This is a genomic window from Staphylococcus sp. HMSC13A10, from assembly GCF_001808005.1.
Classification (GTDB): domain Bacteria; phylum Bacillota; class Bacilli; order Staphylococcales; family Staphylococcaceae; genus Staphylococcus; species Staphylococcus pasteuri.
The window spans coordinates 171,639-218,045 of the sequence record NZ_KV791842.1 but is presented as its reverse complement, the minus strand read 5'-3'; the positions used below and the strand labels follow the sequence as shown (position 1 = coordinate 218,045).

The window sequence follows — 46,407 nt, the reverse complement described above, 5'->3', positions numbered from 1 at the left end:
ACGTAATTACCTTCCGCATCTGTTGTACCTGTTGCTGTTGTGCCGTCTGGGAATGTTACTGTCACTGTTGAACCTGGTTCTGCCTTACCTGTGATTGTTGTATCATCACTTGTTACTGGATTTACTGTCGGTACTGTCGGTGCTGTTGTGTCTGTTACGACCGTTGTTGCTGGGTCTGACTTATTACCGTCTTTGTCTGTTGCAGTAACTGGTAATGTTTCTCCACCTTTCAAGTCTTCATTAGATGGAATATCAATGACATAATTACCATCCGCATCTGTTGTTCCTGTCGCTGTTGTTCCATCTGGGAATGTTACTGTTACTGTTGAATTTGGTTCGGCTTTACCTGTGATTGTTGTATCTTCACTTGTCACTGGATTCACTGTCGGTACGACCGGTGCTGTTATATCTGTCACTGTCGTACTAGCTTCATCTGATGTGTTACCTGCTTTATCTGTCGCGGTAACTGGTAGTACTTCTCCACCTTTTAAGTCTTCATTTGATGGAATATCAATCACGTAATTACCATCAGCATCTGTTTCAGCAGTAGCCGTTGTTCCATCTGGGAATGTCACTGTTACTGTTGAATTTGGCTCTGCCGTTCCCGTAATTGTTGTATCTTCACTTGTCACTGGATTTACAGTTGGTACTTCTGGTGCTGTTGTGTCTGTAACTTCTGTTGTTGCTACGTCAGATTTATTGCCAGCTTTATCTGTTGATGCGACTGATAATTCTTCTCCGCCTTTTAAATCTTCATCTGTTGGAATATTAATAACATAATTACCATCTGTATCTGTTGCAGCTGTCGCAGTATTACCGTCTGGGAACGTCACTGTTACTGTTGAATTTGGTTCCGCATGACCTGTGATTGTTGTATCTTCACTTGTTACAGGATTAATAGTCGGTACACTTCTGGCGCAGTTATATCTGTGACAGTTGTTGTTGCTTCTCCAGATTGATTACCTGCTTCATCTGTTGATGTGACTGGTAACGTTTCTCCACCTTTTAAATCCTCATTTGATGGAATATCAATTGTATAGTTGCCATCGCCGTCTGCATTAGCTGTTGCTGTTGTGCCGTCTGGGAACGTTACTGTTACTGTTGAATTTGGTTCTGCTGTTCCTGTAATTGTTTTATCTTCACTTGTTACTCTATTAACAGTAGGTTGATTTGGTGCTGTCGCATCTGTGACTGTAATATTTGAATCCACAGATTTATTACCTGCTGCATCTTTAGCAGAAGCAGTAATTGTTTCTCCACCAGTGAAATCTTCATTTGCTGGAATATTAACAGTATAATTACCTGACGCATCAGCAGTCGTAACTTGTGTTGTTCCGTCTGGGAATGTCACTGTTACTGTTGAGTTTGGTTCTGCTGTTCCTGTCACTGTAGTATCTTCACTTGTTACAGGATTAATCACAGGTGCGTCCGGTGCTGTTGCATCTGTTACTGTTACTGTTGGTGAAACTTCACTTGTTTTTCCATTTTTACTAGCAGTAGATGTTAACTGAGTTCCTGCTGTTAATGGTTTAGATAATGTTAAGGTACCTGACGTGCTATTCGCTCCTAATGTAACTGTGCCTATCACATTATTATTGTTATCTTTAACCGTAATTGTTGAACCAGCCGTACCATGAACACCAATAGTCGTATCATTATCGTCAACTGGATCCACTAAAGGCGCAGGAACAATTGTATTATCTATAATATTAAATGTATTTGTTTCATCATTATCATAGTTAGATGCATCAATAGCTATTGTGTACTGACCTGCTGCTGATTTAGGGATAGTAACTGAGAAAGTTCCATCGCATTCACAGTAGATGTACCAATAACTTGTCCTGCTGAATTAATTACTTTAGCAGTTTGAGTACCTGCATTTGCTTTTAAAGTGACTGATCCACTTACTTTTGTATCATTAATTGTAATATCGGCTGCAGTTGGTTTACCTACTAATGGTGAAGTTTTATATGTCTTAACCTCATCTCCATCATTTTTAGAGTCATCATCTGTATCTGCATCATTTGGATCTGTTAATGATACTTCTCTTTCATATCTATCTAAAAGACCATCTTGATCATAGTCTTGTAATTCTAAAGAAGATGTTCCTAAAGAGTTATTAATAAGTTGACCAGCATTATCAGTAAGATAACCTGCAAATGTAAAGTCTTCAACTTGGTCAGCTGTAGAAGTAATTAAATTTCCATTTGCGTCATATTGTGCATCTTTAGTCAGAATGTTATTAGCACTTTGATTTAATTTAATAACAATTCTCATACCAATTGGCTCTGGTAATCCATTATTAAATTCAATTAAACTGTTTAAATCACTAGCAGTAATTGTACCATTACCGTTCGCATCTATAGATAGATCTGCTACCTTATTAGATGCATTATAAGTTTTATTAAATCCATTTAAACCATTGTAATCATATCTATCTAATTCAACACTTTGAATAAATGGAATTAAGTCTTTATCGATTTGATAGTTATAACTCCATTGTTTGTTTGAAGCACCACCATAACCAAATGTGCCATTTTTAACGATTTGTTGGTCAACAATAATCGCTCCGTTATCACCAACTTTAGTATCTAAAATAGCTGTACCACTACTTGCTTTAAAATCTTTTGAATTAGCTGTAGATGTATTATTATTTAACTTAACTAAATCATCATCAGTCGATGTAAGGAAATAACCACTACTTTCTGATGAACGTACAATCGTATTGGCAGAAGAGTCTCTAACATAGATTTGATAATTAAGTTTATTATTACTTAAATCTCCTGCTTCATTAAGAATATTTTCAACAGTATCATCTAATTCAATTTGACCACCAGCTGCTGTTTTATTAGCTAAAATTTCAGCGCCACCAAATAAACCACCGTTCGCACGAATATAGTTAATCTCCCAAATATTAGACGGTGTGCCATCATCATTTTTCAATCTCGTAAATGTGACCGGATTGCTACCACCAGCTTAATTTACAGATATTTTAGTAACATGATCTGCAATTTTAGAGTCTAGATTTAAATCAATTTTATATCTAGAACCTGAGTTAGAACCTGACATATATGCATGAATATTAAATGGAATTGATGTACTATTTTTAACTGCGTCAGAATCTAAAGCTTCAGGATCAAATACTAGTGACGCAAATGTATAGTTATCAGAATAATTTAATGATTTTTGTGCTTTTTCGTCACCACTAACAGCGGCAGCAAGCATTCTAGGTGTAGCCATTGCGCGCATAAATGTTCTAGTTCTAGGCTGAGTAGCTAATGTTTCTGTGCTCTTTTGTTTGTCTACCATTTCTTTTAAAGCAGCTTGTAATACAGCTTGATTGATTTCTTCATCAGTTGCTTTGTTAAAGTCTACATCTGTATTTTTCAATATTTCTTTTGCTTCAGTTGTTGAAACTTGATCATTTAAAAATGATTGCACTGCTTTTTCTTTATTTTTAGATTTCGCTAATTGTTTTGTTAATTCAGTAGTTTCTTTTGCTGTTGTTTTATTTGTTTTAGTAGACTTACTAGAATTTTTAGATGTTGTTTCTTTTTTGCTTGATTCAGTTTTTTTAGTTGATGTTTTATCAGTAGCCTTTTTAGTTGTTACTTTTTTAGTATCTTGTTTAGATGTCGAATTTTTAGTTGTTGCTTTAGTTGTTTTTCCTTCTGTTTTAGATGTTGTTTTATTGGAAGTTGTTTTGTCTACATTTTTAGTTGATGTTTTATCTGCAGTATTATTCTTTTCTGAAGAGGTTTTATCTGAAGTCGTTTTATCTGAAGTTTGATTTTCTTTAGAAGTAGAATTAGTTTCACTATCTTGTTTATTTATAGATTCATCGTCTTTATTTGACTCTACTTGTTTGTCATCTGTAGATGTTGTTTTGTTCTCAGAAGTTGCTGACTCTGTTGTAGATTCATCTTTTGTTGTCGATGCTTTTTTGTTTGAGTTATCAATTGTGTTTTGTTCAATACTTGAGGATTCTTGTGCTGATGTTTTATCTGAAGAAACGTTGTCTGAATTCGCTTGTTCGGTACTTTGCTTATCGCCAGTATTATTTGTTTTTTTCTCCTCTACATCTTTATTAGTTGTAGTAGTTTGTTGGTCACTATTAGCATTGTCTGTTTGAGTAGCTGTTTTGTCTGTGGCACTCGTTTCTGTACTATTTGTTTCATTACTATTAGTGAGTTCTGTTATATCAACAGGTTCACTTTTATCTTTGTTGCCATCGCTATTTTGAGCAGATGCATTATCTAATTCATCTGCTCTAGCTACATTTCCTGCTCCAAATACTAATGTTGCACCTATTAATAGTGATGCTGTTCCTGCTGTGAATTTTCTAATTGCATATTTATTTAGTTTGTGTGGTAAAAAGCCTTGTTTGTTCTTCATTTATGAATCACCTCATATATTTTGCACAATTTTAATATTGTATATACATATAATACTTAATTGATTTACTTTTTACAAATGTTACAAAACTATATATCTGTACAATTTTTATCCAAATTTATATTTATCATTTTTTAGTAATAATATGAATAAATATATAAAATGGATTTGACAAAACTATTTTGTACGCAATTAAGTTTGTCCAAATTTCAATTAATACAGATATACATTTTATGTTTTATTTTTTATATGCTTTCTCTATTCAATAATAAAATTGTACTTTGATAACTTTCCTTTATCCGGATATATGATTTATAAACCCGAATAACCAAAATCATTTTCGATTATTCAAATTTGTTAAAGTAATTTTTCAAAATAGCAGTTATTACTTCAAGTTGAGTATCATATCTCATCAATTTCATTACACAATTAAAAAGGGAGTTAGACAGAAATAATATTTTCCTAAAATTTATTTCGTAGTCTAACCCCGGCAAGGTTGACTAGAATTTAAAATAAAGTATCACTACTATTTTTAAATAGTTTAGTGATACTTACACATTTGCTTTAGCTAAGGTGTTCCACTAAGGATTACATGAGTTAACACTCATGCATAAGTAATTCTAATTTCTAAAGAAAAAGAATTACTTTATCAGTCAACTACTGCCAATATAAAATTGTAGCCTGAGACAGTTATTTATCCCAGGCTACAACAATTCTATATTTTATTTCATCATTTTTATTTTCTAATATCATGAATACGTGACATTTGATTCATACGTGTTTCAGCAAAATGTTGTGAAGCTTCTAATGGTGTCTTATTTTGAGATTTAGCTATATCGAATATATGTTTAACAATCTTATCGATACCTTCAATACTTTCTGTCGCACGCGCTTCATTGTAACCATTTAATTCGTCAGCTGTATTGATTACACCACCACTATTAACAATATAGTCTGGTGCATATAATATACCTTTTTCTTCTAACATTTTACTATGTTTATTTTCATCTTTTAATTGGTTATTCGCTGAACCACATACGGCTTTAACTTTTAATTGAGGAATAGTATCATCATTTAAAATACCACCAAGTGCACATGGTGCGAAAATATCCGCTTCTACTGAAAAGATGTCATCTGGTTCGACAAATTGTGCATTAAATTCATCAACTGCTCGTTGTGCGTTATTTTTATTGATATCAGTCACAATTAACTTAACTCCGTCTTCATGTAATAAGCGACAAAGTTCATATGATACGTGACCTACACCTTGGACGGCTACTGTTTTACCTTCGAGTGATTCACCATTAAATTGTTCCATAGCCGTACGTTTCATTGCTATATAAATACCATAAGCAGTCATTGGACTAGGATTACCTGCTGATCCAAATGATTGACTAGTACCACAAACATATGGTGTTTCTTTATAAATTAAATTCATTTCATGTTCAGATGTACCAACATCTTCTGCTGTATAGTAACGACCATTTAATGTATTAACATAGCGACCTAATGCTCTATAAAATGCTTCTTCATCTTCTTTATTAGGTGAACCCATCACTACTGTCTTACCTCCACCAAGGTCTAAGCCAGCAGCTGCATTTTTATATGTCATACCACGTGCTAAATTCATAGCATCTTCTATTGCTTCTTCTTCAGAATTATAATCATTTCTAACGCGGCAACCGCCTAATGCTGGTCCAAGTGTCGTATCATGAATACAAATAATTGCCTTTAAGCCTGTTGCTTTATCTTGGCAAAAAACCATTTGTTCATAGTCTTCTTGTTCCATAGTTTCGAAAATCATTAAAAATACCCCTCTCTATAATTCAATGTACATTATTCGCATACCCTGACAAAATAGGAATAATCTTAATTTAAAACACGCACAATATTAGCCAAATTGAGAATTATATGAAAATTTATTTATCCTTACTTTTCTATTAAAAATAAAAAACTGACGACAAAATTTGATTCTTTGTCGTCAGTTTATACTAATCTCGATCTATTAATGTTGTGAATTATTAAATGAAAGAAAGATACGCTTATATATGACTAATTAGATTTAATTTAATGTGTTAAGTGCTTGTTTTAAGTCATTGACTAAATCATCTGTATCTTCAATACCTATTGATAAACGAATTAAGCCGTCAGTAATACCTTCTTTAGCTCGCACATCTGATGGGATAGACGCATGTGTCATTAAAGCAGGTACTGAGATTAAGCTTTCAACTGCACCTAAACTTTCAGCTAAAGTGAAATATTGTGTTGCGTGAATCACTTTTTTAGCTGCTTCAGTATCTTTCACTTCAAAAGCGATTACACCTGTATGACCGTCTGCTTGCGCTGCATGTATATCATAATTTAGGTGACTTTTCACACTTGGATGGAATACTTTTTGTACACTGTCATGAGATTGAAGCATATCAATAACCGCTTCAACATTACGATTAATTTGTTCCATACGTAAGCCAAGTGTTTTGATTCCTCTTACTAATAAATAACTATCTTGTGGTCCAAGAACGCCACCTGTTGAATTAGAAATAAAACCAATACGTTCTCCTAATTCATCGTCAGCAGTTACTACTAATCCAGCTACTACATCACTGTGTCCGCCAATGTATTTAGTAGCAGAATGTAAAACAATATCAATGCCAAAGTCTAATGGATTTTGATAATAAGGTGTCATAAATGTATTATCTACAACAGAAATCAAATTGTGTTTTTTAGCAATATCTACTGTACCTTTAATATCTGTTACACGTAATAACGGATTAGAAGGTGTTTCAATATATAACATTTTAGTTTCAGGTTTAATATATTTTTCAACTTCATCAATATTTGTAGTATCAACAAAATCAACATCTAATCCGAATCTTGTAAATACTTTAGTTAATGCACGATATGTGCCACCGTATACATCAGAATTTAATATAAGGTGATCGCCTTTATCTAATAACATAATAACTGCACTAATTGCAGCCATACCTGACCCAAATGCGAAACCATGTTTACCATGTTCTAAATCTGCAATGACACTTTCTAATGATGCACGCGTTGGATTGGCTGTACGAGAATATTCATAACCTTGACGTAAATCTCCAATATCATCTTGTAAGTAAGTACTTGTTTGATATATAGGTGTTGTTACAGCACCTGTATATTCGTCTGTAGTATGTCCGCCATGAATCATTTGTGTTTTTTTATTCATTATCATCCATCTCCTTATAATTAAATATTTGTTTTGACATATATCGATCACTACCATCAGGGAATATGGTTACGATTACCCCTTTGTCTAATTGTTGTTTTAATTCAAGTGCACCTTGTAATGCTGCACCAGATGAACTACCTACAAGTAATCCTTCATTTTTAGCAATATTTTTTACGTTTTCAAAAGCATGTTTATCACTAATTGTAAAAATACCGTCGACTAAAGTTTTCTCTAAAAATCCAGGCCACTTCTCTGAACCAATGCCCTCTGTGTCATGAGTATGACTTGGCCCACCATTTAATATCGAGCCTTCTGGTTCAACAATATAGCTTTTAACACCTAAAGGTTGTAAATGTCTTGCTACACCTGTAAATGTACCACCAGATCCAGCACCAGCTACGAAATAGTCAATATGATTCAGTTCATCTGTAAGTTCTTTCCCCAAGGTATGTGTATAGGCATCAGGGTTATGTTTAGTTTCAAACTGATTCATATAAATGGATTGTGTGTCAGTAGCGTATTGTTTGGCAACTTGTTGTGCTCCAATCATGCCTTCATCTTTAGCTGTTCTTTTTACATCAGCACCTAACGCACGCATAATTGAAATTTTCTCTTCAGAAAAGCCTTCAGGTGCAAATATGACACATTTTAGATCGTAGCGATTAGCTGCTATAGCTAATCCTATGCCAGTATTTCCAGCCGTAGCTTCCACTATAGTATCACCGCGTTGAAGACGTCCTTCTTCTATTGCTTGTTCAACAAGATACTTTCCTAGCCTATCTTTGACACTGCCTCCAGGATTAAATTGCTCAAGTTTAGCATAAATTTTAACGTTTTCATCACTATAACTTTCTAATAAAACAAGTGGTGTTTGTCCAATCAAATCGTATGCAATCATGTTATATATATACATCTCCTATGTATTTTAAGGAAAACTATACAATACCCTTTTCCCATATTCCAATAATTCTTATTTAACAGGTATGAATTATAAATGATTTTAGAATATTTTGCAATTTCACTGTTTATAATAGATCATATTTTTATATTTCTAGTTTCAAACTCAATCAAATGTACCAGAAGCCATCTCATGTTATGATGAATAACGTATATTAATTCTATAAATTTATATTTATTTTTCCTGTACAAGAAAAGAAATATCATTTAACGCTAGTAAAGGAGTTTGTAATTATATGGCAAATAAAGACTTATCGCTATCTGTATTCACTCAAGAAAACTATAAAAATGTAAATCATAATTCAACTAATTTTAGAAATTCTATGTACGATGAATTAGAAGTTAATAAAAGTCGTTTTAAAAATTGTAATTTTAATGAAGGTATATTTAAAAACATTAACGCTGTCTCAAATAGTAAATTTGTAAATAGTAGTTTGAATGACTGCATATTCGAACAAGTTAATTTTTACAAAAACCAATTTAAAAACATTAACGCAGAAAATACGACGTTTGATGAAACAACGATTAATAATACAGTCTTTCAAGATGTTGTATTTGATGGCAACACGTTTAGTGAGGTTAAAATCACTGATACTACATTTAAAAATGTTACTTTTAAAAAAACAGAAATTAACCAATCTGTATTTGAAAATATAAAATTAAAACACTGCTTCTTTGATCATGTGACATTTAAAAATACTAAATTACCTCAAAATATTGCAGAAGAACTTCAAAAACAAAATGTCATTTTCGAAAATGTACAATACATCTAATTCAACGTGTACACTTAGACCTTATAATGCTGTCTTAGTGTACATTTTTTATATTAAAAGAGAGACATGTAGCTATTAGTATATGTTTATGAGGTATCTTACAAGGTAATAAACATTACAAACCTACGAAAGAAGGAATTGAATATGACTCAAGACACAAGTGAATTAAGTAAAGTGCCAACGCCTGATAAAGCGGAGGATAATGCATTTTTCCCTTCTCCTTATTCATTAAGTCAATATACAGCACCTAAAACAGACTTTGATGGTGTCAAACATAAAAATGCTTATACTGGAGGTAAATGGAAAGTATTAATGATTGCCGCAGAAGAACGATATGTATTGTTAGAAAACGGCAAAATGTTCTCCACAGGTAATCACCCAGTAGAAATGTTATTACCATTGCATCATTTAATGGAAGCAGGTTTCGATGTCGATGTAGCTACATTAACGGGTTATCCTGTAAAATTGGAACATTGGGCTATGCCTGGAGAAGATGAGGCTGTTCAATCGACTTACAATAAATTAAAGGAAAAACTAAAACAACCAAAAGTGTTATCAGAAGTAGTTAAAAATGAACTCGGTCCTGATTCAGATTATATTTCCCTATTTATACCTGGAGGACATGCGGCTGTAGTTGGTATTTCCGAAAGTGAAGATGTACAACAAACATTAGATTGGGCATTAGATTATGATAAGTTTATTATCACATTATGTCATGGTCCTGCTGCATTATTATCTGCTGGTTTAAATAGAGAATCATCACCATTTGAAGGCTATTCAGTTTGTGTATTCCCTGATGCGCTTGATGACGGCGCTAATATCGACATTGGTTACTTGCCAGGTAAACTTAAATGGTTAGTTGCAGACTTATTAAGCAAACAAGGACTTAATATTGTAAATAAAGAAATGAGTGGCCAGACACACCAAGACCGTAAGTTATTAACTGGCGATAGTCCATTAGCTTCAAATAATCTTGGTTTACTTGCAGCAGATACATTAGTCGAGGCCACAAAAGAGTCATAATCTAATTTGTTAATCTCAATTTCAAAATATATGTTTCATAGCCCAAAGCATTTTAAACACAACTGCTTCGGGCTTTTTTATGAGAACAATCCCTAATAAAATATTTAATATTGAAAAGTATATATGTCTTCCGTATAATATTTTTAAATATTCAGATATTTAAACTTTTTAAGATAAATATTCTAGCTCATAAAAAAGGGGTACTATTATGCAACCTATGATTCATGGATTCTTACTTGCTTTAGGTCTTATCTTGCCATTAGGTGCTCAAAACGTATTTGTATTTAACCAGGGAGCTAATCAAAAGAAATTAACCAAAGCATTACCAGTCATTATTACAGCAGGTTTATGTGATACGACTTTAATAGTATTAGCTATATTAGGTGTTTCACTCGTTTTAATGTCACTACCTATTTTACAATTAGTAATTTATATTATTGGCCTAGCCTTCTTATTATATATGGCTTGGTCATTGTGGAATGAAAAGCCAAATAATTTAGAACATATGGAACCTATGAGCGCTAAGAAACAAATCGGATTTGCACTCTCTGTTTCACTACTTAATCCCCATGCGATTATGGATACAATCGGCGTCATTGGTACTAGCACTTCTATGTATCAAGGTAACGAAAAGGTATTATTCGCAATAGCTACTATTTCAGTTTCTTGGATTTGGTTTATTTTGTTAGCAGTCCTTGGAAAAATGTTAGGGTCTGTTGATAAAACTGGTAAATACATCATTATTTTAAATAAAATCTCGAGTATTATCGTTCTAATTGTCAGTTTACTTATCATCAAAAATATTTGGCATATTTTGGTTGGATAATATAAAAAGGCTTATCGAAATTCGTAGTTTCGATAAGCCTTTATTGCTATATTTTTATCTAAAATCTATTTTTAAAATAACTGAACTATAAATACTAAAATAATTACGATTGGCATAACAAATTTAATTAAATAATACCAAGGTAAAAATAGTTTGAATTTGTCTCTACCAAAGTTTTCTCTTAATAAATTTTTATCTAATAATTGGCCTACAACAAATGTAGTACCTAGAGCTCCTAATGGCATTAGAATATTAGATACAATAAAATCCATGTTATCGAATATAGTGCCAGCGCCAAATTTAATTCCACTTAAACTACCGAACGATAAAGTGGCTGGAATACTGATGATAAATACGAGTATACTTGCGATAAGTGCAACAGGTCGACGTTTAGTATTATCATTTTTTGTAAAATTAGAAACGTTTAGCTCTAATAATGAAATAGATGATGTTAATGCTGCAAATAAAAATAAAATTAAAAAGATAAGATAAAAAACGATACCGAAATGCATTTTATCGAATACTAAAGGTAGCACTTTAAATAATAAACCGGGCCCTTCTTGCGGCTGGTATCCGAATGTTTTTAACGCTGGAAAGATTGCTAATCCCGCTAAAACTGAAACTAAAATATTCATCAATACAATTGAAATAGCAGATGATTTAATTGTCATAGCTTTCGGAGCATAGCTTGCGTAAGTAATCATCCCAGTCGTTCCCAATGATAATGTAAAGAAGGATTGTCCAAGAGCAAATAAGATGCCTTCCATTGATATATCTTTAATTCGGGGTTGCAATAAATAACGTACACCTTCCATAGAACCGTCTAAAGTTAACGATTTTCCAACAACAATTATTAGAAAGATAAATAGTAACGGCATCATGATTTTGGAAGCTTTTTCTAAGCCTTTTTCGACACCGAGCATGACTATAATCATTGTTAAGAAAATAAAAATACCCTGTCCTGATACTGTTAACCATGGATTACTAATAATCGATTCAAATTGAATTTGGCCAAGATCAGATGTGTTCGACGTAACTATTTGCCAAATGACATTAGCCATATAGATTATAATCCATCCGCCAATAACACTATAGAAACCGAATAAGATAAATACTGCTAAGTTACCATTCCACCCTATAATATTTAACCATTTTTTGCCTGTAAGTTTACTATATATTTGTGTGGTATAGGTTCTTCCCATTTTCCCAACAGTAAATTCCATTACTAATAATGGTAGTCCTACAAATATGGTGAAGATTAAAAACATTAATAAAAATGCGCCGCCACCATAAATGCCTGCCATATAAGGGAATTTCCACATTGCTCCTAGACCTATTGCAGAACCAGCACTTGCCAATATAAAACCAGTTGATGTCTTCCATTCTGATTGTTTGCTCATATCCAATCACTTCCTTTAGCACATTAAAGCGTTTATGTATTTAAGTAACACTTTACCATTTATAGCATTTATGTGCAATATCCATCTAAATTGTCAGAATAATAAAAAAATAGCCTTGCTCACCTTTTCAATTTGTATTTAAACATAAACTGAAAATGAATGAGTTATGACTATTTTCCTTGTAACATTATTTTAAATTTTTAGCTTTTCATATTTTAACTGCTATAAGTGATTGACTGTCCATCATGTACTTCTTCAATCTCTAAACTTTCAATGTGATCAACATTGATATAATGGATGCTATTTCCCTTTTCTAAATATAAATATGGCAACTCATCAAATTCATCTAAAATTCGTCTCACACATTTATCTTTATCTATACCATTTTCAAATGTCTTAAATTCTGTATATGTTTTACCCGAAGCCGTTATATATGTTAATAAAAAAGTCCTTTTCATCTATGAACACGCCCTTTTATAAAGATATTATTGCTCAGTGAAGAACTTAACAATATCTTGCTCCAATTCGTCTCTACCCTCACCATGCGTCATCAAGTGTTGATTGCGTGGGAATTCTTGTATCGTTTTATGTTCACTACTGATTTGGTTGAAAATATAGTGGGCACTGTCTTCATAAGCCGCTTCATCCTGACCACCATATACTATTCTTGCAGTTGCAGTAATTTCATTCAAATGTGACATAATATCATTAATAACCTCTTGGAATGTTTTTATATCATTTTGATAATCCTCTATTTGCGCTAATTCATGAGTGCTTTCACTTTCTGATAATCTCATTATGTCATTCATACGTTTCCCATATTTTTCCAAACGCCAAGAGATACCTGCTTTCGTCTTTTCACTTGGTGCAGACATGACGACAATACGATTTAACTCAACGTTTTCAGCTAAATGTAATGTGAATAAACCACCTAATGAGACGCCAGCAACATTAATTTTCTCAAATCCTTCACTTTTTAAAAATTGATACGCTTCTTGCACGCAATGCCACCAATCTTCAACATTGTACGCTACAAACTGTGTCACTGGTAGTCCGTGACCAGGATAATTAGGTACATAACAAGTAAATCCTTGTTCATTCAATGTTGTTGCAAGATGTTTCATGTCTTTAACGGTACCTGTAAATGAATGTAATAATAATATCGCTTGATTGTTTGTACCTTTTAAATAAAGTGGACTTGGTGATTTAATATTCATCATGTCGTACTCTCCTAACTTTTAAAATTTAATACGTATATAATATCACTTTTAAAAAGACATTAACTATTTGTCTTTTAACTTTAATTTTTTAAACAATGGATATACAGCAAGCCATAGTGCGATCCAGGCCAATGCTAATGTGACACCACCAATGACGTCTGTAAGGTAGTGCGCATGAAAGTATAATCTACAAAATAATATACTTAACCACAATATGATCGCAAGAACGAGCATTGCGTACCTCAATATAGCATGGCGAACTACTGGTATAATCACAAAAATCATTGTTACAAATAATAGCGTACTGGCATTAGAATGACCACTAGGGAAAGAATACCCTTTGTCAACGACTAAATGATTAAACGGTCTTGTACGCTCTATTGTCATTTTGATTAATATATTCATTAATGTGCCACTTAAAATTGTTAAAATAAACCATAAAGCAATATGTTTATATCTAAACATTAAAACCACTGTAATAATAAGTGACATAATAATTACACCACTTACGTCGCCTATAGTGGCAGAAAATGTCATATAATGATTGAACCAATTACCTTCAAAATTTCGATGTGGTGTACCAAATTCCTGAGTAAGCCAATGTAATGACTTTAAATCAAGTGTTTTTAAAAATGCGCCTTCATGAGTAATACGCAATGCAACAAATATAAACAAGCACACACTGATCAAAAATAAAGGAATGGTAAATTTTCCTGTCGTTATTTTGTTGTTTATCATATAATCTCCTCTATCTCTTACAAACTTTAGTTACTTAACTCTTATATCATATACAAAATGACCATATGTTGGGCTCGGCCTTATGTCGGATTTTAATTATGTTATATTTGCTATTTGATAACTGTGTCCATCAAAATCTCTTGGACTAAGCCATCGTTTGTACCATTATTTAAACGTCGATTATTTTGACCTATATTCATTATATTTCGTTAATGATATCCTTTGTGCTTTCAACCATTACATGTATTATATACGATTCAATCGCTTAAAGTGAGGTTGAGATACCATTTATAATTGATATTAAATGACTATAGTGCTTTGGAATTCTCATACCTTTTGCATATAAATTATTGTATAATTGAATTTATAATAATAATAAAAATCTAAAAAATATAGCTATCACACGTTAAAAACGTATTCAAATATAAGTACTGTAATCATTCAACTGTACCCATTTATGTTTGATAGTTAGAAAGGTATCCTTTATGAGCAAAATAATATTAATCTATTGTGCCTTGTTAATTACATTATTTCGCTTTTTCTTACCTATTCATCCCTCATTTGACACACTATTATATTGGTTATTCATTCTCTATATGATACCTATTATTTTATGTATTGTCGGTTTCAAAGGTGATAAATTACTAGCCTCTATGATTATTTTTCCGAATTTATTAGGTATCATTTATAGACTTTATGTTTACGTGATGTACTTATTATATTTAAAATAAAAAACAGTATGACCTTTGTCTATTAACGTAAAATCATACTGTTCCTATATAAATCAAGCTTGGTTGATTAATTTTTCAAAGTTGTCTTTTAATTTAAAGACAATCACACGTTCACCTGTAACGGTACTTAAATCGCTATGGAAACTGACTACTTCAATTCCTGTAATTTGATGAATAATGTTATTAAGATCATTTTGACCCGATTCAACTAATTCAGATCTTGTGCGTTTAATATTCAATAAACCTTCATTCGTCTCACAAACGCGATATTCTGCAGGTGTTAATATTCCTTGCAAATTGATAATCACCATATCTCTTAGTATGTCAGTTTTAACAGATAAAGAACCTCTTCCTAAATAATCCTTTTCCCATTGAGTGATCGCTTTACTAATTTCAGCTTCATATACACCTTTAGACTTTTTCATATAGACGACTCCTAAATATTGATTACATATAGTTTAACATTTTCCATATTATTCGAAAATAACATCAAAAACGCCATAACCAATTGAAATCTCTTAAGTAAGCTATCTATATATACATTTACCAATCTTTCCAACTATGATTTTCATCAATACTTGCTAAACGTACCCATCCATTGTCGACTTTTTGAGCGAATTTTTGATTATCTGCTAATAAGCGTTGAATATGCGTATCAGGTGCTTGAATAACGACTAATAAACGTATTGGCGAATGGTAAATTTCGTTATCTTGAGCCATTACTGATTGCCAAGGCAAACCGTACATTAAGTCACTAGAGTTACCTTGCATGACACCAAGTCCAGATGTGACTGATTGTGTTCTCTTATTACCACTACCATAGTAATGTGGTGCTACAGTTGAAGCATAATATTGTAGGTTAATCCATTGTGCAACTAGTGCTGGTCCAGAAATAATTGTATTGAGTAAATGACCATCTTGATCTTCTGTCCAATCGTAATTATGCAAGAATGCTCGCGCTTCTAAATTACTATTTTCAGTAATTGAACGTTTACCAATAACAAACTCAGCATTTTTAGCTAACCCCCATTCGGGTCTTATCTCGCTCCAATCACTCGCATATTGATATGCTGCTGCTACTGGATCTTTATGCTCTTTATTTAAGTTAGGCAAGTTTGCCAAACGTTCTAAATTAGCTTTATAACTTACTTGTGGCATAACAGATTCTATTAAATCAAACGCTTGTTGTGCACTTTCTGTTAATTCTGGGACATATATCCATTCCAACTTATCTACTGAGGTCTTATGTTCTGCCGCAACAAAGACAGTTTCATCAGGAATATTAATGTTATCTTGTTTCAGTGCTTCTCTTACAGAAGACATATTGCATAACATCGCTAACAATTTAGCATTAAATCCACTTGAAGCCCCTCCACAAGCACCACACTCTAGTGAAGAATGATAAGGATTATTATGAGATTCACTACCGTGTCCACCTAATACGACAAGTGGTGCAAAATCTTTCGTTAAATCCATTAATTGTAGTGCTTGTTTACTAAATTGAACTTGCTCTTCTTCCGTTAAACCAATAGGAAGTTCTGAATACACATGATGCTCTCTTTCGATGGTTAACTTTGTTTCAGGTTTGTTAAGCCATTTTTTAGTGAACCGATGTGCAAATTGTCTTGCTTTTGTTGGTATTAACGTATTGGCAATGGTATTTAGACTTAAAAATGGCCCACTTAATTCTGGTAATAATAGACTAGGTAGAACATTATGTTTCATTAATTTAAATGTATAAAGCATTGATGTAATTGTATGTTGTTGTTGCTGATAATATTCTAATTTATGGCGATCTGCGTATTCTTGAATTTTGTACGCTGGTGGTACCATGACAGGTAAAGATTCATGATCGAATTGTGCGTCAATAACTTCTTTTTTAATAGGTAAACCAAAGAAACCGGCAATACCTATTGTTTCAAATGGGCCTTCTCCTTCGAGATGACGACGAAACGGTTCAGAACGGACATCGATACAAAACGCTAACTGGGCTTGTGTCTTTTGTGGTTCACTATCTGAATTTGACGACTCATAAATTGTATCTACTAAATCACGTTCATGTGTTTCTTCCCATGCATCAAGCCATAATTTTTGGAAATACTGTCTATGATATGTTCTCGCAAAATCTAAGTATCTTATTTTATCTTCTTTAGATAATTGATCCCACTCTTCAAGTGATAAATGACCATAAAACATTAATGCTATAACTAAATCTACGTCTTTATAGTGATAAATATTAGACACGTTGTATTGTTCTTTAGTTGTTGATAATAAAATATATTCAGTGGCTAATCTTATTGCTATGTAATCTGTTAAGAGTTGACGCTCTGATTCATTTTCTTCTGCTCTATAATACATCATCCCAGCCCAACCTGGTAAAGCTAACAACTGTCCTTCTATATAAGCTTGCCAGTCTGCACTTTGAATATTCAAATCTGTTAATACTTGGCTAATCATTTCGTGTGAAGTAGATGCACACTGACGAACAAGTTGTCTTGCTTGTTTAGACAGATTAGGATCATGTTGTGCTAAATGTAACCATGCAGTATAAAAGCCTTGCTCTCTCTTAGGCATAGTCCAACTAGATTGAAACTGGTCTAAATACAGTTTAGACCACTTAATCATATGCATATCTACCTCATCAATTAATCGTTCACCTTTTGCATTAACACTATCCGCACTCTTAGGTCGGTATAAATCTTGATTTACATCTCTGTTTGAAACCTTAGGTAAAGTTTCAAAGATACGATGACGCATAGTAGTATCTAAAAGATCATCTGAAATTGGTTCAATATGTTTAATGTTATCTATATAACGTTTTTCAAATTCGGTTTCTACTTTGATATTAGACGATTGAATTGCTTCATTTAATAATGTTTCAAAGATTTCTTCATCTATCTCACCATGTTGTACAGCATTTTCAACCGCTCTATAATTAGGATAAATATCGACATCTCTTATATCTTTTAGCCATGTAGCTATTTCGTTAAATGTTTGTCCTTCCAAACCTTCCCAAGGATTTCTCGCAGCAAAAATAGAAATTGGTGATAACGGTGTAATGACACGCTTAGCCTCAGAGACAATCATTTCGATATTGCTATTTTGTTGTGAATTAACCATAGTTTTTCACCCTTTTATAAATACTTTTTCAAATATGTTGGATAGCTTTCAACTGAAGCTGATTTCGCCTCACCCAATTTAACTAACCATAAATACAATACAGCAAATGCATGCGAGTTACGATGTCGTGATACCCAAATACTAAATACACTTCCAAATACTAAGATAGCAATGCTTATAATGCTACTTATAATCGGTGGATGCGTCACACTAATATCCACTGTGCTTAATAAATATTTAAAGAAATGATGCGTCACAATATAAACTACAGCAACAATAATAATCATACAAACACCAACCACTTTACCCATAATCGTCTTACTAAAGGCAACTAGTTGATTCCATGACACCATTAACGACCATGCTAGTATAAGCGAGCTAATTAGCTCATAAGCGCTATGATCACTATTCATCCAAAATAGCACTGCAATCACTAACGCCAATAGTCGACCTAACAAGATCCATCCATATGATCTTTTAGCACTAGGTGGCGTTGGTATATTAAATCTGCCAACTACAGATCCAGATTGTAAAAATAATGTTGCTTTAAATACGCCGTGTAACACAAGATGAATAATAGCTGCCGAATATGCACCTAATGCACATTGAACAAGCATAAAGCCCATTTGACTCATTGTAGATCCTACAAGTTGTCTTTTATAGTCGACATGAACCAAACTGATTCCTGAACCAAGTAACACTGAGACACTCGCAATCAACAATAAAACTGTAATCGCTATTGCATTATCAAATACAGGTGCGAATCTTGTTAATATAATCCCACCAGCATTGACTATTCCGGCATGCATAATAGCTGATACAGGTGTCGGTGCTGCAACAGATTCAATTAACCAACTTTGGAAAGGAAACTGTGCTGCGGGAATAATCACAGCCAGTACAATACATAAATCTATAATTAATTTCATGCCAAAAGATAAATGACTATAATCAACTGCTACTTCATCAATATACCAATGACCTGTAAAAATATATAACAAACCAACAGCTACAACTAATGCTAGCCATCCAATTAAAAATAATTTAGCAGAAATTTTAGCAGCCTCATGTGGTACTTTCCAGAAACGATTAACTCTAATTAATAACGTAAGGCATAATAATGTTGCGCCCCAACTTACAACCATAAATCTTAAATCACCACTTAACCATGCAACAGATGCAAAAACGGTAATCAAAGTGAATAATGGGAAATATTGACGATAATTTTTATCTCCAAGCAAATAACGAACACAAAACTTTTGGATAATAAAACCTAATATTAAAATGAAACTTCCCATTAACCAAGCCAATTTATCTAATTTAAAAGGGCCAATGATAAGTTGATTTGTCGTTGAAAATAATCCAATCAGTCCTACAATGATAGGTAAGACAAGCATATACATATGTATCTTAATATATTGAGTGGGAACTTTAGCAGATAAAAATACTAAACCACTCAGCATAGCAATGAGTAAAGTGATAAGGAACACAATTAAGAGTGCATTCATACTTAACATCGATACCTCCTCTGTTTAAATTTACGTACTATAAAAAGCCTACAATAGACAATATCCCACACTCTGAATTATGAGAAACATGCTACTATAGGCTTCATTTCAACTTGAAATATCATCAACATTACGACTTGAATTTTAAATAAGTTAGCGGTCTTTACTCCTTGTGAAAAAGTCGACTTAACTTCTCATTTTCCTCGCATTTTAAATCTACGTATGTATTTTAATCTTAGAATGATGTTATTTCCTTTTAAAAAGCTACCTTTTTAATTTTCTGTGTCCGGTCAAAAGCCAACTATTCTTTCACTCTCGATAAACACTATAATTTTATAGCAATCATCGCTAGCTAAAGCTTAATTCTACTTTTGAGCATATTAATATTAATATAGTCGATGATATTAACTATGTCAAATCTCATACCAATAAAGACGCTAATTTTATATGAAAATTCAATATCTTTACAACTTCAAAACAGCCATGTAAAGCTTTTGTAAAGGCATTTAATAGTTAATACACTTAGGCATGAAATTCTGTGAGTTATTCAATGAAAACGCCCAGTTATGACCTTCAAAATACAAGTTAGGAAATTTCGTCATAAACCATCCTTTATCTCGTTACAATGTATTTAACAAGTCAAACAAGGGAGGTAATTATAATGGAAATCATCTCAGGCATTGTTTCTTTAGTAAAAACAATCATCGACCTTGTAAAAGGTAATAAATAATTCGTCTTTAATGACGATTATATGTATTTAAATAACACTAATCCATTTAAAAGGGAGGGCTATACATGAGTATTATTTCAGGTATCGTTTCTTTAGTGAAAACAATCATCGATCTTGTAAAAGGCAATAAATAATCTAATATTATTCAAAAATTGCACTAACCCAATAAATAACTCATTCTGATTGAAAAGGAGGACTATCAATGGAAATCGTTACAAGCATCATTTCAATCATCAAAACTATCATTGGCTTCTTCAAATAAAGACAATAAATATATAAAAGAGGCGAGACATTAGGTCTCGCCTCTTTTAGTTTGCATTACAATAATACGGAAATAAACGGTTCAAACAGTTTACACCTTATTAGATATAATATGTCCATCTCATTCGTTCCTATTGATTGTGTCATTAAAAAACATCTAACTCTACATGAGAGCTAGATGTAATCGGATAAAATGATTTCTTTGTTACAATAAAAAATATCACATTTATATAAGAAAAGATATAGATATTTAGTGAATTATTCTTTAAAGCAACATTTTTATGATTCGAAAAGTCGTTGTTTTATTTTATGCAGTAATTATCAATTTATATTATTGCTATTATTGTTACATTTTACATATTTATTATTATTAATTAATCAATTACAACAAATTTTAAATTTTCTATTGTAATACAACTTATTTCACATATAATGAAACTGATTGATGATAATAAATTTACAATAATCATTATTTTATTTTGACTTTTTTAAAATTTCGTATCAACTTTAAAAAACAAAGGGGACTTCTATTTTGTCATATTTCAAACCAATAAAAACGATTATTAGCAGTGTCATGATCACTACAATTGCGTTGACAGCCACTGCAACATTTTCTCAACAAGCGCATGCTGAAACAGATCATTACTACCGTGATGGATTAAATTCTCCATCTGACCAACAAGCTTATCCCAAAGCTAAGAAAATAAGTAAAAACTCAATCAGTATTGAACATTATACAAAAGCTAATAAAAATAATTTAAAAGCAATTGGTCGAGTTTCTAATATGAATGGCCATAAAGGTAAAGGCAAAGATTCAATGGGCACAGGTACAGTTATCGGAGATCATACGTTTGTTACAAATGCTCATGTTATTGATGATAAAAATGGAAAAGCCGCTTCAGCGAAATATATCTCGTTCGCAATGAACCGAGATGGGAAGCATATTCCTTATAAATTCCATGCCTCTGATGTAAAAAAATTATCAGGTTATGATATAGCTGTTGTTCATACCAAAGAGAAAATGTCTAAATATGCTAAGCCAATACGATTAGCAACTGACAAGGAAATCAAAGGATTAAAATTTAATACACCATTATATTCATTAGGATATCCATGGCAAAATGGCGACAATACTAAAGCTTATTTTAGTAAATTAAGATTCGTCCAATTTTCAGCAAATGGTACTGAAATTATGACAAAAGATATTTTCAGAGCTGGTGCTTCTGGTTCTCCTATGTTAGATGGGAAATATTCAAAAATTTATGGTCTTCGTACTTATGGCTATAATTTATGGAATAATTCTACAGATAAATATGCCAAACAAGAAATGGCTGGCGGAGAATCATTTAAAGGAAAAGCTGGTAAATTTGTAAAAGATAATATTAAATAATTTAAAGGTACGCTCTTGTACTACTGTTACTTTATAAGTAGTACAAGGGAGTATCTTTTTTATATGTAGTTTTCACGTGAAACTTTATTTTTTAAAATCTAGATTATTTGGATGTAATCGTCCAATGATACGGGTCTGACAATTGTGACCAATCTGCATCAATTTCACTACTATTTATTAAACATTGATCTAAATCTTTAATGATTTGCTCTTGATTCAAATTTGTACCGATAATAACAAATTGTGTATGACGATCTCCATATTCTAAATCCCATTCTTCTGCAACATCAGGTCTTTCTTCTAAAATCATTTCCTGCTTTGCACGTGGCATACTCGCTACCCAGTATGTTACTGGATATATCGATTGAGACGATCCAGCTTGAGAAAATAGACATGCAACTTGATTATATTGAGCTAACCAGACTATTCCTTTAGCTCTAACAATATTTTCCGGCATGTGTTCTAACCATTCATTAAATCTTTCAGCATGGAAAGGTAATTGTCGACGATATACAAATGAAGAAATTCCATATTCCTCAGTTTCTGGTGTATGTTCCGCATGGCCCCCTTCTGTTAATTCTTTAATCCAGCCAGCAGATTCACTTGCTTTTTCAAAATCAAAACGTTGTGTATTTAATACTTCTGATAAATCAACCTTAGCATTTACAGTTTTAATCACTTTCGCTTCAGGTTGAAGTGTCGTTAAAATTTGTTCTAATCGATTTAATGCATCTTTTGATACTAAATCTGTTTTATTAATAATCATCACATCGCAAAACTCTACTTGGTCGATAAGTAAATCCGCAATGGTACGTTCATCTTCATCACTTACACTTTGATCACGATCTATTAATAAATCTTCGGAATTAATATCGTTAATAAATCGATTAGCATCTACAACCGTTACCATTGTATCCAATCGACAAATGGCCGTTAAATCAATCCCTAATTCTTCATCGATATAAGAAAACGTCTGTGCAACAGGTACTGGTTCAGAAATACCTGTGGATTCAATCACTATTTGATCAATACCACCCTTTTTAACAATACGTTCAACTTCTTTTAGCAAATCATCGCGCAACGTACAACAAATACAGCCGTTTGATAGCTCGACTAATTTTTCATCAGTTCGAGATAAACCTCCACCTTCTGCTACTAAGTCTTTGTCGATATTCACTTCACTCATATCATTAACAATAACCGCAATTCGTCGTCCCTCACGATTTTGTAAAATATGATTCAATAATGTTGTTTTACCAGAACCTAGATACCCACTTAACACAGTTACTGGAATTTTAGCCATAATAAACTCCCTTTCTTTTTCTGTTATGTAAATAGTAATTATTACGTTTTACATTCTATAGGATTAATTCCGATTAATCAATAACGATTTTAAATAAGATTATCGAAGGAAGTTCTTAAAAAAATATAGAACAATTTATACATGACTTATTCAAAGCAAAATAAAAAGGCTAGAAAACCGCTAATATAGGGTTTCTAGCCTTAAATATATATTATTTAATTATTCCCACTCTATTGTACTAGGTGGCTTAGAAGTAATATCGTAGACAACGCGGTTAACGTGGTCAACTTCGTTAACGATACGGCTTGAAATCTTTTGTAAGACTTCCCAATCGATACGAGCAAAGTCACTAGTCATACCATCAATTGATGTTACAGCACGAATTCCTACTGTATGATCGTATGTACGGTAGTCACCCATAACACCTACAGATTGAATACCTGGAAGTACAGTGAAGTATTGCCAAATGTCTCTTTCAAGACCTTCTTCTCTAACTACTTCTCTTAATATCGCGTCTGATTCACGTACGATTTCTAATTTATCTTCAGTAATTTCACCAAGTACACGGATACCTAAACCAGGACCTGGGAATGGTTGTCTCCATACTAAATGTTCTGGAATACCTAACTCGATACCTAAAGCACGTACTTCGTCTTTAAACAACGTGTTAATTGGTTCGATTAATTCAAATTCCATATCTTCAGGTAATCCACCTACATTATGGTGAGATTTAATTGTTTGAGCTGTTTTAGTACCTGATTCAATTACATCTGTATAAAGTGTACCTTGCGCTAAGAAATCTACGCCTTTTAACTTAGATGCTTCATCATCAAATACATAAACAAATTCATTACCAATGATTTTACGTTTTTGTTCTGGGTCTGATACACCAGCTAATTTATCCATGAAACGATCTTGTGCATTAACACGAATAATATTCATGTTGAAACCTTCACCAAATTGTTCCATAACCATGTCGCCTTCACCTTTACGAAGTAAACCATGGTCGACAAAGATACAAGTTAATTGATCACCAATCGCTTTGTGTAATAATACAGCAACAACAGATGAGTCTACACCACCACTCATAGCACATAGTACTTTTCTGTCACCTACACGTTCGCGAATTTTTTCAATTTCGATTTCAATAAAGTTCTCCATTGTCCATTCGCCTGTACAATTACAAACACGACGCACAAAGTTTCTTAATAAATCATTACCGTATTCAGTATGACGTACCTCTGGATGGAACTGAACACCATAAATACGACGAGATTTATCTTCGATAGCTGCATAATCTGTGCTTGGGCTATCAGCAATAACTTCAAATCCTTCTGGAATCTCGATCACTTTATCTGAATGACTCATCCATACAGTTTGTTCTGATGGTAAGCCAAAGAATAATTCATCAGATTTCGCATTAATGATTGCTTTACCATATTCACGTTCATTGGCACGCTCAACTTTACCACCTAATAATTTAGTAGTTAATTGCATACCATAACAAATACCTAATACAGGAATACCTAAGTTATAAATTTCAGGGTCGATAGTAAATGAACCTTCTTCATAAACTGAATTAGGACCACCTGATAAAATAATACCTTTTGGATTCATACGTTTAATTTCTTCAATAGAAATTTCATGGTCGTGTAACTCACTATATACACCCATTTCACGTATACGTCTTGTGATTAATTGGTTGTATTGGCTACCAAAGTCTAAGACAAGAATTAACTCTTGCTCTTTCGCCATTTCCATAATTGTCGTTCTCCTTTAAATCTTATTAGAATGAATAGTTTGGTGATTCTTTAGTGATTTGAACATTATGTGGGTGGCTTTCTGCTAAACCAGCTGGTCCCATACGTGTGAATTGTGCTTCTTCACGTAATTTTTCAAGATTTTCAGAACCAGTATAACCCATACCAGCTCTTACACCGCCCATAAGTTGATAAACTGTATCTTGTAAAGGTCCTTTATAAGCTGTACGGCCTTCAATACCTTCTGGTACGAATTTCTTAGGCGTTTTATCTTCTTGGAAGTAACGGTCATTTGAACCTTTTTCCATAGCACCTAGAGATCCCATACCGCGATATACTTTGTATTGTCTACCTTGGAATACTTCAGTAGCACCAGGACTTTCTTCAGTTCCTGCTAATAAGCTACCTAACATTACAGCGTGTCCACCAGCTGCCAATGCTTTAATGATATCTCCAGAGAATTTAATACCGCCATCTGCAATAATTGCTTTGCCTTGTTTACGTGCTTCAGTTGCACAATCATAAACAGCTGTAATTTGTGGTACACCAACACCTGCAACTACACGAGTTGTACAAATTGAACCTGGTCCAATACCAACTTTAACTACATCTGCACCCGCTTCAAATAGTGCTTTAGTCGCCTCAGCAGTTGCCACATTACCAGCAACTAATGTGATGTCAGGATATTTTTCTTTGATATGTTTAACTTGTTCGATAACACCTTTTGAATGACCATGTGCAGTATCAATAACAAGTGCATCAACGCCTGCTTCTACTAATTTTTCAGCTCTAATATCAGTATCTTTAGAAATACCAATAGCTGCCGCTGCTAATAAACGACCATTAGCATCTTTAGCTGCATATGGGAATTCTAATACCTTTTCAATATCTTTAATTGTGATTAGTCCTTCTAAACGGCCATTTTCTACTAAAGGAAGTTTTTCAATTTTATGTTCTTGTAAAATTGATTCTGCTTCATCTAACGTTGTACCTACTGGAGCTGTAATTAAGTCTTCTTTAGTCATTACATCTGAGATTTTAATAGAAAAGTCTTCAATAAAACGTAAATCTCTATTAGTAATAATACCTACTAGTTCTCTATCTGTTTTATTGTTAACAATTGGAACACCTGAAATACGATATTTACCCATTAAAGCTTCTGCTTCAAAAACACTTTCATCAGGAGTTAAATAGAACGGATTACTAATAACGCCATTTTCTGAACGTTTTACTTTTTGTACTTCATCAGCTTGCTCTTCGATACCCATATTTTTATGGATAACGCCTAGTCCACCTTGTCTTGCCATCGCAATTGCCATTTTAGATTCTGTAACTGTATCCATACCAGCAGAAATAATCGGAATGTTCAATTGAATTTTATCTGATAAACGAACGCTTAAATCAACATCACTTGGTAACACGTCTGATTGAGCTGGAATTAATAATACATCATCGAATGTTAATGACTCTTTAGCAAACTTATTTTCCCACATTTAAAAACAGCCTCCAATATTATATAGTTTGTTCTATTATTTCACATTTTCTTCACTTTGTTTATAGTTTATACCATTAAAAAAGAAATTTAGGATAATTGCTGAGATAGCACCTAAAACAATTCCATTTTGAGTTAACCATGCAAATTGTTCTCCTAAACCTTTAAATGCTTGTGGTACGGCACTAATTCCTGTGCCTAAACCAACTGATACAGCAATAATTAATAAGTTATTTTGATTTGCAAAATTAATTTTACCTAAAATACTCACACCATATGCCATTACCATACCAAACATTGCTATCATAGCACCACCTAATACTGGTAATGGAATAATGTTAGCTAAAGCACCTAATTTAGGAATACATCCACAAATTAGTAATAAGATTACCATTCCATAAATTACTTTATTCTTCTTAGCGCCTGATAAAGATACAAGCCCAACATTTTGAGAATAAGCAGTATATGGGAATGCATTAAACATAGATCCTATTACTATAGCTAGACCTTCCGCAGTGTAACCTTTACGAAAATCTTTTCTTTCTAATTTTTTCCCAGTAATCTCACTTAATGCGTGATAGACACCTGTTGATTCAATTAAACTTACAATTGCTACTATAAAGAATACTAACGTTGCACTTAAATCAAATCCAAATCCTGAAAATCGGAATGGCATTGGTATACCAACCCAATTGGCTTCTCCAACTTGTTTGATATCCACAATACCAAAGATACCTGCTAAAATTGTTCCGATAACTAACCCTATTAAAATAGCGATAGATTTCAAGAATCCTTTAGTAAATCGTTGGAGAATTAAAATGACAATCAGTGTAACGCCGCCTAAAATGATATTTTTAGGATTACCATAGTCTTTAGCACCCTCGTCACCTGCTAAATAATTCATTGCAACTGGCATAAGATTGATACCAATAATTGTTACAACACTTCCTGTTACTACTGGTGGGAAGAATTTAACTAAATGAGAGAAAAATGGCGCTATAATAATCACTAAGATACCTGATAGGAATAATGAACCGTATAATACACCTAATCCTTTTGTCTGACCGATTAAAATCATAGGTGCAACCGCCGTAAAGGTACACCCTAGGACGATTGGCAATCCGGTACCTGTCACCTTATTAACTTGTAAGAATGTAGCAATACCACACATGAAAATATCAACTGTAACTAAATACGCAATCTCTTCTGGTGTAAATTTCAAACTAGTACCAACGATAATCGGTACTAAAATCGCTCCTGCATACATGGCTAATAAATGTTGAATACTAAGAATAAAATTCTTCATTAATTTTCACCTAATAGCGTCACTTTATTACCTTTTAATGAAGCCACCTTACATAATGAAGATACATTCAATCCTTCATCTTCAAGTCTTTGACGACCATTTTGGAAGCTCTTTTCTACGACAATACCAACGCCTGCAGTTTTAGCATTGGCTTGTTTGACAATCTCATTTAAAACTAATGATGCATCACCATTAGCTAAGAAATCATCAATAATTAAGACCGTATCATCTTCACCAAGAAACTCTTCAGAAACGATAACTGTACTTGTCTTATTTTTAGTAAATGAATGGATATCTGTTTGATAAAAACCATCTTTCAAAGTACTAGGTTTTGCTTTTTTAGCAAATAAACATGGGACATCAAAATGAAGAGCAGCCATAATGGCTGGTGCAATACCAGATGCTTCGATAGTTAATATTTTAGTAATACCTTCATTTTTAAACTGATTATAAAATGTTTGCCCTACTTCATGCATTAACTTTGCGTCAATTTGATGATTTAAAAAACCGTCTACTTTCAAAATCTTTTCATCAATGACTACACCATCTTCTTTTACTTTACGTCCTAACGACTCCACCCGGAAAACCTCCTCAAAATTATGTAATCCATAGACTTGTTGATACAAAAAAATCCCCAAACTTTGATTAAGTTTCAGGATCTATGAGGGAACGTGCAATACATTGCGTCAATTAGCAAATAAAGAAGTAGATACGTCAAATTAATCGATAATTAAATGTATACAAATAGATAAAGGACCTTTGTAAGATTGCATAACAAATCCCTATATCAATAACACATTTAACATTAGCCCTTCATATTTTGATCGATTTAAACTGCTCCTAAGTATTGAGTTGTTACCCATAGTCATGTCGTTCAAGGCGACATGGTAGAAACTTCTAAAGCCATATTCTTTAGATTATATGAGTCATATAAATTATTTAATGATGATAGCAAATTTCAGCTACTTTTTCAATATCTATCATACACTATCATCCTTGTCTTATCAGTAGTTCTCACTGAAAGCGTTTTGATTTTTAATTTAAAAATAAATTTGGTAAATAAATCAGTAAAATTATATAATTATATAAACAAAAGTTTTATAATTATAGGGCAAGGGTATAGAATTTGAACTAAGAGAAAAAATAAGGGGCGATAATCATGGCAGAAATTACAGTAGTAGAAAATCAATCAGAATTATACAACGTGATTAACCAAAAGAAATCTGAAGGCTATTTAGAAAGCGAATTAGCAGTTATTAGTCGTTCAAAATTACATTTAGATGATTTACACGATTCTCAAATTAGTTTAATTGCTACAAGCGGTTCGTTTAGTGACCGTATGTCTAGATTACTTATTGGTGAAGACGGCGAACAAGCTGTGCTTACAAGATATAATCTAAGTGATGACGAAATCGAAAGTCATAAACAAGACATTTTGGACGGTAAATTTTTAGTTATTGCTAATCGTGACCGTTCTTCTCATAATGAAGTTGAAGAACATAATGCAGCATATGAAGAAATTGACATTACACATTATGCTTCTGAATCAAAAGGACCAAAATCATAATTTGCTAATGTTAAAACAATGCTAAGCATGGCACTATAACTGATACGCAATGTCGTTACAGTTATAGTGTTTTTTTATAAATATTTTCATACACATTCATCTTTCCGTACCAGGTACAAAGTTATGATATAATTTACAAAATATATTTTCGGGGGTGTCATAATGGAATTTAAAACAATAACGTCTGCTAACGATCCATATTTCAACGAAGCAATACAAATTTACGATTCAAAATTAGACATCAGCCTCACAGAAGACAGTCATATTTTCAAACAATCACTTGAAAATAATAAAACTGAAAAAGATTATGCATTTATTGTTGGTGTTGAAAATGATGAAGTTGTTAGTATGGCTAGTGCACATTACGAAGCAACAACAAATTCTGCTTTCCTCATTTATCTCATCACTAAGAACAAAGATAATCATGATGAGGTAATGTCTAAAACATTAGAAAAAATTGAAGAACAACTAAATGTTCTATCTAATGAAATTCATGATAGAGACATCAACTTTATAATGATGGAAGTCCCTAAGGAACCTTTGACGACGGATGAAGAAACAAATAAAGTACTTGAACGTCGCAGACAATTTTTATATGAACATCAATTCGAAAAATAAACCGAAATTGATTATATTCATCCAAATTATACTAATGATGAAGATCCCAAAGAAATTGACTTGTTTATCAAAGCTAACATTCTTTTATCAAAAGATATTTATGGCACAAGTGTTAAGTCTAACTACATTCTTAAATATGTCTTCGCCAACCGTATTTCAAGAGATATAATATATCCATTACTTGAGCAAATGAAATTAAGAAGCCCTCTGTAACAAAACTTGAAATTAACTATAAATAACGGTAAACTATCATATGAGGTAAGACTGAGGTTTCACTAACCGAAGACAAACGTCAGTATACATAAACCATATATGAAAGGACTTTATTAATGTTAACTAAAGAATTCGCACAACGCGTCGAGCTAAGTGAAAAACAAGTCCGTAAAATCGTCCAACATTTAGAAGAACGTGGCTATCAACTTAGTAAGACTGAATATCGTGGACGTGAAGCAACTGATTTTAAAGAAGAAGATATCGAATTATTTAAAGATATTGCTGATAAAGTAAAGCAAACTAATAGCTATGATTTAGCATTTGAAGAATTAGAAAAGGAAAAAGATTTCCTTCAAGTCTTAGTAAAAGAAGATAATAGTCAATTACCAACTGATCAAAATATTTCACAATTGGTAGAAGACTTACGTAGTGAAATTCAAAAAATGCGTGAAGAACGTCAAATGTTAGGCCAAATGATTAGTCAAGTTCATCATCAACAACAAGAATTGAAAGAACTGCAAAGCCAAATTACTTCTAAAATAGATGCTAACACTGAATCATTAAAAGCGATTCAAACTACACAAGATGCAATACAATCAACACAACAATCTCATACTAAAAAGTTAGATGAGCAACAAGCTATTGCTTCTGAATCAAAACAAAGCAATAATGATGCTGTGAATAGTACTTCAAGCCAAAGTACTTCATCATCACAATCTACGTCACTTTCATCAAGTGAAAATAATTCAGATCAAAATAAAACAATTGCATCTACATCAGTGTCAACAACTACTGACAGCTTGAGCACTTCTAATAGTGTTGATAATAAAAAAGAAAGTACATCATTAAGTACTTCAGAACAATCAACTCAAGCAAAATCTACATCTCATTCAACATCTACATCTGAAGTATCTAATACTAATAAAGACCATGTTGAATCTCAATCTTCTCCTCTAGCTCATCAAGAGCCTAAAGAAGAGAAAAAAGGATTTTTCGCTAGATTATTTAACTTATAATAAAAAAGAAAAGTGTTAGGACAAAGTTGTAATTGTCCTAACACTTTTTTAATTTTATTTAAAAATATTAAGCCATTGATTCATTATCTTTTCAGGGCTAAATAATCCTACAACATTATTTCTTGCGTTTTCACCAAGTCGATTCGCTAAATCTTTATTATTAATAATTTCTAAAACTTTTTCAGCCATACTTTCAATATCTTTATTTTCAATCAAATATCCATTCTCACCGTCTTTTATAAAATCAGATGGACCATATTTAATATCAAAAGCTACTACCGGTTTTCTTTGTAACATTGCCTCGGCAATACTCAAACCTTGAGATTCCACTTGAGAAGTTGAAACAACACAACCAAATTTTTTAATCTTCTTCAAAGGTTCATTTGTATAACCAAGCAACTTAACATTATGCTGTAACTGTTTTTCCTTGATCATTCGTTCCAAATTACCTTTTTCTGGTCCATCCCCATATATATGAAATTCTATGCTATTATCTTTTGATATTACTTTTTCAGCGACTTCCAATAGATAATTTAGACCCTTTGTTGCTACTAACCTAGAGACTTGTCCTACAACCTTATGGTGTTTATTATTTAAATCATCCTTTTGAATATCTATAAAGTTACTAATCACATATAAGTTTTTGATGTCATATTCTTTAATAATGTCTTTCTTTTGTCCTTCTGTTAACACAATGACACCGTCTATCAAACCTGCTTTTTTCAATATATAATCTTCATGTTTCTTTTTAGCACCGCTATTATCAAAGTTTTTATGATGGTTAGTGTGAATAACCGAGAATTTTTTGGCCTTTTTATGTTTAGTATTTAACATTTTTGGAAAGCTACCTGGACCATCACAAATCATAATACTATTCTTATCGTCTTTAACTAGCCTGTCTAAAAAATAACTACAAAATTCAACATTATTACTAAACTGCTTTTTCTCATTAATTAAATAAGTATTGCCAATCACACCATTTTTAGCACTGATCTGTCTATATAAATATAGATAAGTTTGGTTATCATAAAATTGTTCAGCAACAAGTTTATTATCTTTATTAAATACATCAACTTTATGTATTTTGTTATTACATAAATATACTCGTTTTAATCGTGTATTATTTTCAAATACATCGATAACGCTTTGTTGGCGATTTATCTTTCGTTTATAAGCTATGTATTCACCACTTTTATTATTGAAAAATCTTGATATATTTTTATTTTGTTTTATCTCCACAGTACCTTTTAACATTTTTGCTAATTCTTTATATGGATGACTATTTTTCTTTCTTATTAATTTGTTAGATTTCTTTTTAAAATAGATAAATGGATTAAACATTTCCGTTCTTTTATCCATTTTATTTGAAGATACTAAACTTTTGAGAATACTATCATAATGTATTTTATAATCAAAAGTGACAATATGTCCTTTGATTTTATTATCTAAGAAGTACTTACTTCTAGTAAGCATAGCTGTTGTCATGCCGCCTTTATTAACATCTAACTCATGCACTATCATATATGCTTGCTTCATTGATGACCTCCTTGCTGTCATTGCTTAATGCACTTCACTTCTAACTACCAAATAAATGTCTAACCAATCGTTCACTTGACCTACCATCTTGATATTTAAAATGTTTATTTAAAAAAGGTTCTACTTTATATTGATCAAAGTCTTCATTATTAAGTGATTCCATTAATGCTTCAAACGTTTGAACAATTTTACCAGGTACAAACGTTTCATAACTTTCATAAAAATCTCGTGTCGTAATATAATCTTCTAAATCAAATGCATAAAATAACATCGGTTTTTTAAATACTGCAAATTCATATATTAATGAAGAATAATCACTAATCAAAATATCCGTAATAAATAACAAGTCATTTACTTCTCTTAATTCAGATATATCCAAGAAATACTTTTTAAATTTATTCGGAATTTTCAATTTATTTTTAACAAATGGATGCATTTTAAATAAAACTATGGCATTGTTATCTTTGCAATATTTAGCCAACCTTTGGAAATCAATTTTAAAGAACGGATAGTGTGCAGTATGATGTCCGCTTCCTCGAAATGTTGGTGCAAATAATATCACTTTTTTTCCTTTAATATTAGGTATTACTGTTTCCATTTTATTAATAATTTTAGTTTTATATTCTTCATCAAATAAGATATCTGTTCTAGGTACTCCAGTAGGTATTACATTTTGTTCTTTTATTCCAAATGCTTCTGCGTAATACGGAATATCATTTTCCGAAGAAACATATGCTTTAGTATAGTTTCTATGATTAAGAGAATTAAAGAATGGCCCACCCTTTTTTCCTGTTCTACTAAACCCTACTGTCTTAAAGGCCCCAACTGCGTGCCAAACTTGTATAATCTCTTGTGACTTGCGAAATTTAACTTTATAAAGCATAGGGTGATAATCATCAACGAAAATATAATCTGCTTTTCCTAATAAATATGGGAATTTAAATTTATCTATAAACTTTCTTCTTTCTGTAATATGGGGTTTGAATAACGCATGAATATCGTATTTTTGGTCTAAATTAACTTTAATCATTTCATCATATATGAATTTGAAGTTACCAGACATATTTGACCTTGAATCCGAAGTAAATAATACTGTTTTACCCTTTCGAAGATGGAAAAACTTAGTAACATAAAATATTGATTTGAAGATACTATCTCGAATGTTATATGCATAACTTCTATATTTAAGTCTCATCTCTTTATACATCTCTATTAACATACTATTTCTCTTTCTAGGCACCTTATACATTACATTTAATACAAGTTCGTTTACTTCACTTGAAATTTCAGGTTTAACTGTATAAACAGTGGTACTAGAGTTCCCACCTTTATGGAATTCTTTCATTAACCTTTCAAGTAAAAAGTTCACTTTTGCGTTTGAAGTTTCCAGAGCTTCATACAAGGCTAACTCTGTCTCATCAAGTTGTTCATAAAATTGATTAATGACTTCTTGATTCATAGTAGCAATATGTTCTTCTTGTTGTTTATTAACTAGTAGGTACTGTCCTGAAGATAAATAATAGCCATTATCAAGAATAGCCACATTAAATCGACAAATAAATCTGTTTTCATTAATTTCAACTTGATTAGCTTTTAATTCTTTTGTTTCTGTTAAGTTTCTTAAAACAAACTCACTCTTTTCAATATTTAAATTATCTACATGTCCTTCTATAAATAACTGCACTCTTTCTCAGTAAATATTATCTATATATAGTTTTGTCTTGATCAATATGAGCATCCTTTCGTATTACATAATCCATTTCAAAACTGTTTTTCCCCATGAATTAGATAAATCTGATTCAAAAGCGTTGATAACATCATTAATAGTACGAATTTCAAACTCTTCGCCTTTTAATAATGCTAACTTGTCAATAATGTCAGGGTGTTTTTCATAAAGATTAACTACATTTTTAAAGTCTTCAGCACCACTTCGACTACTACCTATCACTGTCAGTCCTTTTTCTAAAATAAGTCTAGTATTGATTTCAACTGGCATTTCACTAACACCTAATAAAGAAATACTTCCTTCTGGTCTAATTAAATTAATGATTTGGTTGATTGCATCTTGGCTACCTTTACCTCCAACACATTCAAACCCATGATCTATGTCTAAATCATCGGTTATATTATCTATGTGGTAAACGCCATTTACGAAAGAAAAATGACTTAATTTATAATCTGTTTTTCCAAAAACATATATTTGGGCTTTTGGATATAATTTTCTAAGTAGAAGTGCGGTAATATAACCTAAATTGCCATCTCCCCATACGCCAAACGACGATTTATGACCAGTTGCCTTTTGTTCAAAACGATCAATCGCATGCAAACTAACAGTAACTAATTCCGTGTATGACAATATACTTAAGTCGCTACCTTCTGGCAGAGGTACAACCCTATCATGTTTTAATAAATTGAAATCTTGCATAAATCCATCATAGCCACTCGATTTAAATTGACTGGTTGGTAAATAGTTTTCTGAAATGAAATCACTATTTTCTATTGGCGTATTGGGAACCATGACTACTTTAGTACCTATTTTAAAGATACCTTTACTATCGAATACAACTTCACCTACCCCTTCATGAATTAAAGACATAGGCAACTTCTTTTTTAACGTTTGTTTATCTCTATTACCTGTATAATATCGTTGATCTGCAGCGCAAATGGATAAATATTGAGGACGAACTATAACATAATCACTAAAAATATCGACACTATCGTATGAAACTTCAAATTGTCTTGGAGAAGTAAGGCGATAAATTTGATTAATCATGATGGATGTCACCTTTGATAATAGCGTTAGCTACTTGTAAGTCATATGGCGTCGTTACTTTAATATTGAATGTTTCTCCTCTAACTAGTTTGACTGTCTGATTATTTTCAACGATAATTTTGCAAGCATCCGTCAATACTTCTTTTTGTTTCTCATTTAATCGGTTGTAACTTTCTTTCAATAATTTGATTTTAAAAGACTGCGGGGTCTGTCCTTGGTACATATGACTTCTTATTGGAATAGAAGTGACGCTGTCTTGATTTTCAGCAACGACAATAGTATCAATAGCTTCAATAACAGTGTCTACAGCACCATATTTAATAGCACCGTCAATATTTTCTTTGATTATTCGATATGTTAAAAAAGGCCTCACAGCATCGTGAGTGACTATAATATCGTCTTCTTCTATAGGTTTATATTTTTCAATATGTTCAACAATATTCATAATCGTTTCATTTCTATCTTTACCGCCTGCAATGACATCAATTCTTGAATCTGAAATATTATATTTTTTCAATGTATCAATCGTATGAGATAGCCATTTTGACGGTGTAGCAATGATGATCTTTTCAAATTCGTTTAACAAAATGAATTTCTCAATTGTATGTATTAAAATCGGTTTATTATCTAAATCTAAAAATTGCTTAGGTAAAGGAACATTCCCCATTCTTGAACCTATTCCACCAGCAAGTATTCCAGCATATTTCATTTATCAACTCTCCTTTTAATCGTAACAAGGATATCATTTTTAAATTATTATATAACATATTTAATATATAACATAACAAACTAAGTTGTCTATCTATATATTAGCGAAGTGATTCATAATGAATACGGCTTTTTATAATGACTAAAAATATGTTGATAAATAAAACTAAATCTACAAATTTATGTTTTATTTTTAATTCTGAGTATTCCTATAATATTTACAATCATACCCTTGATTTATAAAAATAACAGTTATATTCTTAATACATAACTTTTATAAAAAATGAATTGTTAAGGGAGTGTTGATTTTGGTTCCATTTTTAACAGTGGTTAATGTTATTGTGCTTATTGCCTTTATTATCATGTTAAATGTCATGGCTAGAAAGCATATATCATTTCCTAAACGTGTGTTTACAGCATTAGCTATAGGCATCATTTTAGGCATCGCAATGCACCTCATTTATGGTGTGGACTCAAAAGTAATCGAAACTACAAGCGATTGGTTTAGTATCGTAGGTGACGGATATGTCGCATTACTACAAATGATTGTTATGCCGCTTATCTTTATTTCAATCGTTTCAGCATTTAGTAAAATTCAAATTGGGGATAAATTCGCTAAAATTGGTAGCTACATTTTTATGTTCCTCATCGGAACTGTTGCAATAGCTGCATTAGTAGGTATTGGATATGCTTTATTATTCGGTTTAGATGCATCTTCAATTGATTTAGGTAGTGCAGAACATTCACGTGGTAGTGAAATTTCAAAAGAAGCTAAAAACTTAACTGCACACACATTACCTCAACAAATATTAGAACTATTACCAAGCAATCCTTTCTTAGACTTTACTGGTCAAAGAACTACGTCTACGATTGCCGTAGTAATATTCGCTTCATTTGTAGGATTCGCCTATTTACGTGTAGCTCGTAAAGAACCTAATCATGGCGATGTACTTAAACGTGGTATAGAAGCCATTTATTCAGTTGTCATGGCTATTGTTACTTTCGTATTAAGATTGACACCATATGGTATCTTAGCCATTATGACATCGACGATAGCGACTAGTGACTTTGCTGCTATATGGACTTTAGGTAAATTTATGATTGCATCTTATGCAGCACTAATTACGATGTATATCATTCACTTAATCATTTTATCTATCCTTGGTATTAATCCAATAAAATATATGAAGAAAACATTCGAAGTGCTAGTGTTTGCCTTCACATCACGTTCAAGTGCTGGAGCGTTACCATTAAATATCCAAACACAAACAACACGTCTTGGTGTTCCTGAAGGTATCGCAAACTTCTCAGCAACATTCGGTTTATCAATTGGACAAAATGGATGTGCGGGTATCTACCCTGCTATGCTTGCAATTATGGTTGCACCAGTAGCTCATGTAGATATCGACTTACAGTTCATCGTGACATTAGTAGCAGTTGTTATCATAAGTTCATTTGGTGTTGCAGGTGTAGGTGGCGGTGCGACATTCGCTTCCATCTTAGTTTTATCAACTCTAAACTTACCTGTAGCTTTAGCCGGTGTTTTAATTTCTATAGAACCGCTTATAGACATGGGTCGTACTGCACTTAACGTCAACGATTCTATTTTAGCCGGTACTGGTACCGCAAAACTCACTAAAAATTGGGACAAAAAATCATTTGAATCTAATGAATACGGTGAATTAACAACGAATTAAATTTCAGATTAAAAAAGGGAGAATGCCTATTGTAGTGGCATTCTCCCTTTTTATGTTCATGTATTTATTATTTTTTAATTAATCCTGCATTATTCAATTGATTCAACATGTCTAATCTTGTTTTATTTCCCATAAATGATTCAATTTGTTCTGACCAGGTTTCGCTTCTTTCACCATTGGTACGTTCTTTATAATAATTACTTATTGTTTGATCATAATCTTGTAGTTCACTAATTTGTTTGTCTTTATCTGAATTATATTTGTTTCTATGGAAGACATGCTCTAAAGGTAAGCGGGGTTTCGCTGCACCATTTTCATTATCAGCTGGTTCACCAACAGCCATTCCAAATAGAGGGAAGGTATATTCAGGTAAGTCTAAAATCTCACGTACTCGTCCAACATCGTTACGTAATGAACCTAAATAAACCATACCATATCCCATATCTTCAGCTGCGACTGCAATGTTTTCTGCAACAAGTGCAACATCAATAGAACCTACTAATAAACCTTCAGCTGATTCAAATGAAATTTCCATATTTGATTCTGCTTTTTCATTAACTAAATTATGACGATAATAATCTAAAACAAATACAAATAAGAATCCATTTTCAACAACATACGGTTGTCCTGATACTTCTTTCAAATCTTCTTTAATTTTAGGGTCATCAACACCAATGATTGAATATGCTTGTAAAAAACTAGATGTTGATGCGCTTTGACCTGCTTCAACCAATTTCTCTACTATTTCTTGGCTTAATGGTGTTGTTTTAAAACGACGCACCGAATGATGCTTTTTCATTAACTCATATACATAATCTGACATTATAGTTCCACTCCTATATATTCGAAAAATAAAATTCCCGTAATTTATCTTTAATTATTGTATACCCTTTTCAATTAGATTTTAAATGAGTTGCACTCACTAAAATGATAGTCTTACAATGATTAAATCGTGTTTTATGAAAGTTATGATTTAACATGTTAGTATCGAGGTATAGTATGATGTAATAAAATTACACCATATTATCAATCATAAGTATTTAGTTGAGAATGAAGTTATTATTTTAATATTAAAAAGTATCATTATTAATATTAATAATTACTTACTCTATTCTAAATAATAATTTCATTAGATATGCTAAAACACTTACAACATCAATTTTAAAAGTATATATTCATATGTACGAGTTGATGAAGTTGACTATTTAATATCTAGATGTAATAATATTAAACAAGAGATTAGAATTATTATAATTAAACAATGATTGTTATCTAATTCTAATAAAACATTCTCAATTAATCAGGAGGAATTTAACTATGTCTTTAATTAATAAAGAAATCTTACCATTCACAGCGCAAGCTTACGATCCAAAGAAAGATGAATTCAAAGAAGTATCTCAAGAAGACTTAAAAGGTTCTTGGAGTGTAGTATGCTTCTATCCTGCAGACTTCTCATTCGTTTGTCCAACTGAATTAGAAGACTTACAAAACCAATATGACAAATTACAAGAATTAGGCGTAAATGTATTCTCAGTTTCTACTGATACTCATTTCGTACACAAAGCTTGGCATGATCATTCAGATGCTATCAGCAAAATCCAATACAATATGATTGGTGACCCTTCTCAAACAATCACTCGTAACTTCGACGTATTAGATGAAGAACTTGGTCTAGCACAACGTGGTACATTCATTATCGACCCTGATGGTGTTGTACAAGCTGCAGAAATCAATGCTGATGGAATCGGCCGTGACGCTAGTACATTAGTTCACAAAATCAAAGCTGCTCAATATGTACGTCAACATCCAGGTGAAGTTTGCCCTGCAAAATGGGAAGAAGGTTCTGAAACTTTACAACCAGGATTAGACTTAGTAGGTAAAATTTAAGGAGGCATTAATTAATAATGCTTAATGCTGATTTAAAACAACAATTAAAACAATTACTTGAGCTTATGGAAGGCGACGTTGAATTCGTCGCTAGCCTTGGCTCTGATGATAAATCTAAAGAATTAAAAGAATTATTAGATGAAGTAACAGAGATGTCATCTCACATCACTCTTACTGAAAAAGAATTGAAACGTACACCTAGTTTCTCAGTAAATCGCCCAGGCGAAGAAACTGGTATTACTTTCGCAGGTATTCCTTTAGGTCACGAATTTAACTCACTTGTATTAGCTATTTTACAAGTAAGTGGCCGTCCACCTAAAGAACAACAATCTGTTATTGATCAAATTAAAGGCCTAGAAGGTTCATTCCATTTTGAAACCTTTGTAAGTTTAACTTGTCAAAAATGTCCAGATGTTGTTCAAGCATTAAACTTAATGAGTGTAATCAACCCTAACATTACACATACAATGATTGACGGTGCAGTATTCCGTGAAGAATCTGAAAACATCATGGCAGTACCTGCTGTCTTCTTAGATGGAGAAGAGTTTGGTAACGGCCGTATGTCAATTCAAGATATTCTTAACCAATTAGGAAGTACTGCTGACGCATCAGAATTCGAAGGCAAAGACCCTTACGATGTATTAGTTATCGGTGGCGGTCCAGCAAGTGGTAGTGCTGCAATTTATACAGCACGTAAAGGTTTACGCACTGGTATTGTGGCTGACCGCATTGGTGGACAAGTTAATGATACTGCTGGTATTGAAAACTTCATTACTGTTAAAGAAACAACAGGTTCTGAATTTTCATCTCATTTAGCGGATCATATTGCTCAATACGACATCGATACTATGACTGGTATCCGTGCTACTAATATTGAAAAAACAGATAGTGCAATTCGCGTTACGTTAGAAAACGATGCTGTACTAGAAACTAAAACAGCCATCATTTCTACAGGTGCAAGTTGGCGTAAGCTTAATATTCCAGGCGAAGATCGTTTACTCAACAAAGGTGTTGCTTTCTGCCCTCACTGTGATGGTCCTTTATTTGAAAACAAAGACGTTGCAGTTATCGGTGGCGGTAACTCAGGTGTTGAAGCAGCGATTGATTTAGCTGGAATTGTTAAGCATGTCACTGTCTTCGAATATTCAGAAGAATTGAAAGCTGACAGTGTACTTCAAGACCGTTTACGTTCATTATCAAATGTTGATATCAAAACTAAAGCAAGAACAACAGAAGTTATTGGTGAAGACCATGTCACTGGTATTAAATACGAAGATATGAACACTGGTGAAGAGCAAGTGGTTAATTTAGATGGTATCTTTGTACAAATCGGTTTAGTACCTAATACAGCATGGATATCAGATGCTGTTGAATTAAATGGTCGTGGAGAAGTTGTTATCGATAATAATAACAGCACAAACGTTCCAGGTATCTTTGCCGCTGGTGACGTGACTAATCAGAAAAACAAACAAATCATTATTTCTATGGGTGCAGGCGCAAATGCTGCCCTAAACGCATTCGATTATATTATTAGAAATTAATACCCGCTATAAAACATTTCATTAAAATATATCTTCAAAACAGAATTCCTTAATGGAATTCTGTTTTTTTATTATTATATTCAATAAACATGTTATGATATAAGTAATGAAAAATTTTTATCTTTTAACATCGTTGGGTTTTTACATTATGACGTAAACTGTTTTCTAGTCTAAATCCATCACACATCATATATTTTAAAGGAGCTATTATGAATACCTTAAATCATATTACTAAAGTGAAAATTTATGAAATCCAAACATTTTTAGACATCCCTAGAAAACTTTCACCACTCGAAACCTTACATATTGCTTTTCAACCACACAATGTGAACCTTATTTATAACAATATGGGAAAAGACGAACAAACATACATCGAAAACTTGTTAAAGGATGCTTCATCAACTGTTAACGTTAATGAAGACATAAAAACTACTTGCAAATTAACAAATCAATTAGGATTCTTCTATAAAGAATCTACAGATGAATATATTATAGACCCTATCTATTTAAATAAGGTAAATGAATATGTTTTTACTGGACTCTATGAATATAAAGACTTAGATAATGATAACAAGCAATTGCTAAAAGAATTTAAAAAGCTAGATGAAAAAGTACGTTACAATATAGAACATACTAATTTAAAAGATTATTTAACAACTTTAAAAGCAAAAGATATTCAAAACATCTTAAAATTTTACGAATTTAAAAATACTTCAAAATTAAAAAAAGCTGATGCTGTGAAATTAATCAATGATACATTCTTTGAAAATAATGAATTGTTAGAACGTGTATTCAATCAATTTACAAATTCAACATTATTTATATTTCAATCTATATATGAAAACGACAAAAATTACACTTCCAATATAGATATCGCATCAACAGTTAATGACGTTCAAGAACTCACTTCACCATCACAGTTATTCAATTATTCATTTATATTCAACTACAATGCACGTTATAATATCGTTTCGATACCATATGACGCATTAGATTTTATAGATAAATATATTCAGTCAACTGGTGGCTTAGAATCGGTTATTGATGACCAAATTGAAAGAATCGGCACTCAAAAAGATAATATATTTGAATCACTAGCAGAACATTCATTAATCTCTGAAATTGAGGATGATTTAACTGGTTGGGATAGTTTAGGTGACTTTGATAGCTTAGCAGATTCTGAAGATAATTTTACTGAAAATGATATCATTGAGGCATTTGAGGAAAATAATCCAGATAATCAAGACGAGTTAGATAACAGTACATTAGAATCAGTTAACATAGAAAATTATATGGATCCAGAAATCCGTCAAAATCTAGTGCAAGAGCAATTGAAGCATTTTAAAAATGATCCTAAAAAACAACATTACGTTACACCTCTAAATATCTATATTGCAATCACAAATCTGTATGGTTATGCTTCTTTAGAGCGTGTGTCCTATTTGATGAAACATCTATATAATAAAGAGATGACTCAAAATGACATTAAAGATGAGATTAAAGATATGGATATCAATCGTTTAGTGACTATTCAAAACGATATGCTATTACATCCTGTCATTCCTTTGTTAACAAATAGTAGTGATATTGATGACCCATTTAAAGCGTTCTATGTACCAGACAATTTAGATGAACTGCTAACATATGTAAACAATGAGTATTATGAACGCAATACCAAACTTAAACAGTTCATTAAATTCATTAGAAATAACATTAAAGCAAATGATGATATTGAAAAAGAAAAAGCCGTTCAGTATATACTATTTCATTTAAGAATAGCACCCGATGAAGAACATGCTGTTGAAATGATGAACAATCTTTTTAAAGAGGATAAGATTTTACCAGTTCCAGATAAAACATTGAGCAAACAAATAGAAAAAGGTTGGACTCATCTAAGATTATGGAGTACACGTGGTTTTACAGTTCAAGAAATCTTGAATTCCACTAAATAATGAACGTACACAAAATGTTCATAGTTCATTATTTAATCAATGCTTAAACATTCAAATCATTTTTGATACGTGATACGCTATAATATATAATAAATTAAACACAATGAATATTGTACGAATAAAAGGAGTACCAAACCTAATGAAGAAAAGAGTCCTACTCACGTTAATCTTATCATTTGCACTTGTACTATCAGCTTGTGCCAATAAAAGTGAAGATAACAATGATCAAGATTCACACAGTAATGCTCATGCACCTAAAAATGCTAAGCAATTAAAAGAAAAAGATATTTTCACTTCTAACAAAAAAAATGCAACAATAAGTGAAGATGAAATGAACAAAGCACTTGAAAAATATTTACAAGTCAATAGCGATATTCTTGATAATAAGTACGTTATCCAACACCAATTAGATCGTCAAAGTGATAGCAGTAAAAAGATTACTAAAAAACAATCAGATCGTTTAAGTGAACTATCTAATTTGGCTGTTAAAAACGACTTACACTTCAAAAAATTCGTGAATAATAATAAAATTCCAAATGAATATAAAGATCCAACCAATCGTATTATCAAATATTTCAAAGCATTAAATAGCACTATTGCTGATGTCGATGAAGAGATTGAACAATTAAACTATCAACCTCAAAATTCAATCAATGTTGTTGATGTGCCAACTAACTATGCAGGCGATGTAAATAAAAAACAACAAGATAAAATCAAATCATTCTTGGATAAGAAAAATATCAAGACAGACGTTTTTGATAAATAGTAAATAAGCTTCTATTCGGTAAGTTTCATTATGAAAACTAATCGAGTAGAAGCTTTTTGTATGCTGTATTTATTTGGTTATACGCATTTATCGTAACATTGACATCATTACAATACTTAGTCACACTAATAAATGAGCAAAATTTTAAAAACAACATATATTTATAGGAGTGAGAACATGAAACGTCGCGTAATTTTTGTGATTATTGCAATTTTATCAACTGTTGCTACAATCATTATGTGCGCTAAGCATCCGACAGGCCCACATACAATAAGCTTAGATAAACCTGCAGAACTTTGGACTGCTATTGGTACTGTAGTTGCATTTGCGCTACCTGCACTTATTTTAAGTATTTTCAATCATCTTACTACTAGAATTATATCTAGCGTTCTACAAATTATTGCAATTGTACCTTGGTCTGGATTAGCTGTTGTCGCATTTATCCTAGAAGACTATTCAGTCGGTATTACTGCTGCAATTTCTGTTATTTTAATTATTATTAGTACGTTCGTTACTTTAATTGTGGGATCACCTAAACAGAAGAAACAAAATTCATAAAACAAGACACCCGGCTGTCTTAATTTATAAAAAAAGTGAAATGCGTTTGTATCATACACGCATTTCACCTTTTTATTATATTTCAATCAAATATGGCTTACAGTTTTCAACGTTAGCAGTTAATGCTTCGTCTTTTGTTAGTTGCTGTAAATAAACAAATAGACATCTAATAACAACTTGATGCGCTACAATAACAATCGCTTCTGCTTTTTTATCTACAATCGTATCGAAAAACATCGAAACTCTATCATAAACATCTTGATAACTTTCTCCTTCAGGTGCTTTTTGAGTAAAGCTATGGCGAAAATCTTTGTAATTATCGTCATTAAAATATTTATAAAAATGCTGATCTTCCGATACTTCTTTTTTAAATTTACCTTCAAATACACCTAATGATCTCTCTTTAAGTAAATCTGTATAGGTCGTAGGAAGATTGTATGGAAATATTGCTTCATATGTTTGCTGTGTTCTCAATAAACTCGACACGTACACATGATCAATCGCTTTATTCGCAAAGTAACTTACTAATGCTTGTGCACTTTCAGTACCTTTTTCAGTTAATGGCATATTAAGTTGACCACAGAAATAAGGTTCTCCGTGCTTATTATCATAATTTGATTTAGATTCACCATGTCTTACTAAATATATTTTCACTTTAACTCCCACCCTAATTTGCTTAACTTGATTTACTTAATAATAAATTAATTGATAGACCAATCAAAATAATACCTACTGCATAATCAAATATTGCTTTAATTTTCGGATTACTGAATAATAATTTAATGTATTGGAATATGAATACACAAAATAAAAACCAACAACATACGACTAACACTACAGATAAGACTAAAACTGCTACTTGAGATGTCATGTGTATATTTCCTTGTGATAAAAATTGAGGCAGTATACTCACGTAATAAAGTAATGCTTTAGGATTTAATATGGTACTTAAAAATCCTTGTCTATACGATGAAAGATATGAAACTTTGTTTAAATCTTGCTTTTGATCATTAAAAGACATGGATTGACGCGCTGACAAAATAGAACGAATACCTAAATAAATTAAGTAACACGCCCCAAATATTTTAATTAATAGAAAGACGTAATATAAACTTGTTAATATGTATATAATTCCGAAAATAGCTAAACTCGCATAAACAATATGACCAGTCGTAATGCCCAGTGCTGCTAACATACCATTTCTTTTTCCAGAATGGACAGTATTCTTCATGACGATTAGAAAATCTGGTCCCGGTACGATAATCATTAATAGTGAAATTAAAATAAATGTTATAATGCCTTCCATGATGAATCCCTCCATAATAGTATCCTATCAATAGCCGTATAAACATACAACAGAACGAAAAATATTGAGAATAGACTAACAATTTATGTATATAAAATTAATAGAATTAAACATATTCAAATGTGATT

General features: G+C 32.1%; 41 protein-coding genes, 1 pseudogene and 1 riboswitch. Of the genes and pseudogenes, 16 read left to right on the top strand and 26 right to left on the bottom strand.

Translation table 11 applies throughout. The annotated features are described in order from the left end of the window. The 7 genes from HMPREF3125_RS03295 to HMPREF3125_RS03265 form a co-directional block, all read right to left on the bottom strand. Positions 1 to 869, bottom strand: an 869-nt coding sequence (locus tag HMPREF3125_RS03295; protein WP_256278062.1) for an Ig-like domain-containing protein, incomplete at its 3' end; no start/stop codon positions are given. A 17-nt stretch (positions 870 to 886) separates the two neighbouring features. Further along, positions 887 to 1,675 carry an Ig-like domain-containing protein gene (locus HMPREF3125_RS03290; protein ID WP_070451947.1) on the bottom strand — a complete coding sequence of 263 codons (789 nt, stop codon included), beginning with the start codon at positions 1,673 to 1,675 and terminating at the stop codon, positions 887 to 889. A gap of 80 nt (positions 1,676 to 1,755) precedes the next feature. Next, complete coding sequence (locus HMPREF3125_RS03285) at positions 1,756 to 2,943, bottom strand: hypothetical protein (protein WP_070451944.1); 1,188 nt, start codon at positions 2,941 to 2,943, stop codon at positions 1,756 to 1,758. Positions 2,944 to 2,976: 33 nt separating this feature from the next. Beyond that, positions 2,977 to 4,395: a YSIRK-type signal peptide-containing protein gene (locus tag HMPREF3125_RS12430; protein ID WP_083279969.1), complete on the bottom strand. Its 1,419-nt coding sequence runs from the start codon at positions 4,393 to 4,395 to the stop codon at positions 2,977 to 2,979. Positions 4,396 to 5,131: 736 nt separating this feature from the next. Further along, positions 5,132 to 6,199: a Leu/Phe/Val dehydrogenase gene (locus HMPREF3125_RS03275; protein WP_017637023.1), complete on the bottom strand. Its 1,068-nt coding sequence runs from the start codon at positions 6,197 to 6,199 to the stop codon at positions 5,132 to 5,134. A gap of 258 nt (positions 6,200 to 6,457) precedes the next feature. Further along, positions 6,458 to 7,603 carry a bifunctional cystathionine gamma-lyase/homocysteine desulfhydrase gene (locus HMPREF3125_RS03270; RefSeq protein ID WP_070451941.1) on the bottom strand — a complete coding sequence of 382 codons (1,146 nt, stop codon included), beginning with the start codon at positions 7,601 to 7,603 and terminating at the stop codon, positions 6,458 to 6,460. Further along, on the bottom strand, positions 7,596 to 8,504 hold the full coding sequence (locus HMPREF3125_RS03265; protein ID WP_070451938.1) for a PLP-dependent cysteine synthase family protein: 909 nt from the start codon (positions 8,502 to 8,504) through the stop codon (positions 7,596 to 7,598). Before HMPREF3125_RS03265 ends, HMPREF3125_RS03270 begins: the two co-directional genes overlap by 8 nt. A 295-nt stretch (positions 8,505 to 8,799) precedes the next feature. Between HMPREF3125_RS03265 and HMPREF3125_RS03260 the strand changes: the two genes are divergently transcribed. The 3 genes from HMPREF3125_RS03260 (at position 8,800) to HMPREF3125_RS03250 (ending at position 11,185) form a co-directional block, all read left to right on the top strand. After that, positions 8,800 to 9,336 carry a pentapeptide repeat-containing protein gene (locus tag HMPREF3125_RS03260; protein ID WP_017637020.1) on the top strand — a complete coding sequence of 179 codons (537 nt, stop codon included), beginning with the start codon at positions 8,800 to 8,802 and terminating at the stop codon, positions 9,334 to 9,336. 144 nt (positions 9,337 to 9,480) lie between these two features. Continuing rightward, positions 9,481 to 10,359, top strand: a complete 879-nt coding sequence (gene hchA, locus HMPREF3125_RS03255; RefSeq protein WP_070451936.1) for a glyoxalase III HchA — start codon at positions 9,481 to 9,483, stop codon at positions 10,357 to 10,359. Positions 10,360 to 10,564: 205 nt separating this feature from the next. Continuing rightward, on the top strand, positions 10,565 to 11,185 hold the full coding sequence (locus HMPREF3125_RS03250) for a LysE/ArgO family amino acid transporter (protein WP_176745277.1): 621 nt from the start codon (positions 10,565 to 10,567) through the stop codon (positions 11,183 to 11,185). Between the two features lie 71 nt (positions 11,186 to 11,256). On the opposite strand, the gene HMPREF3125_RS03245 is transcribed toward HMPREF3125_RS03250, so the two are convergent. The 4 genes from HMPREF3125_RS03245 to HMPREF3125_RS03230 form a co-directional block, all read right to left on the bottom strand. Further along, a complete protein-coding gene (locus HMPREF3125_RS03245; RefSeq protein ID WP_070451930.1) occupies positions 11,257 to 12,585 on the bottom strand; it encodes a sodium-dependent transporter in 1,329 nt (442 codons plus the stop codon). A gap of 215 nt (positions 12,586 to 12,800) precedes the next feature. Then, the gene (locus HMPREF3125_RS03240; protein ID WP_070451927.1) at positions 12,801 to 13,043 is read right to left on the bottom strand and encodes a hypothetical protein; all 243 of its coding nucleotides are present in this window, start codon (positions 13,041 to 13,043) and stop codon (positions 12,801 to 12,803) included. Between the two features lie 27 nt (positions 13,044 to 13,070). Then, complete coding sequence (locus tag HMPREF3125_RS03235) at positions 13,071 to 13,802, bottom strand: alpha/beta hydrolase (protein ID WP_070451958.1); 732 nt, start codon at positions 13,800 to 13,802, stop codon at positions 13,071 to 13,073. 66 nt (positions 13,803 to 13,868) lie between these two features. Continuing rightward, positions 13,869 to 14,543, bottom strand: a complete 675-nt coding sequence (locus tag HMPREF3125_RS03230; RefSeq protein ID WP_046467374.1) for a phosphatase PAP2 family protein — start codon at positions 14,541 to 14,543, stop codon at positions 13,869 to 13,871. 485 nt (positions 14,544 to 15,028) lie between these two features. Between HMPREF3125_RS03230 and HMPREF3125_RS12425 the strand changes: the two genes are divergently transcribed. After that, positions 15,029 to 15,274, top strand: a complete 246-nt coding sequence (locus HMPREF3125_RS12425; RefSeq protein WP_026083468.1) for a hypothetical protein — start codon at positions 15,029 to 15,031, stop codon at positions 15,272 to 15,274. Between the two features lie 53 nt (positions 15,275 to 15,327). Here HMPREF3125_RS12425 and HMPREF3125_RS03225 read toward each other — a convergent pair whose 3' ends face one another. The 3 genes from HMPREF3125_RS03225 to HMPREF3125_RS03215 all read right to left on the bottom strand — a co-directional run bounded on the left by HMPREF3125_RS03225 (position 15,328) and on the right by HMPREF3125_RS03215 (position 19,908). After that, complete coding sequence (locus HMPREF3125_RS03225) at positions 15,328 to 15,699, bottom strand: Na-translocating system protein MpsC family protein (protein ID WP_029056574.1); 372 nt, start codon at positions 15,697 to 15,699, stop codon at positions 15,328 to 15,330. Positions 15,700 to 15,817: 118 nt separating this feature from the next. Continuing rightward, complete coding sequence (locus HMPREF3125_RS03220; protein ID WP_046467373.1) at positions 15,818 to 18,394, bottom strand: DUF2309 domain-containing protein; 2,577 nt, start codon at positions 18,392 to 18,394, stop codon at positions 15,818 to 15,820. Positions 18,395 to 18,408: 14 nt separating this feature from the next. Beyond that, positions 18,409 to 19,908: an NADH dehydrogenase subunit 5 gene (locus HMPREF3125_RS03215; protein ID WP_070451924.1), complete on the bottom strand. Its 1,500-nt coding sequence runs from the start codon at positions 19,906 to 19,908 to the stop codon at positions 18,409 to 18,411. A gap of 616 nt (positions 19,909 to 20,524) precedes the next feature. Here HMPREF3125_RS03215 and HMPREF3125_RS13210 point away from each other — a divergent pair. The 3 genes from HMPREF3125_RS13210 (at position 20,525) to HMPREF3125_RS03210 (ending at position 22,280) form a co-directional block, all read left to right on the top strand. Then, complete coding sequence (locus tag HMPREF3125_RS13210) at positions 20,525 to 20,629, top strand: hypothetical protein (protein ID WP_219906378.1); 105 nt, start codon at positions 20,525 to 20,527, stop codon at positions 20,627 to 20,629. 65 nt (positions 20,630 to 20,694) lie between these two features. Further along, on the top strand, positions 20,695 to 20,763 hold the full coding sequence (locus HMPREF3125_RS13205) for a hypothetical protein (protein WP_219906379.1): 69 nt from the start codon (positions 20,695 to 20,697) through the stop codon (positions 20,761 to 20,763). A gap of 659 nt (positions 20,764 to 21,422) precedes the next feature. Beyond that, entirely contained in the window at positions 21,423 to 22,280 is an 858-nt protein-coding gene (locus HMPREF3125_RS03210; RefSeq protein WP_017637010.1) for a trypsin-like serine peptidase, read from the top strand. Between the two features lie 103 nt (positions 22,281 to 22,383). On the opposite strand, the gene HMPREF3125_RS03205 is transcribed toward HMPREF3125_RS03210, so the two are convergent. The 5 genes from HMPREF3125_RS03205 to xpt all read right to left on the bottom strand — a co-directional run bounded on the left by HMPREF3125_RS03205 (position 22,384) and on the right by xpt (position 28,719). Further along, positions 22,384 to 23,583 (bottom strand): GTP-binding protein, encoded by a 1,200-nt coding sequence (locus tag HMPREF3125_RS03205; RefSeq protein WP_070451920.1) that lies wholly within the window; start codon positions 23,581 to 23,583, stop codon positions 22,384 to 22,386. A 219-nt stretch (positions 23,584 to 23,802) separates the two neighbouring features. Next, complete coding sequence (gene guaA, locus HMPREF3125_RS03200; RefSeq protein WP_017638437.1) at positions 23,803 to 25,344, bottom strand: glutamine-hydrolyzing GMP synthase; 1,542 nt, start codon at positions 25,342 to 25,344, stop codon at positions 23,803 to 23,805. Between the two features lie 25 nt (positions 25,345 to 25,369). Further along, on the bottom strand, positions 25,370 to 26,836 hold the full coding sequence (gene guaB / locus HMPREF3125_RS03195) for an IMP dehydrogenase (protein WP_017638438.1): 1,467 nt from the start codon (positions 26,834 to 26,836) through the stop codon (positions 25,370 to 25,372). A gap of 36 nt (positions 26,837 to 26,872) precedes the next feature. Then, the gene (gene pbuX / locus HMPREF3125_RS03190; protein WP_070451917.1) at positions 26,873 to 28,141 is read right to left on the bottom strand and encodes a xanthine permease PbuX; all 1,269 of its coding nucleotides are present in this window, start codon (positions 28,139 to 28,141) and stop codon (positions 26,873 to 26,875) included. After that, positions 28,141 to 28,719, bottom strand: coding sequence for a xanthine phosphoribosyltransferase (gene xpt, locus HMPREF3125_RS03185; RefSeq protein ID WP_070451914.1), 579 nt, complete (start codon positions 28,717 to 28,719; stop codon positions 28,141 to 28,143). Before xpt ends, pbuX begins: the two co-directional genes overlap by 1 nt. Before the next feature lie 264 nt (positions 28,720 to 28,983). Further along, positions 28,984 to 29,086, bottom strand: a riboswitch (purine riboswitch). 214 nt (positions 29,087 to 29,300) lie between these two features. Here xpt and HMPREF3125_RS03180 point away from each other — a divergent pair. From HMPREF3125_RS03180 to HMPREF3125_RS03170, 3 genes and pseudogenes are all read left to right on the top strand, one after another. Further along, a complete protein-coding gene (locus tag HMPREF3125_RS03180; RefSeq protein ID WP_029056579.1) occupies positions 29,301 to 29,708 on the top strand; it encodes a YflT domain-containing protein in 408 nt (135 codons plus the stop codon). A gap of 162 nt (positions 29,709 to 29,870) precedes the next feature. After that, positions 29,871 to 30,539: pseudogene (locus HMPREF3125_RS03175) on the top strand (hypothetical protein). A 116-nt stretch (positions 30,540 to 30,655) separates the two neighbouring features. Beyond that, complete coding sequence (locus HMPREF3125_RS03170) at positions 30,656 to 31,555, top strand: hypothetical protein (RefSeq protein WP_070451911.1); 900 nt, start codon at positions 30,656 to 30,658, stop codon at positions 31,553 to 31,555. 54 nt (positions 31,556 to 31,609) lie between these two features. Here HMPREF3125_RS03170 and HMPREF3125_RS03165 read toward each other — a convergent pair whose 3' ends face one another. The 4 genes from HMPREF3125_RS03165 to HMPREF3125_RS03150 form a co-directional block, all read right to left on the bottom strand. Then, a complete protein-coding gene (locus HMPREF3125_RS03165; RefSeq protein ID WP_070451908.1) occupies positions 31,610 to 33,091 on the bottom strand; it encodes a glycosyltransferase in 1,482 nt (493 codons plus the stop codon). A gap of 40 nt (positions 33,092 to 33,131) precedes the next feature. Then, positions 33,132 to 34,775 carry a teichoic acid ribitol-phosphate polymerase TarL gene (tarL, locus tag HMPREF3125_RS03160; RefSeq protein ID WP_256278058.1) on the bottom strand — a complete coding sequence of 548 codons (1,644 nt, stop codon included), beginning with the start codon at positions 34,773 to 34,775 and terminating at the stop codon, positions 33,132 to 33,134. A gap of 63 nt (positions 34,776 to 34,838) precedes the next feature. Further along, the gene (locus HMPREF3125_RS03155; protein ID WP_070451905.1) at positions 34,839 to 35,864 is read right to left on the bottom strand and encodes a zinc-binding dehydrogenase; all 1,026 of its coding nucleotides are present in this window, start codon (positions 35,862 to 35,864) and stop codon (positions 34,839 to 34,841) included. Next, positions 35,857 to 36,573 (bottom strand): D-ribitol-5-phosphate cytidylyltransferase, encoded by a 717-nt coding sequence (locus HMPREF3125_RS03150; RefSeq protein WP_017638447.1) that lies wholly within the window; start codon positions 36,571 to 36,573, stop codon positions 35,857 to 35,859. The genes HMPREF3125_RS03155 and HMPREF3125_RS03150 overlap by 8 nt, the downstream gene beginning before the upstream one ends. A 307-nt stretch (positions 36,574 to 36,880) precedes the next feature. On the opposite strand from HMPREF3125_RS03150, the gene HMPREF3125_RS03145 reads away from it, so the two are divergent. Continuing rightward, the gene (locus HMPREF3125_RS03145) at positions 36,881 to 38,269 is read left to right on the top strand and encodes an L-cystine transporter (RefSeq protein ID WP_029056586.1); all 1,389 of its coding nucleotides are present in this window, start codon (positions 36,881 to 36,883) and stop codon (positions 38,267 to 38,269) included. Positions 38,270 to 38,336: 67 nt separating this feature from the next. Here HMPREF3125_RS03145 and nfsA read toward each other — a convergent pair whose 3' ends face one another. Next, complete coding sequence (nfsA, locus tag HMPREF3125_RS03140) at positions 38,337 to 39,092, bottom strand: oxygen-insensitive NADPH nitroreductase (RefSeq protein WP_070451902.1); 756 nt, start codon at positions 39,090 to 39,092, stop codon at positions 38,337 to 38,339. Between the two features lie 494 nt (positions 39,093 to 39,586). Between nfsA and ahpC the strand changes: the two genes are divergently transcribed. The 5 genes from ahpC (at position 39,587) to HMPREF3125_RS03115 (ending at position 44,973) form a co-directional block, all read left to right on the top strand. Beyond that, positions 39,587 to 40,156 (top strand): alkyl hydroperoxide reductase subunit C, encoded by a 570-nt coding sequence (ahpC, locus tag HMPREF3125_RS03135; protein WP_002451489.1) that lies wholly within the window; start codon positions 39,587 to 39,589, stop codon positions 40,154 to 40,156. 17 nt (positions 40,157 to 40,173) lie between these two features. Next, positions 40,174 to 41,697 (top strand): alkyl hydroperoxide reductase subunit F, encoded by a 1,524-nt coding sequence (gene ahpF / locus HMPREF3125_RS03130; protein WP_070451899.1) that lies wholly within the window; start codon positions 40,174 to 40,176, stop codon positions 41,695 to 41,697. Positions 41,698 to 41,906: 209 nt separating this feature from the next. After that, positions 41,907 to 43,649 (top strand): hypothetical protein, encoded by a 1,743-nt coding sequence (locus tag HMPREF3125_RS03125; RefSeq protein ID WP_070451896.1) that lies wholly within the window; start codon positions 41,907 to 41,909, stop codon positions 43,647 to 43,649. Positions 43,650 to 43,788: 139 nt separating this feature from the next. Beyond that, positions 43,789 to 44,415 (top strand): NDxxF motif lipoprotein, encoded by a 627-nt coding sequence (locus HMPREF3125_RS03120; protein ID WP_070451894.1) that lies wholly within the window; start codon positions 43,789 to 43,791, stop codon positions 44,413 to 44,415. A 177-nt stretch (positions 44,416 to 44,592) separates the two neighbouring features. Next, a complete protein-coding gene (locus HMPREF3125_RS03115; RefSeq protein WP_029056590.1) occupies positions 44,593 to 44,973 on the top strand; it encodes a hypothetical protein in 381 nt (126 codons plus the stop codon). A 75-nt stretch (positions 44,974 to 45,048) separates the two neighbouring features. Here the strand turns inward: HMPREF3125_RS03115 and HMPREF3125_RS03110 are convergent, their stop codons facing one another. Both HMPREF3125_RS03110 and HMPREF3125_RS03105 read right to left on the bottom strand, forming a co-directional pair. Continuing rightward, positions 45,049 to 45,627 (bottom strand): histidine phosphatase family protein, encoded by a 579-nt coding sequence (locus HMPREF3125_RS03110; RefSeq protein ID WP_070451890.1) that lies wholly within the window; start codon positions 45,625 to 45,627, stop codon positions 45,049 to 45,051. 22 nt (positions 45,628 to 45,649) lie between these two features. Next, on the bottom strand, positions 45,650 to 46,279 hold the full coding sequence (locus HMPREF3125_RS03105) for a LysE family translocator (protein WP_070451888.1): 630 nt from the start codon (positions 46,277 to 46,279) through the stop codon (positions 45,650 to 45,652). Positions 46,280 to 46,407: the final 128 nt, after the last annotated feature.

Excerpts from the sequence above, each read along its gene's own strand:
- HMPREF3125_RS12430 (WP_083279969.1), bottom strand. The coding sequence starts at position 4,395 with ATGAAGAACAAACAAGGCTTTTTACCACACAAACTAAATAAATATGCA.
- HMPREF3125_RS03275 (WP_017637023.1), bottom strand. The coding sequence starts at position 6,199 with ATGATTTTCGAAACTATGGAACAAGAAGACTATGAACAAATGGTTTTT.
- HMPREF3125_RS03270 (WP_070451941.1), bottom strand. The coding sequence starts at position 7,603 with ATGAATAAAAAAACACAAATGATTCATGGCGGACATACTACAGACGAA.
- HMPREF3125_RS03265 (WP_070451938.1), bottom strand. The coding sequence starts at position 8,504 with ATGATTGCATACGATTTGATTGGACAAACACCACTTGTTTTATTAGAA.
- HMPREF3125_RS03260 (WP_017637020.1), top strand. The coding sequence starts at position 8,800 with ATGGCAAATAAAGACTTATCGCTATCTGTATTCACTCAAGAAAACTAT.
- hchA (WP_070451936.1), top strand. The coding sequence starts at position 9,481 with ATGACTCAAGACACAAGTGAATTAAGTAAAGTGCCAACGCCTGATAAA.
- HMPREF3125_RS03245 (WP_070451930.1), bottom strand. The coding sequence starts at position 12,585 with ATGAGCAAACAATCAGAATGGAAGACATCAACTGGTTTTATATTGGCA.
- HMPREF3125_RS03240 (WP_070451927.1), bottom strand. The coding sequence starts at position 13,043 with ATGAAAAGGACTTTTTTATTAACATATATAACGGCTTCGGGTAAAACA.
- HMPREF3125_RS03235 (WP_070451958.1), bottom strand. The coding sequence starts at position 13,802 with ATGAATATTAAATCACCAAGTCCACTTTATTTAAAAGGTACAAACAAT.
- HMPREF3125_RS03230 (WP_046467374.1), bottom strand. The coding sequence starts at position 14,543 with ATGATAAACAACAAAATAACGACAGGAAAATTTACCATTCCTTTATTT.
- HMPREF3125_RS12425 (WP_026083468.1), top strand. The coding sequence starts at position 15,029 with ATGAGCAAAATAATATTAATCTATTGTGCCTTGTTAATTACATTATTT.
- HMPREF3125_RS03225 (WP_029056574.1), bottom strand. The coding sequence starts at position 15,699 with ATGAAAAAGTCTAAAGGTGTATATGAAGCTGAAATTAGTAAAGCGATC.
- HMPREF3125_RS03220 (WP_046467373.1), bottom strand. The coding sequence starts at position 18,394 with ATGGTTAATTCACAACAAAATAGCAATATCGAAATGATTGTCTCTGAG.
- HMPREF3125_RS03215 (WP_070451924.1), bottom strand. The coding sequence starts at position 19,908 with ATGTTAAGTATGAATGCACTCTTAATTGTGTTCCTTATCACTTTACTC.
- HMPREF3125_RS13210 (WP_219906378.1), top strand. The coding sequence starts at position 20,525 with ATGTATTTAACAAGTCAAACAAGGGAGGTAATTATAATGGAAATCATC.
- HMPREF3125_RS03205 (WP_070451920.1), bottom strand. The coding sequence starts at position 23,583 with ATGGCTAAAATTCCAGTAACTGTGTTAAGTGGGTATCTAGGTTCTGGT.
- guaA (WP_017638437.1), bottom strand. The coding sequence starts at position 25,344 with ATGGAAATGGCGAAAGAGCAAGAGTTAATTCTTGTCTTAGACTTTGGT.
- guaB (WP_017638438.1), bottom strand. The coding sequence starts at position 26,836 with ATGTGGGAAAATAAGTTTGCTAAAGAGTCATTAACATTCGATGATGTA.
- pbuX (WP_070451917.1), bottom strand. The coding sequence starts at position 28,141 with ATGAAGAATTTTATTCTTAGTATTCAACATTTATTAGCCATGTATGCA.
- HMPREF3125_RS03180 (WP_029056579.1), top strand. The coding sequence starts at position 29,301 with ATGGCAGAAATTACAGTAGTAGAAAATCAATCAGAATTATACAACGTG.
- HMPREF3125_RS03170 (WP_070451911.1), top strand. The coding sequence starts at position 30,656 with ATGTTAACTAAAGAATTCGCACAACGCGTCGAGCTAAGTGAAAAACAA.
- HMPREF3125_RS03165 (WP_070451908.1), bottom strand. The coding sequence starts at position 33,091 with ATGAAGCAAGCATATATGATAGTGCATGAGTTAGATGTTAATAAAGGC.
- HMPREF3125_RS03155 (WP_070451905.1), bottom strand. The coding sequence starts at position 35,864 with ATGATTAATCAAATTTATCGCCTTACTTCTCCAAGACAATTTGAAGTT.
- HMPREF3125_RS03150 (WP_017638447.1), bottom strand. The coding sequence starts at position 36,573 with ATGAAATATGCTGGAATACTTGCTGGTGGAATAGGTTCAAGAATGGGG.
- nfsA (WP_070451902.1), bottom strand. The coding sequence starts at position 39,092 with ATGTCAGATTATGTATATGAGTTAATGAAAAAGCATCATTCGGTGCGT.
- ahpC (WP_002451489.1), top strand. The coding sequence starts at position 39,587 with ATGTCTTTAATTAATAAAGAAATCTTACCATTCACAGCGCAAGCTTAC.
- ahpF (WP_070451899.1), top strand. The coding sequence starts at position 40,174 with ATGCTTAATGCTGATTTAAAACAACAATTAAAACAATTACTTGAGCTT.
- HMPREF3125_RS03125 (WP_070451896.1), top strand. The coding sequence starts at position 41,907 with ATGAATACCTTAAATCATATTACTAAAGTGAAAATTTATGAAATCCAA.
- HMPREF3125_RS03120 (WP_070451894.1), top strand. The coding sequence starts at position 43,789 with ATGAAGAAAAGAGTCCTACTCACGTTAATCTTATCATTTGCACTTGTA.
- HMPREF3125_RS03115 (WP_029056590.1), top strand. The coding sequence starts at position 44,593 with ATGAAACGTCGCGTAATTTTTGTGATTATTGCAATTTTATCAACTGTT.
- HMPREF3125_RS03105 (WP_070451888.1), bottom strand. The coding sequence starts at position 46,279 with ATGGAAGGCATTATAACATTTATTTTAATTTCACTATTAATGATTATC.